General features: G+C 44.9%; 21 protein-coding genes. 14 read left to right on the plus strand and 7 right to left on the minus strand.

Going from position 1 to position 57,671, the window contains the following annotated elements:
• Nucleotides 1–877 precede the first annotated feature (877 nt).
• The 4 genes from ITG09_09515 to ITG09_09530 all read left to right on the plus strand — a co-directional run bounded on the left by ITG09_09515 (nucleotide 878) and on the right by ITG09_09530 (nucleotide 4,358).
• Complete coding sequence (locus ITG09_09515) at nucleotides 878–1,348, plus strand: hypothetical protein (protein UPR50954.1); 471 nt, start codon at nucleotides 878–880, stop codon at nucleotides 1,346–1,348.
• Nucleotides 1,349–1,373: 25 nt separating this feature from the next.
• Nucleotides 1,374–2,300 (plus strand): tripartite tricarboxylate transporter substrate binding protein, encoded by a 927-nt coding sequence (locus ITG09_09520; protein ID UPR50955.1) that lies wholly within the window; start codon nucleotides 1,374–1,376, stop codon nucleotides 2,298–2,300.
• 88 nt (nucleotides 2,301–2,388) lie between these two features.
• The gene (locus tag ITG09_09525) at nucleotides 2,389–2,850 is read left to right on the plus strand and encodes a tripartite tricarboxylate transporter TctB family protein (protein ID UPR50956.1); all 462 of its coding nucleotides are present in this window, start codon (nucleotides 2,389–2,391) and stop codon (nucleotides 2,848–2,850) included.
• 8 nt (nucleotides 2,851–2,858) lie between these two features.
• Nucleotides 2,859–4,358, plus strand: a complete 1,500-nt coding sequence (locus ITG09_09530; GenBank protein ID UPR50957.1) for a tripartite tricarboxylate transporter permease — start codon at nucleotides 2,859–2,861, stop codon at nucleotides 4,356–4,358.
• A gap of 283 nt (nucleotides 4,359–4,641) precedes the next feature.
• Here the strand turns inward: ITG09_09530 and ITG09_09535 are convergent, their stop codons facing one another.
• Entirely contained in the window at nucleotides 4,642–5,358 is a 717-nt protein-coding gene (locus ITG09_09535) for a FadR family transcriptional regulator (GenBank protein ID UPR50958.1), read from the minus strand.
• Between the two features lie 266 nt (nucleotides 5,359–5,624).
• Here ITG09_09535 and phnD point away from each other — a divergent pair, with 266 nt between their 5' ends.
• The 4 genes from phnD (at nucleotide 5,625) to phnE (ITG09_09555) (ending at nucleotide 9,181) form a co-directional block, all read left to right on the plus strand.
• Nucleotides 5,625–6,581 carry a phosphate/phosphite/phosphonate ABC transporter substrate-binding protein gene (gene phnD / locus ITG09_09540; protein UPR50959.1) on the plus strand — a complete coding sequence of 319 codons (957 nt, stop codon included), beginning with the start codon at nucleotides 5,625–5,627 and terminating at the stop codon, nucleotides 6,579–6,581.
• 143 nt (nucleotides 6,582–6,724) lie between these two features.
• Nucleotides 6,725–7,543, plus strand: a complete 819-nt coding sequence (gene phnC, locus ITG09_09545; GenBank protein ID UPR50960.1) for a phosphonate ABC transporter ATP-binding protein — start codon at nucleotides 6,725–6,727, stop codon at nucleotides 7,541–7,543.
• Nucleotides 7,540–8,340, plus strand: coding sequence for a phosphonate ABC transporter, permease protein PhnE (gene phnE / locus ITG09_09550; GenBank protein UPR50961.1), 801 nt, complete (start codon nucleotides 7,540–7,542; stop codon nucleotides 8,338–8,340). The genes phnC and phnE (ITG09_09550) overlap by 4 nt, the downstream gene beginning before the upstream one ends.
• 10 nt (nucleotides 8,341–8,350) lie before the next feature.
• Nucleotides 8,351–9,181: a phosphonate ABC transporter, permease protein PhnE gene (gene phnE, locus ITG09_09555; protein ID UPR50962.1), complete on the plus strand. Its 831-nt coding sequence runs from the start codon at nucleotides 8,351–8,353 to the stop codon at nucleotides 9,179–9,181.
• Nucleotides 9,182–9,285: 104 nt separating this feature from the next.
• Here the strand turns inward: phnE (ITG09_09555) and ITG09_09560 are convergent, their stop codons facing one another.
• The 3 genes from ITG09_09560 to ITG09_09570 form a co-directional block, all read right to left on the minus strand.
• Complete coding sequence (locus tag ITG09_09560; GenBank protein UPR50963.1) at nucleotides 9,286–10,122, minus strand: fumarylacetoacetate hydrolase family protein; 837 nt, start codon at nucleotides 10,120–10,122, stop codon at nucleotides 9,286–9,288.
• Nucleotides 10,123–10,424: 302 nt separating this feature from the next.
• Nucleotides 10,425–12,578 carry a heparinase II/III family protein gene (locus tag ITG09_09565; GenBank protein UPR50964.1) on the minus strand — a complete coding sequence of 718 codons (2,154 nt, stop codon included), beginning with the start codon at nucleotides 12,576–12,578 and terminating at the stop codon, nucleotides 10,425–10,427.
• A 2-nt stretch (nucleotides 12,579–12,580) separates the two neighbouring features.
• A complete protein-coding gene (locus ITG09_09570; GenBank protein ID UPR50965.1) occupies nucleotides 12,581–14,779 on the minus strand; it encodes a heparinase II/III family protein in 2,199 nt (732 codons plus the stop codon).
• A gap of 333 nt (nucleotides 14,780–15,112) precedes the next feature.
• Between ITG09_09570 and ITG09_09575 the strand changes: the two genes are divergently transcribed.
• The 5 genes from ITG09_09575 to ITG09_09595 all read left to right on the plus strand — a co-directional run bounded on the left by ITG09_09575 (nucleotide 15,113) and on the right by ITG09_09595 (nucleotide 20,902).
• Nucleotides 15,113–15,448: a cupin domain-containing protein gene (locus ITG09_09575; protein ID UPR50966.1), complete on the plus strand. Its 336-nt coding sequence runs from the start codon at nucleotides 15,113–15,115 to the stop codon at nucleotides 15,446–15,448.
• Nucleotides 15,449–15,482: 34 nt separating this feature from the next.
• Nucleotides 15,483–16,415, plus strand: coding sequence for a sugar kinase (locus ITG09_09580; GenBank protein UPR50967.1), 933 nt, complete (start codon nucleotides 15,483–15,485; stop codon nucleotides 16,413–16,415).
• 73 nt (nucleotides 16,416–16,488) lie between these two features.
• Nucleotides 16,489–17,115, plus strand: a complete 627-nt coding sequence (locus tag ITG09_09585; GenBank protein ID UPR50968.1) for a bifunctional 4-hydroxy-2-oxoglutarate aldolase/2-dehydro-3-deoxy-phosphogluconate aldolase — start codon at nucleotides 16,489–16,491, stop codon at nucleotides 17,113–17,115.
• Between the two features lie 1,008 nt (nucleotides 17,116–18,123).
• Entirely contained in the window at nucleotides 18,124–19,890 is a 1,767-nt protein-coding gene (locus ITG09_09590; GenBank protein UPR50969.1) for a Na+:solute symporter, read from the plus strand.
• A 247-nt stretch (nucleotides 19,891–20,137) separates the two neighbouring features.
• A complete protein-coding gene (locus ITG09_09595) occupies nucleotides 20,138–20,902 on the plus strand; it encodes a transporter substrate-binding domain-containing protein (protein ID UPR50970.1) in 765 nt (254 codons plus the stop codon).
• A 110-nt stretch (nucleotides 20,903–21,012) separates the two neighbouring features.
• On the opposite strand, the gene ITG09_09600 is transcribed toward ITG09_09595, so the two are convergent.
• From ITG09_09600 to speA, 3 genes are all read right to left on the minus strand, one after another.
• Complete coding sequence (locus tag ITG09_09600) at nucleotides 21,013–53,037, minus strand: retention module-containing protein (GenBank protein ID UPR50971.1); 32,025 nt, start codon at nucleotides 53,035–53,037, stop codon at nucleotides 21,013–21,015.
• 665 nt (nucleotides 53,038–53,702) lie between these two features.
• Nucleotides 53,703–54,632, minus strand: coding sequence for an agmatinase (speB, locus tag ITG09_09605; protein UPR50972.1), 930 nt, complete (start codon nucleotides 54,630–54,632; stop codon nucleotides 53,703–53,705).
• Nucleotides 54,632–56,521: an arginine decarboxylase gene (speA, locus tag ITG09_09610; protein UPR53622.1), complete on the minus strand. Its 1,890-nt coding sequence runs from the start codon at nucleotides 56,519–56,521 to the stop codon at nucleotides 54,632–54,634. The genes speB and speA overlap by 1 nt, the downstream gene beginning before the upstream one ends.
• Nucleotides 56,522–56,963: 442 nt before the next feature.
• Here speA and ITG09_09615 point away from each other — a divergent pair, with 442 nt between their 5' ends.
• The gene (locus ITG09_09615) at nucleotides 56,964–57,668 is read left to right on the plus strand and encodes a class I SAM-dependent methyltransferase (protein ID UPR50973.1); all 705 of its coding nucleotides are present in this window, start codon (nucleotides 56,964–56,966) and stop codon (nucleotides 57,666–57,668) included.
• Nucleotides 57,669–57,671: the final 3 nt, after the last annotated feature.

A 57,671-nucleotide genomic window follows, 5' to 3' on the forward strand; every position in this document is an offset into this window, starting at 1 on the left:
CACCCACCCCATAAAAATCAATCACTTACGAAAAAGTGAGACTTTGCACACTTATTAACAAATACAACCAAACACATATAAATATAAAATTCTCAAAAATAATAAAAGCCAAATTAGAACTGAATCACCCTCATTTATCACACAATAAACCAGTATTTCCTATCAATTGAGAGCGAATAATTTCATTAGAATTCTACGTAAATTAATCAATATAGAAGCGGCATATCTTGTTGAGATAATGATGAATTCAAAATACAAAAAATGAAAAATCATAAATGATGCATCATTATTTTTTAGGGAGCTCAAGTGTCTAAGACACGTATCTCGGGCGCAATATTCTTTTAATTGCGATGGTAAAGAACTACCGCTAGACGTATACAAGGAAGAATTGACTTAAGAAAGAGTTAATCGGGAATGAACCAAAACAGTGCTATACATGGTGCAACACGCTTCCCAAAAACAAAAAATCACGCACTTGGCATACCTGTTTAACTGGTTTTGATGAACCTATAAATAGTTCATCGGGACGTTTACTTAGTTCACATGAAAGTTCAAAACCGCGTTTAGCTTGCAGTTGCTAAACGGTCGTTAGCGTCTTGTAGGAGAGCCGCTGACATGTGCGTATTTATCCCGTATTTTTTAGGGCGTTCTATTATCAAGCTAAAATAAAACTGGATCCGGATCTGTATCCATTCATACCCAGTTCATAAAAAGACCAGAATCACACTATTTCCGACATAATATGGTTAAAACAAGATCGAAGTCTTGTTAGAAGACTTTCACTTGTGACCGCTCCCCACTTCCAAGCTTTCGTTAATTGAAGAATTATTGTCATACAATATTCTATATTTATCTACCAAACGTAAGGACATGCGGCATGCGCTCAATGAAAGATATCACTCAAGACGCGATCGACATCGTAAAACCCGCTATCGACAAGCTGTTTGAAAGAACAAATCGAAAAGAACTGCATATTGTCGTTATGAATCCACACCTTAAGCCTTGGGAATCCTCTTTTGAAGACGCCATTCTATATGAGGAATCGTTAGGAGATCCTGATAACTGGACAATCAAATTTGATCACCTTGCCCGTAAGAAAGCACAACAAGCGTGGCGAGAATCGACAAGCAATCTAACACTGCATTCCCAACACCCATCTTCACTACGTGACGAAGACTTACTGTTTTATGGTTCGTTTGTTTACGGAAATGTGGTTGTTGCCTGCAGTGGCGTACAACAATGGTATGACATGCTGATAAGTGGCTGGATAGCAGTAGCTATTGAACAGCTAGCAATGCACGAGTACCAAACAGAAAAAGCAGAAAACCCTACAAAAACATATCGCTAATAATTAGAAACAGAAGGAACTTACTATGAGTAAATTATTGAAATCCATCATGCTGGCAGCCGGTATACTTGTTTCTGCAACGTCGATTGCAGCTGACTACCCGAGCAAGAATATTCGCTTAGTTGTCCCATTTGGCGCGGGCGGCGGTACCGATGCTGTTGGCCGTACCCTTGCAAATAGTGCGAAAGACATTTTAGGACAAAACATTTCAATCATGAACCGTACGGGTGGTGCTGGCGCCGTTGGTATGAGCTTTGGTGCTCAGCAGCGTGCTGATGGTTACACGTTAACAGTGGTAACACGTGAAATTGCTTCACTTCCTCAAATGGGTTTAATGCGTCATACCGCTGATGACTTTAGACTCATTCGTCTAGTTAACTTAGATCCTGCGGTCGTATTGGTTGCAGCTGATAGCCCATACAACACGATTAACGACCTGATTAAGGAAGCCAAAGAAAAACCAGGCAGCGTAAAATTCGCTTCAACCGCTGCGCCAAACTTCTACCTAATGTCTCTTGAAAAAGATCAAGGCATCAAACTAAACGCTATCCCTTACAACGGTGCATCAGAAGCAATTCCTGCTGTATTAGGCCATCACACAGACGTCACTATGGTTACTCCTGGTGAAGCTATCGCTCAGCTTCGTTCAGGCCAACTAAAAGCATTAGGTGTCATGTCTGAAGAGCGTATTCAATACATTCCAGATGTCCCGACTTTGAAAGAGCAAGGCATTGATGTAGTAACAGGTACATGGCGCGGTATTGGCGCTCCAAAAGATACACCTGATGCAGTAATCGAGAAGCTGGGGGCTGCATTTGATGAAGCAATGGCAAGTGAAGAGTTCAAATCTTTCATGGAGAAAGGTGCTATGACGATTCACAACCTTGATGACAAAGCCTTCACTGAATTTGTCGCAGAAGATACAAAATCATTGACTCAATTAATTCAATAACCTTTGTTCAGAGGCACAGCTTTTATCCGTTGTGCCTCTGCTATTAGTTTGTACCTTTCCCTTGCTTTACTTTTTAGGGGTAAACTCCATGTCTAACGCTCACTCTAACTTAAACCGAAACGTCGTTTTCCCTTCTATCATCATTATCCTTAGCGCAATCGCTCTCGCGCTGATCACTCAATTTGATCGTCCGATGTACCAAGATGCAAGTGTCGATGCAAAATTCTTCCCGATGATGATTGTGATTGCCCAAATTGCTATCTGTATAGTTCTCATCATTCAACACAAATTAAAAGGTGCCTCAGAACAACAAGAAGCGATGATAAGCAAGATGTCGATTTTCGGCGTTGCTTTTCTTATTGGCTACGCATTACTCATCAGTGTGGTTGGCTACCTTTACGCGAGTTTGATTGCATTTATGTTTTACCTCGTTTACTTCAAAGTGAAGAAGCCAATCTATTACGTTGTCGCCGTTGTCTTTGTTTTCGCGGTTTACTATCTATTTGGCGAGGTGTTCTACATCGCGCTTCCTGAAGCAACGTGGTCATAGGAGGTAATATGTTTGAATATCTAATCGATGGTCTCGCAACTGCAGTTAGCTTTGCAGTGCTTCCTGTCCTTGTTTTTGGCGTACTGGGAGGCGTTATTTTAGGCGCACTACCCGGCCTTACAGCGACAATGGGCGTGGCGATTCTCCTTCCATTTACCTTTGGTATGGAACCGACTTCAGCTCTTGTGATGTTAATTGGTGTATACATTGGTGGGATTTACGGTGGCTCAATTGCCGCAATTTTGCTTAAAACCCCGGGAACACCAGCTTCTGCAGCAAGTGTACTCGACGGTCACACGATGGCAGTTAGAGGACAAGCAGCAAGAGCATTAAGTATTTCTGCTGTTGCATCATTTATTGGCGGGCTATTAAGTACTATCGTCCTCATCGCGATTGCGCCTAAATTAGCGACCTTTGCACTGCGTTTTAATGCGCCAGAATATTTTGCGCTCGCTCTGTTTGGTTTAACGATTATTGCGAGTGTTTCTTCAAACAACATTTTTAAAGGATTACTTGCGGGAACCATTGGATTATTGGTTTCAACTGTAGGACTCGACCCAATCAGCAGTGTGCCAAGATTTACTTTTGACATCATGGATCTTTACAGCGGAATCAATGTCATCCCTGTGTTGATTGGTTTATTCGCTCTGTCTGAGGCATTAAACCAACTAGAGAAGCTGTTCTCTGAGAAAAAAGTCGTTGCACCGAAATTTGACCACAAACTATTGAGTAAAAGTGACCTCAAAGAAATGCTACCAACGGCTGTAAAAAGTGGTTTGATGGGAACCACCATCGGTTCTGTACCGGGTGCTGGTGCTGATATTTCGGCATTCGTTTGTTACAACGAAGCAAAACGTTCATCGAAAAACCCAGAAGAATTTGGTAAAGGATCAGTTCGAGGTCTAGCAGCAGCGGAATCAGGAAACAACGGTGTAACGGGTGGTTCATTAGTTCCATTGTTAACACTAGGCGTTCCTGGGGATGCTGTAGCAGCGGTTCTTTTAGGCGCACTCATTGTTCAAGGTTTAACACCAGGGCCTCTGCTGTTTGCCCAAAACCCGGAAGTGGTTTATGGCGTATTCAGTTCGATGTTGGTTGCTAACCTTGTGATGCTAGTGATTGGTTTACTGGGAATTCGTTTCTTCTGCCGCATCATTGAAGTACCGAAGATCATCATGATTCCAATCATTGTCTTCCTTTCAATTGTTGGCGCTTACGCAATTAATAACTCGATGTTTGATGTGGGTATTGCAATCGGTTTCGGTCTACTTGGCTTTATCTTAACTAAACTGGATATTCCGTCTTCGCCAATTCTGCTTGCGATCATCTTAGGGCCAATGGCAGAAACAAACCTGAGGAAATCGCTGTTGATGTACGATGGCAGTTGGTCTTTCCTTTATGAGCGCCCTATTGCACTCGCGTTTATCTTGCTAGCTGTATTTTCTGTTTATTCAACGTTGAAAATGAAGAAAAAGCAGAAACAAAAGGAAACTGAGCAATATCCATAGTTGACTGTTTGTTCAATGGGTAACGGTTAACACATCGCATTTAGCTTGTGACTTATAACCAATAACCAATAACCAATAACCAATAACCAATAACCAATAACATGAAAACACCAAAGCCAGAGGCCTACGTCTCTGGCTTTTTAGTACACAATAAACAATCAATTTCTGTAAAAACAGACAATAAAAAGGGCATGCACTTGGCATACCCTTTTAAGTCGTTTATCCGAGCGTGATACTGTTCATCTCAATATGAAATTACTCATACACGCTCTATTCATTCCTATTACGCCGTCACCAGACGGTGGTTGGCGTCTTGCAAATGAGCAGCCGACATTGTACGTGCTTTTTCACTGTCACCTGCCATAATCGCTTCATAAATCCTTCGGTGTTCATTGATACATGTACTGCCCTCTTCAGAAGAGTGCACAATAAAGTTAACAAACATGGTAGTCAGAATATTGCCAAATGGCAGGTAGAAATCGTTACCTGTCGCATTAAAGATCAAGCTGTGGAAACGAGTATCGATGTCTGTCCAACGTTCTTGGTCAAACACTTCTGCATCGTCCACTTCAACCATCTTCTGGAAAATCTCTGAAAGCTCGATACGTTGCTCAGCAGTCGCAAATTTTGCGGCTAATGCACACGCTTCTGGCTCAATCGCACGACGAAGGCCTAAAAACTGAGAACAGAATTGATCTATGTCGGTTAGACCATCCATCCATTCAATCAGTTGAGGATCAAGAAAGTTCCAGTATGCGCGGTCTACCACACGAGTGCCGATTTTCGGGCGGGACTCTAACAGACCTTTAGAAGTCAGTAGTTTGACTGCTTCACGTAGTGCCGTTCGGCTGATACCAAACTGTTCACACAACGCCATTTCACCAGGAATAATAGAACCTTGTGGCAGTTCACCAGACAAGATTCCACGAGCGATTTCACGTGCGACTTGCACGTGTAGGCTACGCTTCGAGCCCGAAATTGAATTAAAAGTGCTAACCATAAGTTCACTTATTTTATATGTTATGTTTATGTATTATTTAATGATGACTATAACAGTATTTCAACCTACAGCCAATTGAGTAAAATAAAAGCGAAGAACAGCCTGTTAATTTAACAGATTAATCAAAGACTTAGAAAACATACACTCCCATCCAACCAGAAATATTATGTTACATCATTCATAAATCCGTCATCAAAAAGCAGCGGTTCTGTCATCGTCGATTCCTATACTCCCTTCCCAACAGATAACTCAATTGGACTGAAATAATGAAACCGACAAAAACAAATCTCACGCTTAAGAGCGCTATTACTACTGCGCTGATTTTTTCTGGTTCTGCATTAGCAATGGATACACGATACGAAGATCGCTCTGGTAACTTAGTCGCCGATGTTCCTCAAGATCAATCACAATGGGTTGACCCAAACACGCTAATTTTCGCTTATACGCCAGTTGAAGATCCTGCAGTATACGCTGATGTGTGGAGCGAGTTTTTGAGCCACCTTGAAAAAACCACAGAAAAGACGGTTCGTTTCTTTCCTGTTCAAAATAACGCTGCTCAAATTGAAGCAATGCGTTCAGGTCGTCTACATATTGCAGGTTTCAACACAGGTTCGACACCACTAGCGGTTAACTGTGCAGGCTTTGCCCCATTCACAATGATGGCTGCAGAAGATGGTTCTTTCGGTTACGAAATGGAAATCATCACTTACCCTGGTTCTGGTATTGAGAAAGTAGAAGACTTAAAAGATAAAAACCTAGCGTTCACATCACAAACGTCTAACTCTGGCTTCAAAGCACCTTCTGCAATTCTGGATGCTGAATACCAACTTCAACCTGACCGAGATTTTAAACCTGCATTCTCTGGCGCACACGATAACTCTATTTTAGGTGTGGCGCACAAAGATTACGACGCAGCAGCCGTCGCTAACTCAGTATTGAACCGTATGCTTTCACGCGAAGTTGTGAAAGAAGGTCAAATCAAGAGCATCTACAAATCTCAAACCTTCCCAACAACAGCTTACGGTACTGCACACAACCTGACGCCAGAGTTGCAAGAGAAGATTCAAAAAGCCTTCTTCACTTTCGACTGGGAAGGCACAAAGCTTCAAGAAGAGTTCGAGCGTAACGGCGAAGCGAAATTTGTTCCAATCACTTACCAAGAGCACTGGGAAGTAATTCGTACTATCGATACAGCAAACAAAGTGTCTTACACGTGTAGCTAAGTTCAAACGAACTAAAAAGCCAATCACACACTGATTAAACTAACTGCAGGAATACGTGCCTGCAGTTATTCACCACTCTTTCCGGTTTGCTCTCCTCGTCTGCCTCTGGCGAACTCTTAGTACACCGTCCTTATAGGAATTTTATGTCGACTCTTACCCTTAAAGGGCTTACCAAGCACTATTCAAGTTCTGACAAAGCCCTAACTAACGTCAGCTTATCAGTAAATGCTGGCGAAGTTGTTGGATTAATTGGCCCATCTGGTGCGGGTAAATCAACGCTTATTCGTTGTATTAACCGACTTACTGAGCCCACTAGCGGCGAAGTTATCTTTTCCAATACCAACCTCGAAACGCTTTCTAAGAGACAACTTAGGCAATCACGCCGTGAGATTGGGATGATCTTCCAAGAGTACGCACTGATTGAACGTTTGACGGTTATGGAAAACGTACTTTCAGGCCGTTTAGGGTACGTGAATTTCTGGCAAAGCTTTACTCGCCGCTTCCCAGAATCAGATATCCAAGCCGCTTATGGCCTACTAGACCGCGTTGGATTATTGGAACACGCCAATAAAAGAGCCGATGCTCTGTCGGGCGGTCAGCGCCAACGTGTAGGTATAGCTCGCGCACTCGCTCAAAAGCCGAAATTGCTGTTGATTGATGAGCCAACGGCCGCACTCGACCCACGTACTGCTCGCCAGATCATGCGATTGATCAGCGAGATTTGTTCAGAGCAACAGCTCCCAGCCATCATCAATATTCACGACGTTCAGTTAGCAAAACAGTTTGTTGACCGCGTTGTCGGCCTAAATGCAGGCTGTGTTGTATTTGATGACAAACCAACTCTGCTCACTGAAGATGTATTGACACAGATTTACGGTGAAGAAGATTGGAGTCAACAGGTAGAAGAAGAGGAAGATGACCTGAACATCACGAATCCTCGCTTGTCAGAGGCAACAGTATGATTCAGTCATATCCAAAACAATGGACCAAGCCGCCACTGATTTCCAACCCATGGCTGCGTTGGAGTTTGATCATCATTGTTGCGGTGTACTTATACCTTGCAACCCAGTCGGTGCATATAAACTGGACTCGAATTTACGAAGGCAGCGAACGCGGCTGGCAGTTCATTTTGGCTTTCATGAACCCTGATTTTGGTGGCCGTTGGAACAACATCTCACAAGGTTTGATTGAGAGCTTAACCATGACGCTCACATCAACCGTGGCAGGTGTCATTCTTTCAATCCCATTTGGGTTAGGCGCGGCCAAAAACCTAGCCCCAACTCCCGTTTACCTATTCTGTCGTGCGTTTATTTCTATCGCGCGTAGTTTACAAGAGATCATCGTAGCGATTCTGTGTGTGGCTCTGTTTGGCTTTGGTACGTTTGCTGGTTTTGTCACGCTCACCTTCGCGACCATCGGCTTTCTCGCAAAACTGTTTGCCGATGAGATTGAAGCTATTGACCCAGCACCACTCACCGCAATGCGTGCAACGGGCGCAAGCTGGTTACAACAGGTGAACTACGCAATTCAAGCACAGGTGATGCCACGCTTTATCGGGCTTTCGATGTACCGACTCGACATCAACTTTCGTGAGTCTGCTGTGATTGGCATTGTTGGCGCAGGTGGTATCGGCGCAACATTGAATACAGCTATGGACCGTTACGAATACAGCGCAGCAGCCGCTATTCTATTGATTATTATCGTGATCGTGATGATGTGTGAATACCTATCAACCATCATCCGCAAACATGTACAGTAAGGAACGACGAATGAGCACGCTAAATGACACCTCTACAAGCTCTATGAATCGTACCCAATGGCAGCGTTACGACAGTAAACAGAGCCTAATGCTCTGGCTTGGTTGGCTTTGCTTTGTTGCCCTAACGGTTTTTGCATGGCAAATCATGAACAAAGACACGATTTGGTACTTTGTGACTGATTCACCCAACCAACTTGCTGACATCTCGTCACGTATGTGGCCACCAAGATGGAGCTACTTGGAGTCACTTTGGAGCCCGTTGTGGGACACGATTAACATCGCGACACTTGGAACTTTGTTGGGGATAGTACTCGCTTTTCCGGTTGCGTTCTTAGCTGCACGAAACACAACGCCCAGCACAACGTTTATCAGACCTATTGCGCTGTTCATCATCGCGGCAAGTCGTTCAATCAACTCTTTAATCTGGGCGTTGTTGTTGGTAGCAATCATTGGCCCAGGTTTGTTGGCCGGTATCATTGCGATAGCGCTACGTTCGATTGGTTTCGTGGCAAAGTTAATGTATGAGGCTATTGAAGAAGTGAACGTAACACAGATGTCGGCGATTCAATCGACGGGGGCATCTCCGCTGCAAGTGTTGAACTACGGCATTCTTCCGCAAGTAATGCCAAGTTTCATCGGCACGAGCTTATTCCGTTGGGATATCAATATTCGTGAGTCTACAGTTTTAGGCTTAGTGGGTGCTGGCGGTATCGGCTTAAAACTGCAAGAGTCTATGGCAATGCTTGCATGGCCTCAAGTGACTGTGATTTTCTGTGCGATTCTCGTGACAGTTATTTTCTCGGAGTGGTTGGCAGCCAAAGCACGTAAAGCCTTAATCTAAATAATAAAAGCAACGTTAACTAGTTGGTTAGCTAGTCAATAAGATCAAAGCCTACTCACTGGGTAGGCTTTTCGTTTGTTAAGCCGTTACAGGCTAACTCACGCTTAGAACCGAATTTCATTAACGACCGTCCCTACCCCTTCAATCGTGACACTCACTTGATCTTTGTCTGACAACGCATGTGTTTTTCCTGGCGTCCCCATGAAAACAAGATCCCCGGGTTTAAGAGTAAAGTAATGACTTAAGTAACTGACTACTTTACGCGGGCTATGGATCATAAAAGAGGTGTTTTCTTTCTGAACGACATTCCCATTCACACGTGTTGTAAGTTGAACATTATTATAATCAATGCCTTTCACAATAGTATGCCCGATTGGTCCAAACCCATCCGAAGCCTTAGCTCTCAACCACTGTAAATCACTGTTCTGCCAACTTCTTTCCGTTATGTCATTTCCGACTGTCACGCCGAAAATCGCATCTTCTGCTTGTTCTTGACTTGCTTTACTAATTTCTTTGCCAATGACGACCACCAGTTCACCTTCAAAATGCACATTTTGGGCATCAAAAGGCGCATGAATTTTTTCGCCAGATAAAATCAAAGAAGACGGTAATTTTAGGAACATTGGTGGAGGTAAATCAGGATGAGAAGCAGCGTGGCTCATGTAATTCATACCAACGGCGAACACTTTTTCGGGTTCAGTCGGAAGCAACAGCTCAACCGATTCTAGTGGAATTGAGGTATTATCAACGGAGTACTCGCTAAAGATGTCACCATTGATTGGAAAAATTGCACTTTTCGTCAACTTTCCGTAGCTAATTTTGTCCTGATAAAGATAGCGCACGAATTGATCTGTATTCGCATAGTTTTGTGTGTCATTCGCTAGCGCATAAGTAGAACAAGAAGCTGTAAGTATTAACACCAATCCTTCCATTAACTTCATGATTTATCCTTAATTATTTCATTCCTAACATTTACTGTAGCTTACACATCGACATCATAATGACTGTTTTTGATTATTTAGTGCATTATCTTTCTTTTGTCACATTGTTCCCTTTTCTGCACATATAAAAAAACCGAGCAACTCGCAATGAGTTACTCGGTTTGACTTATTCCCGATGTATTCAGTCGTTGTTGGTATCAACGAACGATTTTGCAATCACGACTGAATTCAATGTGATGCTTCGTTCCCGCAAAGCACCACATCAACACAAGCCATCGTTAAACGGCATGTGTGTTAATCATTTACAGTTGAGCAAATGATCCTTCCCACGAGTATGTCTCACCTGCGAACTCAACAGTGTGAGTTGCTTGCTGCGTGTCTTCAGCTTGGTTTGAAATACCGTAGTGGTAAGTGTTGCCAGAAGTAGTCTGAATGCGAACAACAGTCCCGACACTGTTATGGCCCACAACAGATACTGATTTAACTAGACCACGAGCGCCTACAGAGGCTTCGATAGACTCGTTAAAGTAACCATGCGTTTCTAGTACAGAAGCAAACACGTGGTTTTGACCAGACTGACGTAAGATGAACGCAGGCTCACTCTTTAGGTTGAAGTCTGGATCGTTAGCACCAGTGCGAGCAAAAATCACTTCGCTGCCCGCATTAGCGCTGGTTACTAGGCTGTAGTAGCTGCTGTCATGTAGCCAGCTTACTAGAGAACCTTCTTCGTTCACTGTGCCTGAAGCCACGTTCCATAAGTGTTGGTAACCGTTGTCTTCACCTAATGGCTTAAGCGTTTTTTCCATGTTGTAATCGAAGTCAGTACGGATGATTTGACCAGAGTGGTGAACTGGTAGGTCGTACTGGTGCTCAGCGTCAGCTTCGATGCGGTATACATCAATCACTAGTGGCTTCTCGAACTCAGGAAGTTCAGCAAGAATCACACTGCGTTGCATGTCTACGCCTGTGTAGTACTCAGAAATTGTGCCGCTCATGCCTTGCAGAGACTGGTCGTCTGCTACGAAGAAGTGCTTCTGACCAAACTTAGACTCAGCCAATGCTGTGTTGAAGTTGTTCTGCGTTTTCTGATCAACCGTTACTGTGTTGTGAGCAACCGTCTGCTTACAGTAAGACTTGTTCTCTGGGATGTAACGACCGCCAAACTTAGGCTCAACGTTTACCCAGCGACCGAAGCCGTAATCGTGCAGTACTTCGTGGCCACGGTTGAATACGCTTAGGTGCAGTCCATCGTAGTGACCGTGGTCTAGAGCAGAGTGGTATTGGTGATCAGAACCGTGTTGACCAAACCAGATCAACGCCATGGTGTCGTCGTCTTTCTCGTCACGGTGACGAAGGATGCTTACGCCGCCTTTCTCGCCTTCAGGGCCGTCGGTTACAAACAGGCTACCCCAGTTGAATGGTTTGATGTCGTCTGCTGCATCAACCGCGTCAGACAATGTTTTACCTGAAGCGTGAACCCAAACATTTTGTTGGTGGTTAGCCATACCAAGCAGAGTTTCAGTCTGCTCGTAACGGTGGTAACACACAGACGTTGCCATGATAACGCCTTCATCGTTGATAGAGATTGTCTTCGATGAATCGTTCAGCGCTGGCAATGTACCGTCTGGGAATGCCGTTTTGAACACAGAGTAAGACGTTGTCTTGATCACTGAATCGTTGAATTCATAGATACCAACCTCAGGCTGACGACGTTCAATCGCTTCTGCGAACAGGTAGATTGGACGTAGAGAGAAACGGTGGTAGTAAGGACCTTCCATGTAGTAGCCGTCAGGCGAGAACAGTTGGTCAAGTTGCGCTAAGAAACCGCCGCTTACTTTATCTAGTTTCAGGCCGTAAAGCGCTTTGTCTACAGACTCTTGGTCGTTGATTGCGTAACCACAGATACCAACCGCTGCCACTGCCCATAAGCCGTGGTTGTGTACGATATCGAAGTCATGTGCGTAAGTAACAACGAACATTTCGATCATTTGTTTAAGAAGATCGTCTTCGATCAGACGCTTTTGCTCTTCAGAGATAGTGTGGTAGATGCAGCTGTACGCACAAGAAGCGTAAAGCATCCACATGTTCTCGTTCAACGTTTGGTGAAACAGCTTACCCGGAGGGTTAGAGTCACGGCTTACGTTGCTTTCAAGTGTTGGGTATACCGTCGCGTAAGCAGTTAGCATATCAACGATGTAATCACGGTACTTTGTTTCCTCAGTGATAAGGAACAAACGGCCCGCTAGGTCCATATGGATGTAGTTTTGCTTATGACGGTTGTGCTCGTAACCGCCGCCTTCACCGTGACCTGGTACTTCAATGCCAACTTCCGCCATGTAAGCGTCAGTTTGTTTAATGTCGCGAGTCAATGCGTTACCTAAAAGGCTATCCTTGCCAAGTTCTTTACGAAGCTCTGCTGCTTCATCAAAGTTAAGTAAAAGTGGTTGATAGCTCATTGTTATTTCCCCTGCTCTGCTGTGCTTTCTAATTCTGGGCTTAAAATTGTTTCTACTGAGTAGAAGCCTGTCCAGCTGTATACTTTGCCGTTCAGTTCTACTTTGTGTTCAGTGCTGTCAGTCGCGCCAAGTTGGTTGCTGATCATCACTGTCACGTTTGATTTCTCTGTCGTGATCTCTACAACTGAACCGATATTCGTGTGAGCCACTACTTTGATGTCTTTTACAACACCACGCGCATTTACAGATTGCTCGAATTCTTCGTTGAAGTAACCGTGCGTTTCAACAACAGAAGCAAACAGCGTTGTTTCGCCTTTGCTGCGTAAAATGAACGCAGGCTCTGAACGTAGGTTGAAGCTTGGGTCGTTAGCGCCAGTGCGAGTAAAGATAACTTCAGCGTTATCGTTAGACGTTGCCCCTAGCCACGTGTAGTAGGCATTGTTCTGTAGCCAGCTTACAAGTGCAGTGCCCTTCACTTCACCGCTTGCCACGTTCCATAGGTGTTGGTAACCGAAGTCATCACCCAGAGTATTCAGCTCTTTGTTTGCTTGGTATTCAAAGTTGGTGCGAATAATTTGACCTTGGTATTGGTGCGAGTAGTCGTATTGATGCTCACCTTTGCCGCCTTTCTCAGAATCTAAACGGTAAAGATCTAATAGTAGCGGAGATTCTAATTCTTCAAGGTTTAGCATGAACACACTGCGTTGCATGTCAAAACCTTCGTAATGATCGTTAGCAAATGCGCTCATGCCGTTGATTTGCTCGTCTTCTACTTTGAAGAAGTGCGGTAAGCCGTGTACTGAATCCGCGCGCTCTGCGTCAAAGTTGTTCTGACATTTTTCATCAATCGTTACTGCGTTATGTGCAATTGTTTGACGAGCGTAAGATTTGTTTTCGTCTAGGTAACGACCACCGAATTTAGGCTCAACGTTGACCCAACGGCAGAAGCCGTATTCACGCAACACTTCTTGACCGCGGTTGAAGAAAGAAATACCTAGCGTATCAAAGTTACCGTGACCCATGCCGTGTTGGCCGTAGTTCATAACAAGTTGAGAAACGTCTCCTTTCTTGTCCTGCATACGGATAAATCCTTGCGCGCCGTTATGACCTTGAGGACCTTCGCTCAATTCAACACTTGGCCAGAAAGGCATGCCGATTTCTTTCTCTGCAGAAGCGGCTTCGTAAGCTTTAGACAGCTCAAGACCACATGGATGCATCCATACTGCGTCTTGAATCTTAGCCATACCCAGAATATTTTGGTCTACGCCGTTTTCAGAAGAGTAGTGCTTGCTGTAAACACTTACCGCAACTTGAACACCCATGTCTGTGATACCCATAGTACGAGAAGCATCATTCAGAGCCGGGAACTCACCGTTCGGGTAAGCCGTCGCAAGCATGGCTTGTACTGTGTTACCAATCACGCCGCCTTTGTAGTTGTAGATATCAACTTCAGGCATGTGTCTGTGGATCACTTCAGCGAACACACAAGTCGGGCGAATTGCGTAACGGTGGTAGTAAGGACCTTCCATGTAGTAGCCGGAAGGTGCAAACAGCTGAGAAACTTGCGCTAGGAAGCCACCAGTGTCGTTACGGTCAATGCCGTACACTGACATTTCAAGGTACTCACGCTTGCCTAAAGCAAGACCACAAATACCGACAGCAGCTACTGCCCAAATGCCGTGGTTGTGAATTCGGTCGAAGTCGTGTGCGTATTTAACCGTAAACATTTCTAACATTGGTTCAAAAATGCGAGACTCAATATTGTCACGTTGTTCTTGTGTTAGGGTTGAAGCAACACAAGAGTAAGCTAAGCTTGAGAACATTAACCAACAGTGTTCGTTCAGGATTTGGTGGAACAAACGACCTGTAGGGTTTGTGTTTTTCTGTACGTGGTAATCAAACGTTAGATATTTGTCAGCGTACTCTTCTAGTAATTCTGTAACAAAGTCAGCGTATTTTTGCTCTTTAGTGATCAAGAACATGCGACCAGCTAGGTTCATATACGTGTAATTTTGCTTATGGCGGTTGTGTTCGTAACCCCCAGCTTCACCATGACCTGGGACATCAATAGGTAGACGCATGAATGCTTCTAGGTCTTTCGCGTTCGCTGCAATGGTTTTGCCCATTAAGCTAGAACGGCCTACTTCAAGATGAAGCTGCTCGATTTCTGCTTCAGTCAACAATACTGGTTTAGTCGTCATATTCTTTGTCACCCTCAATAAAGAGTTTATCTGCTTAAACTTTGATTAAATTTTCAAACTCCATATAAAGTAATACAATATGAGCTTTAATCATACCTATTCGTGGCCAAATGATGAGTAGAGTCACATAATTAGCCGTAAGTCATTGATGTGGTTGACTAATGGTAAATATCAGTCATTTGTTAAGTTGTTGATTTATTTACGCTATATAAAGTATCACTTGATCAATATCACACAAATTTAGATATATTGTATTACAATTAGGCTCATTCCTTTATGATGAATGTAAGTTAAGTAACACTTAAAAGATTTAAACAGATTAGGAGATACACAATGAACTCTTTCTTTATCTTAGATGAAAACCCTTGGGAAGAACTTGGTGGCGGTATTAAGCGTAAAATCGTTGCTTACACTGACGATCTAATGGCAGTACACCTATGTTTTGACAAGGGCGCGATTGGTCACCCTCATACTCACGAAATTCACGATCAAATCGGTTACGTGGTTCGTGGCAGCTTCGAAGCTGAGATTGAAGGTGAAAAGAAAGTACTTAAAGAAGGCGATGCTTACTTCGCTCGTAAACACATGATGCACGGTGCCGTTGCTCTAGAGCAAGACAGCATCCTTCTTGATATCTTCAATCCTGCGCGTGAAGATTTCCTAAAATAATTAATAGCGCAACCTCAGTTGCTAAGGTAAGCATATGAAATCATTAAACATCGCGGTCATTGGCGAGTGCATGGTTGAGCTACAAAAGAAACAAGACGGGCTTAAGCAGAGTTTTGGTGGCGATACACTGAATACAGCACTTTACCTGTCACGCTTAACAAAAGAGCAAGATATCCAAACAAGCTATGTAACAGCGTTAGGTACTGACCCATTCAGTACCGACATGTTGGAAAAGTGGCAAGCAGAAGGTATCGACACGAGCTTAATTGCTCAGCTTGATCACAAACAACCAGGGCTTTACTACATCGAGACCGATGAAACTGGTGAGCGTAGCTTCCATTACTGGCGTAGTGACGCTGCTGCGAAATTCATGTTTGATCAACAAGACACGCCTGCTCTACTTGATAAGCTATTCTCTTTTGACGCGGTTTACCTAAGTGGTATTACGCTTGCTATCTTGACAGAGAACGGACGCACGCAGCTATTCAACTTCTTAGACAAATTCAAAGCTCAAGGCGGCCAAGTATTCTTCGACAATAACTACCGTCCTAAACTTTGGGAAAGCCAACAAGAAGCGATTTCTTGGTACTTGAAAATGCTTAAGTACACCGACACAGCGTTACTGACGTTCGATGACGAGCAAGAGCTGTACGGCGACGAAAGCATTGAACAGTGTATTGCACGTACGTCTGAGTCTGGTGTGAAAGAGATCATCATTAAGCGCGGCGCGAAAGACTGCCTAGTGGTTGAAAGCCAAAGCGCTCAGTACGTTGCTCCAAACCCAGTAGACAACATTGTTGATACTACAGCGGCTGGCGACTCGTTCAGCGCAGGCTTCTTAGCTAAGCGTTTAAGCGGTGGCAATGCACGTGATGCAGCATTGGCAGGTCATATTGTGGCAGGAACTGTGATTCAGCATCCAGGTGCTATCATTCCTCTAGAAGCAACGCCAGATCTGTCTCTATAATTACGCACTTTAACTATTAATCAAGGGTTTGCTTAGTTGAAAGCAAGCCCACATTTAACGTGAGAAAGAATTCATGACTACATTAAATGAACAACTAGCAAACCTAAAAGTAATCCCTGTAATCGCGATCAACCGTGCTGAAGACGCTATCCCTTTAGGTAAAGCTCTTGTTGAAAACGGCATGCCATGTGCAGAAATCACGCTACGCACAGAATGTGCAATCGAAGCGATTCGCATCATGCGTAAAGAGTTCCCAGACATGCTAATCGGTTCAGGTACTGTGCTGACTAACGAGCAAGTTGACGCATCTATCGAAGCTGGCGTTGATTTCATCGTAAGCCCAGGTTTTAACCCTCGTACTGTTCAATACTGTATCGACAAAGGTGTTGCAATCGTACCGGGTGTAAACAACCCAAGCCTAGTTGAGCAAGCAATGGAAATGGGCCTTCGCACGCTGAAGTTCTTCCCTGCTGAGCCTTCTGGCGGCACTGGTATGCTTAAAGCACTGACAGCGGTTTACCCTGTTAAATTTATGCCTACTGGCGGCGTAAGCTTGAAGAATGTAGATGAATACCTATCGATCCCTTCTGTTCTTGCGTGTGGCGGTACTTGGATGGTTCCAACTAACCTTATCGACGAAGGTAAGTGGGACGAACTAGGTAAGCTTGTTCGTGACGCTGTTGATCACGTTAACGCTTAATTTGTTTTAGATTTAGTGATGAAGCCTCACTTCGGTGGGGCTTTTTGTTATCTGCCGTTTATCGCACCGACTAGCAGTAATACCCATCGTGGTAAATAGCTGGTCACCCTAGCTTGCTAAAACGCCCGATAACTGCGTTAGAACTTTTGATTGTAGAATAACTACTTATCGAAAATTTCTGCCTTGTTCTCAAGCCTTTTCCCTACGCTATTTTTGATCACTTACTTACTGTGATTGGTATAAGACACTCTCAATCGACTTTCTGTTTACCCACACATTCTATCACCTTTATCTCTATGGCTTCGTACAGGTCCGTGACTAAGACAAGCAAGAGCGTAGTGATGTGAGTTTTCAATCAACGTCAGCACGCATCTGGCTGAGCGTTACTGGCGTATCTACGCCTATCACCCCTTATCCAAAAATGTTCCTTTTCAATACATCACCAAACATCTCGCATAGCATGTACAGAAGGTAACAATAGACAAAGTGAGCCGCAAAATGTGTCCCGTTGTACAGTTTAACGCCCACTCACTGACAAAAATTCCAAATATGTGCCTCTCTAGTTCGAAAAAGTAGTAAATAGCATAGAAAGGCTACATAGCCGCAGACAAACAAAAAATAGCGAAGTGAAAACAATAGGCTACTCTTGAACTCCCAATTAGGAATCTTCAAGTATAGCGTTGTAAATTAATGTGAACCTAGTCGCACAACACACTAATTTGTAGCATATTTGTTACGGTTATAATTAAAATCTTATAGATAAGAGAAAGTAAGCGATTTTTCTTATATTGTAATACATATGAACATTTAACCTTCAATTTATTTCACAACAAAAATAAATTACACGCACAATTAATATCCATTAAAACAATAACTTAAAATATCTTTCAGCACTCAGTAAAAAATCAATGCGACCTAGATCATACTAAAGACATATTGTAGTACAAATAAACCTTGGGACGAGTTAATCTAAGCCCAGTTAATTATGATATTTAAAAGGCTGAAAAGATGACTATTGATACTTTTGTTGTTCTCGCCTACTTCTTCTTTTTAATCGCTATTGGTTGGATGTTCCGTAAGTTCACCACGTCAACTAGTGATTATTTCAGAGGGGGCGGCAAAATGTTGTGGTGGATGGTTGGTGCAACTGCCTTCATGACACAGTTTTCAGCATGGACGTTTACAGGTGCCGCAGGACGCGCGTTCAATGACGGTTTCGTTATTGTAATCCTATTCTTAGCCAATGCTTTTGGCTACTTCATGAACTATATGTACTTCGCTCCAAAGTTCCGCCAACTTCGTGTGGTAACAGCGATCGAAGCTATTCGTCAGCGCTTTGGTAAAACGTCTGAACAGTTCTTCACATGGGCAGGTATGCCGGACAGCCTTATCTCTGCAGGTATCTGGCTAAATGGTCTAGCTATCTTTGTAGCAGCGGTATTCAACATCCCAATGGAAGCAACCATTGTGGTAACGGGTATGGTTCTAGTATTGATGGCAGTAACGGGCGGCTCTTGGGCGGTTGTTGCTTCTGACTTTATGCAAATGCTTGTAATCATGGCCGTGACAATCACTTGTGCGGTAGCAGCTTACTTCCACGGTGGCGGCTTAACTAACATCGTTGCTAACTTCGACGGCGACTTCATGTTAGGTAACAACCTAAACTACGTGAGCATCTTCATCCTTTGGGTTGTATTCATCTTCGTGAAGCAGTTCGGTGTAATGAACAACAGCATCAACGCTTACCGCTACCTATGTGCAAAAGACAGTGAAAACGCACGTAAAGCGGCAGGCCTAGCATGTATCCTTATGGTTGTTGGTCCACTAATTTGGTTCCTACCACCTTGGTACGTAAGTGCATTCATGCCTGAGTTTGCTGAGCAATACACATCAATGGGCGACAAAGCCGGTGATGCTGCTTACCTAGCATTCGTACAGAACGTAATGCCAGCAGGTATGGTTGGTCTTCTTATGTCGGCAATGTTCGCTGCAACGATGTCTTCGATGGATTCAGGTTTGAACCGTAACGCTGGTATCTTTGTAATGAACTTCTACAGCCCGATTCTTCGTCAAAACGCGACTCAGAAAGAGCTGGTTATTGTAAGTAAGCTAACGACTATCATGATGGGTGTTATCATCATCGCGATTGGTCTATTCATTAACTCTCTACGTCACTTAAGCTTGTTCGATATCGTGATGAACGTAGGTGCGTTGATTGGCTTCCCAATGCTTATCCCTGTGCTACTAGGTATGTGGATTCGTAAGACACCTGACTGGGCTGGTTGGTCTACTCTAGTGGTTGGTGGTTTTGTTTCTTACATCTTCGGTATCTCTCTGCAAGCAGAAGACATCGAGAACCTATTTGGTCTAGAAACAGCGCTTACAGGCCGTGAATGGAGCGACTTGAAAGTCGGTCTTAGCTTAGCTGCTCACGTAGTGTTCACAGGTGGTTACTTCATCATGACTTCTCGCTTCTACAAAGGCCTATCGCCAGAGCGTGAGAAAGAAGTTGACCAACTATTCACTAACTGGAACACGCCGCTTGTAGCGGAAGGTGAAGAGCAACAAAACCTTGATACTAAACAGCGTTCAATGCTTGGTAAGCTTATCAGCACAGCAGGTTTCGGTATCCTAGCAATGGCTCTGATTCCAAACGAACCAACAGGACGCTTGTTGTTCCTACTATGTGGTTCAATGGTACTAACCGTTGGTATCCTACTGGTTAACGCGTCTAAAGCTCCGGCTAAGATGAACAACGAGTCAGTTGCTAAATAGCTAAATAAGCAACTAACAAGTTAAACCAAAATGAAGCCCATGTTATTCGATAACATGGGCTTTTTGTTTGTCTCCGTTTATCAAAATGGAATATGAAACGCATCTCTACCAATACTCACAAATCGATAGAAGTACCTATCTCCTACCCTCGCTTTGTCTTCTTTTACGACCTTTCCAATGGTTTGATCTCTTTCTCTGATTGTTTCTGTTACTTTGAATAACAACACAAACACAACAGACAACTACAATGAAAAAAACACCACTATTACTTGCTTCCATTACTCTTGCACTTTCCGGGGTAGCACAAGCTGACCAGCTAGAGGACATTCAAAAGTCAGGCACTCTGCGTGTGGGTACCACAGGCGACTACAAACCTTTTTCTTACTTCGACGGCAAAACCTACTCTGGTTATGACATTGACGTAGCTAAACATGTTGCAGAGCAGCTGGGCGTCGAATTACAGATAGTTCGTACCACATGGAAAGATCTACTGACCGACCTCGACAGCGATAAGTACGATATTGCGATGGGCGGTATCACGCGTAAAATGCAGCGTCAGTTAAACGCAGAACAAACCCAAGGCTACATGACCTTTGGTAAGTGTTTCTTAGTCGCTAAAGGCAAAGCAGAACAGTACGATAGCATTGAGAAAGTGAATCTTTCTTCTGTGCGTGTTGGCGTCAATATCGGCGGAACTAATGAGATTTTTGCGGATGCTAATTTGCAAGACGCGAGCTTTACACGTTATGAGAACAACCTAGACGTTCCGCAAGCCGTTGCGGAAGGTAAAGTTGATGTGATGGTAACAGAAACCCCTGAAGGTCTGTTCTATCAAGTGACTGACGAACGTCTTGAAGCTGCTCGTTGTGAGACACCGTTTACCAACAGCCAATTCGGTTACCTGATCCCAAAAGGTGAGCAACGTTTGTTGAACACGGTGAACTTCATTATGGATGAGATGAAATTGAAAGGTGTTGAAGAAGAGTTCCTGATCCACAACTCTCTTAAGTAATTCTTATTGATTTACATAGTGACAAAAAATAGGCCAGCATTGCTGGCCTATTTCGTTGTGGTTTAATGGTTCGCTTTTTGCTTAATCGTTAGATTCTAATAACTAGCGCGTTAGCCGTGAGTGATGACATTTTGTTGCACTAACGCATCCAAAATATCCGAAGGCATGGTGCCACTTAAGGTTAGTTGCGGAGCAAGGTCTTCAACCACAATCACCTGTTCCGTAGTACCTAAACCATCAGACTTGATCGTAAGCTCAATGTCATTCCCTTCCACTTTCGCGTCTATCTGTTGTAGCAACGCGGTCATGTCTGGAGATGTGTTTTTAAGCTCTGGCAACACTTCTCTCAAGTCAATACTGTCCCCTTCCGACAAGTCAAAGTCGGTAATCGTATCTTCAACACCATCTTCGATATTAAGCCATACGAACGAATCCATACCATCACCACCGGTTAGAATATCTGAACCGCCGCCGCCAATCAGAGTATCATTACCGTCACCACCAACAAGCGTATCATCACCCGTGCCACCTTCTAGACGGTCATTTCCAGAGCCTGCAGTTAGGTCAGTCGCATTCACGCCAGCCAATAGCTGAATATCGTCAGTTTCCGAAGCCAGATTAATATCGACCGCGTCAGACACAATATTCAGGTTGAGGTCAATCGAAGCCGATGCCGCTGTATCGTTGTTGTCAGTCTCTTCAGAAACCGCCTCAACTTTCAGTGTGTAGTTACCTGGAGTTTGAGAAAGCCCAACCGCTTGCAAGCTTTCAATTGCATCCGCCGTTGCTACCCAAACACCACCGCCAAGATCCGTAACTGAGCCGGCTGTACTGGTGATTTGAGCGCCAGCAGGTACATCACTGATATGCAGCGTTAGCTCTTCTGTAATGTCCGTTAAGGCCGCGATAATCCCAACTAAAGGAATACCACTCGCACTCACAGACTGACTCGCAGTAATGTTTCTCACGTAGTTAGATGCAGGATCAATCGATAACGTTGGCGCGTTAGCCACTTGTGTCACTTGTATCGTAAACTCTTCTGGTGGTGTTTCGATGATAATGCCAGATGGATTGCCACTATCTTGAGCTACCACTTGTAACTGAATACTGTTCGATGGGATATATTGCGTATTCACAAACACGCCAATAGGGTTGGTTGGTGTATTAATGATTGCATTGATATCCGCTGGTGTACCTTCCAGTATGATTGAGCTTGTGTCCTGCCCGCTGACAGTAACAGTGGTAATTCCAGGAAGCGTTACCGATAAGGTACCAAAGTCGACACTTAAGGTGACGGTCATGAAATCGTCAGCATGAACGCCAACATAGTCAGGGTCTGCGACGGTAATACCACTAATCAACTGGTCGACATCTTCATCGATAGTAGAAGTGACATTGTCACCATTAATGATTGGCGAATCATTAACCCCTGTCACTGTTAAGCTCAAATCGCCGGTGTCTGTTAGGAAGTCATCAACTCCATTGGTTTGCCCATCGTCTTGAACGGTGTATGTAAAGCTGATATCTCCACTGGTCGCATCGTATTCATCGTTGGCATCAAAAACCCAATATGGGCCAGTAATCAACGGGTCATCTACACCACCACTGTTTTCAAAGTAGTCCAACTGCCCTTGACCCGAAGTGAGGCTGACATCGGTTATTGTCAGGTTATCGCCTTCAGGATCGCTTGATGCGGCAATCAAATCTTCAGCTTTAATTACGATTTGATCATCTTCAGTAATCGTGCCTAAATCGATGTCCGTTGCAACTGGATCATCATTGACTTCAGTAACTTTAATCTCAAAGGTGGTTTGATTGTTCAATGGCCCTGATGAACCGTTGTTTCCACCATCATCAACGGTAGCAGTTACCGTCGCCACACCTCCTTGATTCAAGTAATTTTCATCCGCGCCCAACTCAAACCTGACACTCCCGGCATCCAAAGCTGTATTTATATTGGCCAAAGTTCCAGAGAGAACAATGGCGCTGCCACTGGTTGGCGTAGAGGTAACACCCGTTGAAGATGTGTAGGTCAACGTACCTTGGTCGACCGATAATGTTAGTGTGTAAATCGCGTTCGGATCATCATAAACGGCGTCTGGGTCCTCTATCTTAAAGCCCGATATATCACTCAATGCAATAGAGGTGTCTTCCGGCGTCTCTAAGTTTTCAATATTGACAAATGTTGGTTGGTCATTGATCGGATCAACCACCAAGTCGACACTGAAAATGGTTTCCGCCCCTAAATACTCAGTGTTATCCGCATCTGTATCTACTGAGCGAACAGAAATAGACAACGGTGTATCAATACCAAGCGCATTACCTGTGTCTGAATTGTGCTCACCGGAGTTAAACACGATCTTATCGAGTGCTGTTGCATCTACGTCTAACGTCCATGTATCAGATGCTGAATCGTAAATACCTAGTGTTGTTCCATCTGGATGCAAAATTGACGCGTCTTGTGGAACATTGCTGACCACAACACGGATGGTTTCTGGCGAGTTTTCAGTATAAGTCCCACTCCCCGATGCTGAAAATGCGTTATCCAGAATAGTAGTGTTGATTTCAATATCAATATTTTCGCCTTCTAAGCCGACTACCGAATCAGTCGGATCCGTATCAATATCGTCCCCTACCGGAAGTACATGCACTTGGAAACTTGGCAGAGTACCTGCGTTAGTTGGTACACCGAGCAAAGATTCTTGCGTAAACACCTCAACACCAAACTCAAAAGTACCGCTGAAATCTTTCGGAGGCAGTACCGCTATTTCGCTCAAATCGAATGAATTCGAGACACTTGAAGGCAATTGAACACTCCATACGCCTCCACCATTATTCTTAACCGTGAAGTCTGAAGAGTTATCTACCCTGAATTGGAAGCCATCAGGGACATCAGTGAACTTGATAGAGACAAACTCTTCCGACCCATCTAAATCTGTCAAAGCTATCGACACTGGACTTGAGCCAGCGAGTGAAATCTCTTGATCTTCACTACCTGTAATTTCAATGACATCAGCGTTCGTTCCCGGGCCAGTGATCGCAATATCATCTACTACAGGGACTACGTCAAAGCTAACCGACGTTGAGAAAAACTCAGGAGTTGCATCTTCCGTCGTTGTTGAGCCATCTTCGTTGAACGTCGCAGTATCTAAGATATTCCCACTCACAGTAACGCTAACGGTACTGACATCAACACCATTTACATCATCGTAAGTCGGGAAGTTTTCTTTCGGTCTAAACAGCACACCAGACAAGGCTCCATTCTCAATTTCCGTTTCAGTGAAAGATATTGATGTGCCCAAAGCCGTTCCAGTATCACTATAAAATTCACCATTGCTTGTGTCAGTTAAGGTTAGAGTAATATCGGAGAAGCGCTCATCACCGCCTTCAACACCATTAACTTGGTCTGCAACCGAACCCGAGAAATCAAGCACAATATAGGTGTCTTCATAACCCACAGCTTCAGCACCCGGTTGGCCATCGATATCAACTGGATCAAACGAGTCATCTAAAGAACCCGCGATATCGACAGAAATACTTGGCGCTACGTCAGTTACTGCAGAGACTTTAATAATGGCGCTGGTATCAAGTACATTTTCATCACCAGAGATGAGGTCTTTGGTAATCACCGTAAATGGCAATTTAAAGTCCCCGGAATAATCTGCGGGTAAATTCAGCACCAAATCAGAGAAGTCTGGCGTTGCACCTTGTATCAAAGTGGACTGATATACATATTCGCCGTTAACAAAATCAATCTCACCACTACCACCTATGCTGATGGTAAGCGTTTGGGTAGGGTCTGCTGGGTCAAGAAACACGGTATCATCAATAACGATGGTAATTTGGTCGTTAAATGCATCACCACCACTGAAACTAATGATACTTTCAAGAGCATCGCCGAGCATAAGCTGAATATCTTCGATAGCGTCTATTACTTGATCTGGTGTCGCTGTTATATCCGCCGCGATTTCCCCACCACCTGTTATCTCTTCAGGGAAGGTTAAAATCACGTCGCCTTGGCGAATAACAACGTCCGATTCTTGGTCGATGGCCTCATCCCCTAAGTCTTCAACTTCCGTATAGGCAGTCATTTTGATACTGCTGGTATTACTCGATATACCATCAGTATATGGGGAAGTTAGATCTAAGCCTTCTGGTGCGCTAATCGTAAACGCATCTTCGTCTGTGACCACCCAACGGCCATCCCCCTCATACACAGCACCAGTCACGAGCAGTTGACTCAACACCTCTTCTGGTAACGCGCCATCAGACGTAGTAGTCAATTGAACCACGACCTCGTTAACGACTTCATTAATAGCAAATTCAGGAGAGACATCTTCTTCTTTGTAACGAATAACGTATTCACCATCCAAGATTTCAACACCGCCACCATCTACGGCTTGGTTATCGCTATTGGTCGTAAATTTGATAACACCTGCGGCATCAGAGGTAATTGTTGCCAATTCGCCACTGCCATCTTCATTGGAGAAAACAATCAGATTATCGTCATCTTCAGGTTCCACGACAGGGACAACTTCCACCACAATGGTGCCCGTAATCGCAGGGTTGGCCACAACTCGACCACCCTCACCAACAATCGCATCATCGGTGTACTCAAAATCTCTCTCCTCCATCTCCACGACAGTTGTCAGCGTAAAGTCTTCACTAGAGTTTTCTGGCGGTGTCATTTGGATAAAGTTGTTCGCCAAAGCAATCTGAGTAAATTGCTCCGGTGTCTGTGAGGCGTCTTTCGGTGTAATGATTAGGGTGCCGGCCGTGCTGGAATCGACCGTAACATCACCATTGACCACTGCGACTACATCCGTTGGAATACCATTAATGGTAATTGAAGTGAAATGTTCGTCATCATCAATGTAATCATCACCTTGTGGATGCCAATCAATATTGATGGCCGTATCTTCATTCCCTGTGGTTGTATTAGCATAGGTCGCGGAGGTGTCAATTCTAGGTTCAACTAATACTCGAACTTCTTGATCAAACGTTAAGGTATGGCCATCATTCTCGGTCACTATCACTTGACCTTGAATGTGGATATTCTCTGTCGATGAGTCAACAGGTCTGATGCGAATACCTGACGTTTTACCCGCCTCTGTAATGTTCGCTTCGTAGATAGGTTTAGATAAATCAGGGCTACCGCCCGGTCCCGTTTCATAACCAACAAAGTTAAGGTCGATCACCGTACCATCACCGTCTTCGAGAATCACGCCATCTGGAATACCCGAGAGGATAACGGTTATGGATTCTGAACCGTCGTCAGGTAATGGTGTTTGGTCTACTGCTGCCGGATCAGGTCTTCGCTCTCCAGACAACACTGTGAAATCTAGAACAGCGTAGCTGTCTCCGCTCTGACTCTCTTGGATTGTGGTTTGTACCCCACTCACACCGCCATCTGTAAACTCTTCCCAATCGGTACCATTAGTCCCACCAAATGGCACATCAGCAACACCAATGACTTCAACGTTGACTGTTTTAGGACCAAATGTGATTTCATCAACTACTTCACCCGTTGAAAGATCTGCCTTGTCTTTGACAACACCTAATACATCAAAGCTAAAGTCTTCATTACTGTGGTCTTTGGGTATCACTTCTACATTGGCAAGTTCAGAGTAAAGAATCTCTTGATAGTCGACACCCTCAATGGTCACGGTTGATACAAGGGTATCGGTCCCGAGTAAATAAAGCCCTGCCCCCTGAGTAATATTGTTGATGCGTACGTATAAGGTTTCCGACGTATCCATATCTTCAGAAGGCGTCATCGTAATCACTTCATCAAGAGTAAACGCGACTCTATTGTTAGGATCCCCAACAGTATCTGGATCGAGAATATTGTCTTCATTGATGGTTTTACGACTCACACTTAAGGAGCCTAAGTCGGCGTCTGGAAGTACATCAATAACTAATGTTCGTTCTTCAGAAGTGGCAACCTGTTTACTGTTAGCACCGCTATTATCGCCATCTAGGAATGGATTACGGGTTTCTTCCGTCAAAGCCACTACTTTAAAGCTGATGGTGCCTGAGAAGTTATCAATCGGGTCGACGACTGTACTATTGATATCTGCCGCATCAATAACATATGGGCCTCCAACAGGCCCTATCGGATTACCTGAACTATCCAATAGAGTAAACTTCCCAACACCCTCATCAACAGTAAGTTGATATGTGAGTGTTTCAGGGCGAGAAGTATCTTGAGAATCAGCCTCGAGTTTAAGAGTGATGGTATTTCCATCTTCCGTTACCGGACTCTCTGCACCCATGCTGTCTGTATCTGGAAGATAAGTGTAAGTGCTATTCGCATCATCCCAAGTCGCAATGTCGGCAACCGCTTCAATTTCAATTCTAAAGTTTGAGTTTACGGTGTGGTCTAGCGAACCATTATTATCAATCTCGAGTTCGTAGTTGATTCGCACACCATTGTCATTCGAACCGTAGTTTCGGTCTGGTACAAAATAAAGATTGTCGATGGTGGCTATAACATCTTTTGGGTCAGTTAAATCATCGGGGTCAGGCATGAAACTCTGAACGATATTTGCGCCATCTAGTACATAGTTACCATCTACATCTGTCGACAATTTCACATATTCAGCACCATCAAAGTAATAGAAAGTACCTCTATGATTAGTATTATCGAAGATCTTCAGCTGGCCGATCGCCTCTGTGTTATCTTGGTCGTACAAGTTTACTTGCAATGCAACCTTGGCAGGTGCATCAGGTAGACCGTCTTGATTATCAAAAGTGTTTTCTAGGTCTGTTGGTTCACTACCCGCTGCATAATCAATTGATGCATCACGACCAATATCCTCTGTTGTCGTCACTTTCAGCGACACAGCCGTTGAGTCCTGGTCAACGACAGTAATATTCAGTGGCGTTTCAGAGGTATCTAAGTCTGCATCGGTTGCAATTACGTTGATCGAGAAGTTGATCTCATTGCCGTCATGATCTAGATAACCATTGGCTCTAAATTCTATTTCGCCATTTGAGTTGATACGTAAAGTACCCAGCTGTCTTTCCTGAGTACCACCATTGCCATCATCGGTCTGCTCATAAACACGGATAGTTCGACGTCCACTTTGAACATTCAAGCCATCGCTAAAGCCAGTATTGTTCCCTCTTTGAAAAACAATATCAGCCCCGTTACTAGAGATACCTTCAATTCGACTCAGTACCGCGCCATCTGCCCCCTCATCCGTCGCGTTAGCAAACATATCGACTTTAGAACCATTGTAATTCTGACCTTCAAGACGAGTAATCGACTGAGTTGTCACTAACGGAACATCATCCGTCACTGTGATTGTCAGATCAATCGTGTTTGATTGGTCTTGGTCAAAGTCTTCAGCCACAACTGAGAAACCAAGTTCAATGGTGTTTTCACCGTCAGCAAGAGGGTGTGTGAGCGGTTTAAACAGTTCAAACTGATAGCTGTTGTCCGCAGTATCAAACACAACTTCAAACACAGCTTCGTTACTTGTTTCAGTTTGTGCTGTGTAGGTAAATGTTGTACCACTCTCAACAACAGGAAGCCACTCTAGCGCTTCACCATTAGACATAAGCCCAGTTAGCACTGCATCAGGGTTAACCAGCTCATACAACACAACACCATCCGCACCTTCATCGATGGTAAACAAACCATTAATGACCGTATCTTCAGATTGATCCGAACCTATTCCCGCTAAATCGTCTTCATCAACAACCGTTTCACCGGTCGGATCGGTCATGGTTGGGCCGTCATCTAGGACTTCTATCGGCAATACATATTGATTCGAATCATCACCATCACCGTCAACGGCAACAACATCAAATGGTATTGTTAATGTATCGAGGTTACTCGGTGTCGTCGCGTGATTGAGAGGACCAAGCAAGGTAAAGGTGTAAGCACCATCATCAGTCAACACTAATGTGAAAATTGGTGTTCCACTTGGGTCGGTTGCACCTTGGTAGGTGGTAGTATTAGCAGCGCCGGTAATTTCTGTGATCTTAATACCTTCACTACCCGACGATAGCGTTGCTTCCAGCGTTGAGATATTACGCAGCTCGTAAACCTCAACTTGGTCTGCACCTTCGGTCGTCACAAAAGTTCCCGAGGCTTGCGTTGGTGTACCAATCTCCTCTTCATCCACAATAAAAATACTGCCAGCCTCTAACTCAGTAATTTCAGGCACGTCATCGGTAATGGTGACACTGAGTGGTGTCATTGCTGAGTCGGTTTCATCAGTGTCTACCGCATAAACAGGCAAGGTAAATATTTGGTCATTATTACCTTGAACGTCCGCATGGTCGATTTCTTGAAGGAGCGTAAAGGTGTACTCCCCTAATACCGACGAAGAGAAATCAATGTTAAAGATCTCAACCTCCGGATCGAGACCGTCTTTGGTGAAACCAACATAACTACCAGAGTCGGCTGGATCTTCTTTCAATTGAATTACTAATCCGTTGGACTTTAGAACTCCACCGACATTAAATTCATTGGTCGCAATACGGAAGTAGCTAACGTCGTCACTACCTTCAGTAAAGGTTATCTGCTCTGTTTGGCTCACAGGTAAACTTGGTGAAGAACCATCGACTAAGTTAACTTCACTCAAACTGACTAGCGGAATAACATTAATAATCGGTGGCGCACCATCAACAATGGTCAAGGTGACTGTCGAGTCCTCTATATCTGTGTCTTGGTCTTCAGATGTAACGATAATGGTTTTAACAATATCGCCATTTTCATGGTCTAGATTTCTGTTTGGCTCAAAGCGGATATCACCATTCAACTTAATCAACAGTGTCCCTTCTGGGTAAACAAATGCTTGCTCATTAGTATCGTTTTGATCGAGAAGAACCTCGGCACCACCATCATAGGTAAATTTAGTAACTATTGAACCATCGGCACTTGGACCCGTTATTGTTTCAAACACATTGCTGCTCACCGTGCCCGAGGTTGGCTCAGTGACCAGTAAGTCTCCCGATTGCATCACTTGAACATCATCACCAATAACCACTTCAAGTTGCTTAGAAGCGGACACATCACCATCGGTGTCTTCGGCATAAACCGATAAATCGAAGGTAATGTCATTGTTGCCATCGCCAGGCGCATGGTCTAAGCGCTCTAGCAACACAAAGGTATAAATACTTGGATTTGAACTATCAAACGTTAAGGTGAAAATAGGCACCTCAACGCCCGGTGAAACCGTCGTGAACGCCAAGTAGTCACCAGAGTTTGCTGGATCTTCCCTTAGATCAACGACTAGGCCATTCGACTTGATTAATCCGCCAGTGTTGAACAGAGACGTGTCGACAACAATTTTTGCAATATCGTCACTGCTAGCGAATGATGTGATTGTATTGGTTTCGCTAATCAGCATCGAGTCAGGAGAAGAGCCGTCTAATAAGTTACTTTCTGATAAAGTGACGCCGGGCACTACATTCAGCTCAGGCCCTTCACCATCAATAATGGTCAGTCGAACACTCGACATGAAGATATCGTTATCGAAATCCGATGAAGTGAAGACGATATTTTTAACGATATTCCCGTTAGAGTGGTCGAGATTTCTATTTGGCTCGAACCTAACATCACCATCTAAAGTGACGAACAAAGAGCCTTCAGTGAAGGTAAACTCTTGCTCACCCGTTACAGTCTGATCGAGCGAAATGGCTAATCCACCATCGTAAATAAACTCGGTGATGGTCGCTCCGTCCGCACTTGGCAATGGCATGACATCAACCGTTGCTGTTGTCGGCGTGCCAGAGCTTGGTTCTGTGATGGTCAGAATCCCATCCTGCATTTGCTGAATGTCATCTTCAATGGTCACAACTACATCTCGTCTTGTCGATTCAGAATCGTCCGTATCGACAGCGTAAACTGGCAAGCGGAAATTCAGATCGTTGTAATTGAGGCCATTAAGGTGATCGAGTGCTTCCAACAAGGTAATGGTAAACTGTCCCTTGTTAACGCTATCAAAACTAACCGTGAAGACATCGGTTTCTGCACCGGAACCGCTTGTGGTGAATCCGACATAGCTACCCGAGTCCGCAGGCTCCTCCTTCAATTCAACGACTAAACCGTTTGATTTCAGTAATCCGCCAAAATTAAATTCATCCGTAGCGATTCGGAAATGGCTAAGGTCATCACTCCCTTGTGTGTAGGTGATAGTATGAGTTGAGCTAACTGGCCCTGCCGTCGGCATTGAACCATCGGATAAGTTCACTTCAGATAAGTAAACATCAGGGACAATATTGATAACAGGATCAACACCATCCGTGATAGTAAGCGTCACCGTTGCGGTTTCAACATCGTTGTCGAAATCGCTTGTTGTCACGGTAATGGTTCGAACAATACCGCCATTCGAGTGGTCAAGGTCTCTATCTGGTTCGAAACGGACCGAACCATCCAACTTAACGAACAACAGTCCATCTGCAACTGAGAACTCTTGCTCTGTTAAATCAGTTTGATCAAGCGTAAACGGCCCATCCACCCCGTACATAAACTGTGTAACAGTCGCACCATCAGCACTCTCTGCAGGCATAACATCGACAATACCTGTAGTTGGCGGGCCACCTGCTCCTGAAGTCGTAACGGGTTCAACAATACTTAAAATGCGATCTTGTGTTTGCTGTAAGTCGTCGGTAATGGTGACGTTCAAGGAAGACGAAGCTGAATCGGTGTTGTCGGCATCAACCGCAATCACAGGGATATCAAAATCTAAGAGATTAGACAGGTTACCATCAGCGTGATCTAAAGCTTCTAAAAGCGTAAATGTATACTGACCAACATTGTTGTCTGAAAACTCAAGTGTGAACACGTTCGTTTCAACATTTGAAGCTCCGTTAACAAAACCAACATAGTTCCCTGAATCAGTCGGTTGCTCTTTAATTTCAACTGTGAGCCCATTCGATTTCAATGTTCCTAACGAGTTGAAGTTCGTGGTATCGACTCTAAAGTGCGTCACATCATCACTGCCTTCTGTAAAGGTAATGACTTTTGTTTCACTGACAGCTGCACCTGTAAAGGCAGAACCATCAGCTAAGTTTGCTTCATTCAGAGCAACATCAGGAATGAGGTCAATCACTGGTTCGTCGCCATCTTCTATCTTCAGCGACACAGAGGTGTTGACAATATCCCCATCTCCATCGATTGAATTAACCGAGATAGTTCTGAGGATATCGCCACCAGAATGGTCGAGGTCTGACACCGGTTCAAATCGCATGTTGCCGTCGATGGTGAGGTATAACGTACCCTCGTCATAAATAAACGACTGTTCGCCTGCGATGTTTTGATTAAGTGTTTGTAAAGCCCCGCCATCATAACTGAAGCTCGTCAGTGTTCCTCCATCCGCACTACTATCGGGCATGAGATCAATAATATTGGAGGTTTCAACACCTGTTGATGGTTCCTTAACAGTCATAGAGCCCGTGACTAATGATTGAACATCATCGGTAATGGTGACAGACAGCGGTGACATGAGAGAGTCATCACCGTCGGTATCAACGGCGTATACTGGCAAGTTGAATGTTAGATTATTATTGCCTTGAATTGGTGTATGGTCGATTGCTTCTAGCAGCGTAAAGGTATATTCACCCAAAGTCGTGCTGCTGAAATCTACGGTGAACACTGTCGTTTCTACATTCGAAATATCAGTCGTGAAACCAGTATAATTACCAGAGCCTGTTGGCTCTTCTCGTATTTCAATGATTAAGCCGTCCGACTTAAGTGAGTTGTCGGTATTGAACTGGGTTGGCTCTAATCGGAATTTCTCAACATCATCACTTTGATTAGTGAAAGTGATGGTTTCAGTTTGACTGACGGCACTACCACTTGGCGATGAGCCGTCAATTAAGTCCGCTTCTTCAAGCAAGACGCTTGGCACGGCATCGATGGTTGGGATATCACCATCAGTAATAGTTAGCGTAACGGTTGAAGTCACCGGATCATTATCGAAGTCACTTGAAGTCACCACAATCGACTTCACGATGTCTTCACTCACTGAGTGGTCTAGATCGCGGTTCGGCTCAAAGCGCACTTCCCCTTCAAGGGTGATAAACAACTCACCTTCAGTAAAACTGAATTGCTGTTCGCCTGAAATACTTTGATCCAGTGTGTTTACAGCACCGTCATAAGTGAACTGAGTGATCGTCGCACCATCGGCACTTTGGTTTGGCATCACATCAATGGTGCTGGTTGTCACCGTACCGTCGGCCAGATTGGGCTCAGTGATATCTAACGTACCATCCTGCATGATTTGGACATCATCACCAATGGTCACATTCAGTTGAGACACCAATGAATCGTCACCGTCTGTGTCAACTGCATAAACAGGCAGATCGAAACTCAGATCGTTATTATCTAAACCATCCACATGGTCTAACGCTTCAAGCAGAGTAAAGGTGTATTCGCCTAGTGTGGTTGCCGAGAAACTAATGGTGAACACTGGAACTTCAGTGCTCGAACCGTTGGTAATAAAGCCTATGTAAGTACCCGGATTAGCAGAATCTTCTTCTATCTCGACCGCAAAGCCATTCGATTTCAGTGCTCCACCGACATTGAACTCTGTTGGCTCAATTCGGAAACTCACTACGTCATCACTTTGGTTGGTGAACGAGATGGTCTCGGTCTGACTAACGGCACTGCCACTCGGCGTTGAACCATCGGCAAGTTGCGTTTCTGAGAGCGACACGCTCGGCACGGATTCGATCGTTGGAATATCGCTATCAGTGATGGTCAGAACAACCGTTGCCGTCTCAACATCGAGATCACCGTCGCTGGATGTCACCACAATCGACTTCACGATTGGGCCAGATTCATGGTCAAGGTTACGGTTTGGCTCAAAGCGTACGTCACCTTCAAGAGTGATGAACAACTCACCTTCCGTGAAGCTAAATTGCTGCTCACCATTGTCGGTTTGATCTAGAGTGCGAACTTGACCGTCATAAGTAAACTGAGTGATGGTCGCACCATCAGCACTTTGTTCCGGCATTACATCAATGGTGGTTGTGGCCACCACCCCTGCCGCAAGATCGGCAACCGTCGGCTCTTCGATGGTCAAGGTTCCGTTACTCATGCCTTGAACATCATCTTCGATAATCACCGTTAATGGCGACATTACTGAATCATCACCGTCGCTGTCTACTGCATAAACCGGCAGGTCAAAGCTCAAACTGTTCTTCACCAGACCATCGTCATGATCGAGAGCTTCCAGTAACGTGAAGGTATATTGGCCTAAATTAGAGTCAGAGAAACTCACCGTAAAGATATTGGTTTCAACATCCGAAGCGTCTTTAACAAAGCCGATGTAATCGCCAGCACTGTTAGGGTCTTCTTTCAACTGAACGACCAAGTTATTGGATGTTAACGTTCCAAGTGTATTGAACTGCGTTGGCTCGATACGGAAAAACTCAACATCGTCACTCTCATGAGTAAATTGAATAACTTTGGTGTCGCTGACTGTAGAGTTCGATGGATCAGAGCCATCTGCTAGATTCGATTCCGCCAGTGAGATGGGTGGAATCACATCAATGGTCGGAACATCACCATCGGTAATGGTCAAAGTGACTGTGGAGGTAAGAACGTCGTCATCACCATCACTAGATGTCACTACGATTGATTTAACGATGTCTTCGTTCAGCGTGTGGTCAAGATTACGATTGGGCTCAAAGCGCACTTCACCTTCAAGCGTAATGAATAGCTCACCTTCTGTGAAACTAAATTGCTGCTCACCATTGTCAGTTTGATCCAAAGTTCGAAGCTGACCGTCATAAGTGAATTGCGTCACGCTCGCGCCATCAGCGCTTAGCGAGGTCAAGACATCGAAGACCGATGTCGCCGGAGTTCCTGCAGCCAAGTCAGCCACAGTAAGCTCTTCAATCGTCAGATCACCGCTTGCCATAACTTGAACATCATCGGTAATGGTGACTGACAGCGGTGACATGAGAGAGTCATCACCGTCAGTATCGACTGCATAGACTGGTAGATTGAAGGTAAGACCATTATTGCCACGACCATTTTCATGGTCGATTGCTTCTAGCAGCGTAAATGTATATTCACCCAAAGTCGTGCTGCTGAAATCTACGGTGAACACTGTCGTTTCTACATTCGAAATATCAGTCGTGAAACCAGTATAATTACCAGAACCTGTTGGCTCTTCTCGTATTTCAATGATTAAGCCGTCCGACTTAAGTGAGTTGTCGGTATTGAACTGGGTTGGCTCTAATCGGAACTTTTCAACATCATCACTTTGATGAGTGAAAGTGATGGTTTCAGTTTGACTGACGGCACTACCACTTGGCGATGAGCCGTCAATTAAGTCCGCTTCTTCAAGCAAGACGCTTGGCACGGCATCGATGGTTGGGATATCACCATCAGTAATAGTTAGCGTAACGGTTGAAGTCACCGGATCATTATCGAAGTCACTTGAAGTTACTACTATCGACTTCACGATGTCTTCACTAACTAAATGGTCCAGATCGCGGTTCGGCTCAAAGCGCACTTCACCTTCAAGAGTGATAAACAGTTCGCCTTCTGTGAAGCTAAACTGCTGCTCGCCTGAAATACTTTGATCCAATGTGTTTACGACACCGTCATAAGTGAACTGAGTGATCGTCGCACCATCGGCACTCTGATTTGGCATCACATCAATGGTATTGGTCGTGATCGTGCCGTCTGCAAGATTGGGTTCAATGATATCTAACGTACCGTCTTGCATGATCTGTACATCATCACCAATGGTCACATTCAGTTGAGACACCAATGAATCGTCACCGTCTGTGTCAACTGCATAAACAGGCAGATCGAAACTCAGATCGTTATTATCTAAACCATCCACATGGTCTAACGCTTCAAGCAGAGTAAAGGTGTATTCGCCTAGTGTGGTTGCCGAGAAACTAATGGTGAACACTGGAACTTCAGTGCTCGAACCGTTGGTAATAAAGCCTATGTAAGTACCCGGATTAGCAGAATCGTCTTCTATCTCGACCGCAAAGCCATTCGATTTCAGTGCTCCACCGACATTGAACTCTGTTGGCTCAATTCGGAAACTCACTACGTCATCACTTTGGTTGGTAAAGGTGATGGTCTCAGTTTGACTGACTGCACTGCCACTCGGCGTTGAACCATCGGCAAGTTGCGTTTCTGATAGCGACACGCTCGGCACGGATTCGATCGTTGGAATATCGCCATCAGTGATGGTCAGAACAACCGTTGCCGTCTCAACATCGAGATCACCGTCACTGGATGTCACCACAATCGACTTCACGATTGGGCCGGATTCATGGTCAAGGTTACGTTTTGGCTCAAAGCGTACGTCACCTTCAAGAGTGATGAACAACTCACCTTCCGTGAAGCTAAATTGCTGCTCACCATTGTCGGTTTGATCTAGAGTGCGAACTTGACCGTCATAAGTAAACTGAGTGATGGTCGCACCATCAGCACTTTGTTCCGGCATTACATCAATGGTGGTTGTGGCCACCACCCCTGCCGCAAGATCGGCAACCGTCGGCTCTTCGATGGTCAAGGTTCCGTTACTCATGCCTTGAACATCATCTTCGATAATCACCGTTAATGGCGACATTACTGAATCATCACCGTCGCTGTCTACTGCATAAACCGGCAGGTCAAAGCTCAAACTGTTCTTCACCAGACCATCGTCATGATCGAGAGCTTCCAGTAACGTGAAGGTATATTGGCCTAAATTAGAGTCAGAGAAACTCACCGTAAAGATATTGGTTTCAACATCCGAAGCGTCTTTAACAAAGCCGATGTAATCGCCAGCACTGTTAGGGTCTTCTTTCAACTGAACGACCAAGTTATTGGATGTTAACGTTCCAAGTGTATTGAACTGCGTTGGCTCGATACGGAAAAACTCAACATCGTCACTCTCATGAGTAAATTGAATAACTTTGGTGTCGCTGACTGTAGAGTTCGATGGATCAGAGCCATCTGCTAGATTCGATTCCGCCAGTGAGATGGGTGGAATCACATCAATGGTCGGAACATCACCATCGGTAATGGTCAAAGTGACTGTGGAGGTAAGAACGTCGTCATCACCATCACTAGATGTCACTACGATTGATTTAACGATGTCTTCGTTCAGCGTGTGGTCAAGATTACGATTGGGCTCAAAGCGCACTTCACCTTCAAGCGTAATGAATAGCTCACCTTCTGTGAAACTAAATTGCTGCTCACCATTGTCAGTTTGATCCAAAGTTCGAAGCTGACCGTCATAAGTGAATTGCGTCACGCTCGCGCCATCAGCGCTTGGCGAGGTCAAGACATCGAAGACCGATGTCGCCGGAGTTCCTGCTGCCAAATCAGCAATAGTAGGCTCTTCAATCGTCAGATCACCGCTTACCATAACTTGAACATCGTCGGTAATGGTGACAGACAGCGGTGACATGAGAGAGTCATCACCGTCGGTATCAACGGCGTATACTGGCAAGTTGAATGTTAGATTATTATTGCCTTGAATTGGTGTATGGTCGATTGCTTCTAGCAGCGTAAAGGTATATTCACCCAAAGTCGTGCTGCTGAAATCTACGGTGAATACTGTCGTTTCTACATTCGAAATATCAGTCGTGAAACCAGTATAATTACCAGAGCCTGTTGGCTCTTCTCGTATTTCAATGATCAAGCCATCCGACTTAAGTGAGTCGTCTGTATTGAACTGAGTTGGCTCTAATCGGAACTTTTCAACATCATCACTTTGATGAGTGAAAGGGATGGTTTCAGTTTGACTGACGGCACTACCACTTGGCGATGAGCCGTCAATTAAGTCCGCTTCTTCAAGCAAGACGCTCGGTACCGAATCGATAGTCGGATTGTCACCATCAGTAATGGTCAGCGTAATGGTTGAAGTCACCGGATCGTTATCGAAGTCGCTTGAAGTCACTACTATCGACTTCACGATATCTTCACTCACTGAGTGGTCTAGATCGCGGTTCGGCTCAAAGCGCACTTCACCTTCAAGAGTGATAAACAACTCACCTTCAGTAAAACTGAATTGCTGTTCGCCAGTGTCATTTTGATCAAGTGTTCGTAGCTGTCCATCATAAGTAAACTGAGTGATCGTCGCACCATCAGCACTTTGATTTGGCATTACATCAATGGTGCTGGTTGTAATTGTGCCGTCTGCAAGATTTGGCTCGATGATATCTAACGTACCGTTTTGCATGATCTGTACATCATCACCGATGGTCACGTTAAGTTGAGACACCAATGAATCGTCGCCGTCTGTATCAACCGCATAAACGGGTAGATCAAAGCTCAGATCGTTATTCGTTAGGCCATCTGCATGATCTAACGCTTCAAGCAGAGTAAAGGTGTATTCGCCTAGTGTGGTTGCCGAGAAACTAATGGTGAACACTGGAACTTCAGTGCCCGGGCCATTGGTAATAAAGCCTATGTAAGTACCCGGGTTAGCAGAATCTTCTTCTATCTCGACCGCAAAGCCATTCGATTTCAGTGCTCCACCGACATTGAACTCTGTTGGCTCAATTCGGAAACTCACTACGTCATCACTTTGGTTGGTAAAGGTGATGGTCTCAGTTTGACTGACTGCACTGCCACTCGGCGTTGAACCATCGGCAAGTTGCGTTTCTGATAGCGACACGCTCGGCACGGATTCGATCGTTGGAATATCGCCATCAGTGATGGTCAGAACAACCGTTGCCGTCTCAACATCGAGATCACCGTCACTGGATGTCACCACAATCGACTTCACGATTGGGCCGGATTCATGGTCAAGGTTACGGTTTGGCTCAAAGCGTACGTCACCTTCAAGAGTGATGAACAACTCACCTTCCGTGAAGCTAAATTGCTGCTCACCATTGTCGGTTTGATCCAGTGTTCGAACTTGCCCGTCATAAGTAAACTGAGTGATGGTCGCACCGTCGGCACTTTGTTCCGGCATTACATCAATGGTGGTTGTGGCCACCACCCCTGCAGCCAGATCGGCAACCGTCGGCTCTTCGATGGTCAAGATTCCGTTGCTCATGCCTTGAACATCATCTTCGATGCTCACCGTTAATGGCGACATCACTGAGTCATCACCGTCGCTGTCTACGGCATAAACCGGCAGGTCAAAGCTCAAACTGTTCTTCACCAGACCATCGTCATGATCGAGTGCTTCCAGTAGCGTGAAGGTATATTGGCCTAAATTAGAGTCAGAGAAACTCACCGTAAAGATATTAGTTTCAACATCCGAAGCGTCTTTAACAAAGCCGATGTAATCGCCAGCACTGTTAGGGTCTTCTTTCAACTGAACGACCAAGTTATTGGATGTTAACGCGCCAAGTGTATTGAACTGCGTTGGCTCAATACGGAAAAACTCAACATCGTCACTCTCATGAGTAAACTGAATGACTTTGGTGTCGCTGACTGCAGAGTTCGATGGATCAGATCCATCTGCGAGATTCGATTCCGCCAGTGAAATGGGTGGAATCACGTCAATGGTCGGAACATCACCATCGGTAATGGTCAAAGTGACTGTGGAGGTAAGAACGTCGTCATCACCATCACTAGATGTCACGACGATACTCTTCACAATATCACCAGCAGAGTGGTCTAAATCTCGGTTCGGCTCAAAGCGCACATCCCCTTGTGTCGTGATAAACAGCGAACCTTCCGTGAAGGTAAACTCTTGCTCTGTCGCATCATTCGGATTTAGAGAATAAACTGTGCCGTCATAGGTGAACTGAGTCACGCTCGCGCCATCAGCGCTTGGCGAGGTCAAGACATCGAAGACCGATGTCGCCGGAGTTCCTGCAGCCAAGTCAGCCACAGTAGGCTCTTCAATCGTCAGATCACCGCTTACCATAACTTGAACATCATCGGTAATGGTGACTGACAGCGGTGACATGAGAGAGTCATCACCGTCAGTATCAACGGCGTATACTGGCAAGTTGAACGTCAGATTATTATTGCCTTGAATCGGTGTATGGTCGATTGCTTCTAGCAGCGTAAAGGTATATTCACCCAAAGTCGTGCTGCTGAAATCTACAGTGAACACTGTCGTTTCTACATTCGAAATATCAGTCGTGAAACCAGTATAATTACCAGAGCCTGTTGGCTCTTCTCGTATTTCAATGATTAAGCCGTCCGACTTAAGTAAGTTGTCGGTATTGAACTGGGTTGGCTCTAATCGGAACTTTTCAACATCATCACTTTGATTCGTGAAAGTGATGATTTCAGTTTGGCTAACCGCACTACCACTTGGCGATGAGCCGTCAATTAAGTCCGCTTCTTCAAGCAAGACGCTCGGTACCGAATCGATAGTCGGATTGTCACCATCAGTAATGGTCAGCTTAATGGTTGAAGTCACCGGATCGTTATCGAAGTCGCTTGAAGTCACTACTATCGACTTCACGATATCTTCGCTAACGGAATGGTCTAGATCGCGATTAGGTTCAAAGCGCACTTCACCTTCAAGGGTGATAAACAATTCACCTTCCGTGAAACTAAACTGCTGTTCGCCATTGTCATTTTGATCAAGTGTTCGTAGCTGGCCATCATAAGTAAACTGAGTGATCGTCGCACCATCGGCACTTTGGTTTGGCATCACATCAATGGTGCTGGTTGTCACCGTACCGTCGGCCAGATTTGGCTCGATGATATCTAACGTACCGTTTTGCATGATCTGTACATCATCACCGATGGTCACGTTAAGTTGAGACACCGATGAATCGTCGCCGTCTGTATCAACCGCATAAACGGGTAGATCAAAGCTCAGATCGTTATTCGTTAGGCCATCTGCATGATCTAACGCTTCAAGCAAAGTAAAGGTGTATTCACCCAACGTACTCGTAGAGAAGGCAATAGTGAACACTGGAACTTCAGTGTTCGAACCGTTGGTAATAAAGCCTATGTAAGTTCCCGGATTAGCAGAATCTTCTTCTATCTCGACTGTAAAGCCATTCGATTTCAGTGCTCCACCGACATTGAACTCTGTTGGCTCAATTCGGAAACTCACTACGTCATCACTTTGGTTGGTGAACGAGATGGTCTCGGTCTGACTGACTGCACTGCCACTCGGCGTTGAACCATCGGCAAGTTGCGTTTCTGATAGCGACACGCTCGGCACGGATTCGATCGTTGGGATATCACCATCCGTAATGGTCAGCGTCACTGTAGAAGTCAGTACGTCGTTGTCTGAATCGCTTGAGGTCACCATTATCGATTTGACGATGTCTTCGCTAAGCGTGTGATCTAGATTGCGGTTTGGTTCGAAGCGAATTTCACCTTCAAGAGTGATGAACAACTCACCTTCCGTGAAGCTAAATTGTTGCTCACCATTGTCGGTTTGATCTAGAGTGCGAACTCGCCCGTCATACGTAAACTGAGTGATGGTCGCACCGTCGGCACTTTGTTCCGGCATTACATCAATGGTATTGGTTGTGATTGTGCCATCTGCAAGATTTGGCTCAGTGATATCTAACGTACCACCTTGCATGATTTGGACATCATCACCGATGCTCACCGTTAATGGCGACATTACTGAGTCATCACCGTCGCTGTCTACGGCATAAACCGGCAGGTCAAAGCTCAAACTGTTATTCACCAGACCATCGTCATGATCGAGTGCTTCCAGTAGCGTGAAGGTATATTGGCCTAAATTAGAGTCAGAGAAACTCACCGTAAAGATATTAGTTTCAACATCCGAAGCGTCTTTAACAAAGCCGATGTAATCGCCAGCACTGTTAGGGTCTTCTTTCAACTGAACGACCAAGTTATTGGATGTTAACGCGCCAAGTGTATTGAACTGCGTTGGCTCAATACGGAAAAACTCAACATCGTCACTCTCATGAGTAAACTGAATGACTTTGGTGTCGCTGACTGCAGAGTTCGATGGATCAGATCCATCTGCGAGATTCGATTCCGCCAGTGAAATGGGTGGAATCACGTCAATGGTCGGAACATCACCATCGGTAATGGTCAAAGTGACTGTGGAGGTAAGAACGTCGTCATCACCATCACTAGATGTCACGACGATACTCTTCACAATATCACCAGCAGAGTGGTCTAAATCTCGGTTCGGCTCAAAGCGCACATCCCCTTGTGTCCTGATAAACAGCGAACCTTCCGTGAAGGTAAACTCTTGCTCTGTCGCATCATTCGGATTTAGAGAATAAACTGTGCCGTCATAGGTGAACTGAGTCACGCTCGCGCCGTCAGCGCTTGGCGAGGTCAAGACATCGAAGACCGATGTCGCCGGAGTACCTGCTGCCAAATCAGCAACAGTAGGCTCTTCAATCGTCAGATCACCGCTTACCATAACTTGAACATCGTCGGTAATGGTGACTGACAGCGGTGACACGAGAGAGTCATCACCGTCAGTATCGACTGCATAGACTGGTAGATTGAAGGTAAGACCATTATTGCCACGACCATCTTCATGATCGATATTCTCCAACAACGTAAACGTATATTGACCCAAAGTCGCAGCGCTAAAGTTGAGCGTGAAAATCTGCGTTTCTACATTCAAGACGCTGGTCGTGAAACCTATGTAGTTACCGGATCCTGCAGGGTCTTCTTTTAAGTCAATCGGCAACCCATCGGATTTCAATGATTCGTCGATATTGAACTGAGTTGGCTCTAATCGGAACTTTTCAACATCATCACTTTGATGAATGAAAGTGATGGTTTCAGTTTGACTGACGGCACTACCACTTGGCGATGAGCCGTCAATTAAGTCCGCTTCTTCAAGCAAGACGCTTGGCACGGCATCGATGGTTGGGATATCACCATCAGTAATGGTTAGCGTAACGGTTGAAGTCACCGGATCATTATCGAAGTCACTTGAAGTCACCACAATCGACTTCACGATGTCTTCACTCACTGAGTGGTCTAGACCGCGGTTCGGCTCAAAGCGCACTTCCCCTTCAAGGGTGATAAACAACTCACCTTCAGTAAAACTGAATTGCTGTTCGCCAGTGTCATTTTGATCAAGTGTTCGTAGCTTACCATCATAAGTAAACTGAATGATCGTCGCACCATCAGCACTCTGATTTGGCATCACATCAATGGTGTTGGTTGTAATTGTGCCGTCTGCAAGATTTGGCTCAGTAATATCTAACTTATCGTCTTGCATGATTTGGACATCATCACCAATGGTCACGTTAAGTTGAGACACCAATGAATCGTCGCCGTCTGTATCAACCGCATAAACGGGTAGATCAAAGCTCAGATCGTTATTGTCGAGACCACCTGCATGGTCTAATGCTTCAAGCAGTGTGAAGGTGTATTCGCCTAACGTAGTACCTGAGAAGCTTAAGCTGAAGACAGGAACGTCCGTTCCAGCGTCATCAATAAAGCCAACATAAATGCCTGAGTCTGCTGGATCTTCTTTGAGCTCGACAACAATGTTATTCGACGTTAACGCACCACCTACATTGAACTCGGTCGGTTCGATTCGGAACTTCTCAACATCATCACTTTGGTAGGTGAACGAGATGGTCTCGGTCTGACTGACTGCACTGCCACTCGGCGTTGAACCATCGGCAAGTTGCGTTTCTGATAGCGACACGCTCGGCACGGATTCGATCGTTGGGATATCACCATCCGTAATGGTCAGCGTCACTGTAGAAGTCAGTACGTCGTTGTCTGAATCGCTTGAGGTCACCACTATCGATTTGACGATGTCTTCGCTAAGCGTGTGATCTAGATTGCGGTTTGGTTCGAAGCGTACTTCACCTTCAAGAGTGATGAACAACTCACCTTCCGTGAAGCTAAATTGCTGCTCACCATTGTCGGTTTGATCTAGAGTGCGAACTTGACCGTCATAAGTAAACTGAGTGATGGTCGCACCATCGGCACTTTGTTCCGGCATTACATCAATGGTATTGGTCGTGATTGTACCGTCTGCAAGGTTTGGCTCAGTGATATCTAACGTACCATCTTGCACGATTTGAACATCGTCACCGATGGTTACATTTAATTGAGACACTAATGAATCATCGCCATCGCTATCAACGGCGTAAACAGGCAGAGCAAAGCTCAGATCATTATTTGCCAAGCCATCTACATGGTCTAACGCTTCAAGCAAGGTGAAGGTGTATTGACCTAAGTTAGTATCCGAGAAACTAATCGTGAACACGTTGGTTTCAACGTTCGAACCATTAGTAACATAACCGATGTAGCCGCCCGGAGTGGTTGGATCGGCTTTCAGTTCGACTGCTAATCCGTTGGAAGTCAGAGCACCGCCAACATTGAACTCGGTTGGTTCAATTCGGAAACTGGTCACATCATCACTTTGAGTGGTGTAAGTAATGGTTTGAGTTGAGCTAACCGCGCTGCCGCTTGGTGCAGAGCCATCAATCAAATTCGTTTCCGACAAGTTCACAGTTGGAACATTATCAATGATTGGGATATCACCATCGGTAATGGTCAGCGTAACAGTTGAGGTCAATACATCGTTATCGGAGTCACTAGACGTCACCACGATTGACTTCACGATGTCTTCGTTCAGTGTGTGGTCTAGATTACGATTAGGCTCAAAGCGCACTTCACCTTCAAGCGTGATAAACAACTCGCCTTCTGTGAAGCTAAACTGTTGCTCGCCATTGTCATTCTGATCAAGTGTTCGAAGTTGACCGTCATAAGTGAATTGCGTCACCGTCGCACCATCGGCACTTTGATTTGGCATCACATCAACAGTACCAGTTGTCACTGTACCATCTGCAAGATTTGGCTCGATGATATCTAACGTACTATCTTGCATGATTTGAACATCATCGCCGATAGTGACGTTTAACGGAGACATCAGTGAATCATCGCCGTCGCTATCTACCGCGTAAACGGGTAAATCAAAACTGAGGCTGTTGTTGCCACGGGCATCTTGGTGATCCAAGGCTTCGAGAAGTGTGAATGTGTACTCACCCAATGTGGTGCTCGAAAAGCTCAGCGTAAATACCGTGGTTTCTACGTTCGTCGCGCTGGTTGTAAAACCAATGTAATTACCCGAACCTTGTGGGTCTTCGCGCAACTCAACGGCTAAACCGTTCGATTTAAGATCATCGTTAGTATTGAACTCCGTTGGCTCAATACGGAATTTCTCAATGTCATCACTTTGGTTGGTGAACGTAATGGTTTGAGTGGAGCTTACCGCGCTGCCACTTGGCGCAGAGCCATCACTCAGATTCGTTTCAGAAAGCGTCACGCTCGGAATAACGTCAATCGTCGGGTTATCACCATCGGTTATCGTCAGCGTTACGGTTGAAGTCAGAGAGTCATTATCAAAATCACTTGAAGTCACCACAATCGACTTCACGATGTCTTCATTCACCGAGTGGTCTAGGTCGCGGTTCGGCTCAAAGCGTACTTCACCTTCAAGGGTGATAAACAGCTCGCCTTCGGTGAAGCTAAACTGCTGTTCTCCAGTGTCATTCTGATCAAGTGTTCGTAGTTGACCGTCATAAGTAAACTGGGTGATCGTCGCCCCATCCGCACTTTGGTTTGGCATCACATCAATGGTGTTGGTTGTCACCGTACCGTCGGCCAGATTTGGCTCGATGATATCTAACGTGCCGTCTTGCATGATTTGGACATCATCACCGATGGTTACATTCAGTTGAGACACCAACGAATCATCACCGTCTGTGTCAACCGCATAAACAGGCAGGTCAAAGCTCAGATCATTGTTATCTAAACCATCCACATGGTCTAATGCTTCAAGCAAAGTAAAAGTGTATTCACCCAGTGTGCTCGTAGAGAAGGCAATGGTGAATACGGGAACTTCAGTATTCGAACCGTTGGTAATAAAGCCGATGTAAGTACCTGGGTTAGCAAAATCTTCTTTTATCTCGACCGCAAATCCATTCGATTTCAGAGCTCCACCTACATTGAACTCGGTTGGCTCAATACGGAAACTCGCCACATCATCACTTTGGTTCGTGAAGGTAATCGTTTCGGTCTGACTGACTGCGCTGCCGCTTGTTGCAGAACCGTCACTCAGGTTGGTTTCAGACAAAATAACGCTTGGCACGGCATCAATGGTTGGGATGTCACCATCAGTAATGGTCAGAGTGACCGTTGACGTCACCACATCGTTATCTAAATCGCTTGAAGTCACAACAATCGACTTCACGATATCTTCGCTAAGCGTGTGGTCTAGATTACGGTTTGGCTCGAAGCGAATTTCACCTTCAAGAGTGATGAACAGCTCACCCTCGGTGAAGCTAAATTGCTGCTCGCCAGAGTCATTCTGATCAAGTGTTCGTAGTTGACCGTCATAAGTGAACTGAGTGATCGTCGCACCATCGGCACTCTGATTTTGCATCACATCGATGGTATTGGTTGTGATTGTGCCATCTGCAAGATTTGGCTCAGTGATATCTAACGTACCACCTTGCATGATTTGGACATCATCACCGATGGTCACATTAAGCTGAGACACCAGTGAATCATCGCCATCACTATCAACGGCGTAAACCGGTAAGTCGAAACTCAAATTATTATTTGCGAGGCCATCTACATGGTCTAACGCTTCAAGTAAGGTGAAGGTGTATTGGCCTAAATTGGTATCCGAGAAACTAATCGTGAATACGTTGGTTTCAACGTTCGAACCATCCGTAACAAAACCGATGTAACCGCCCGGTGTGGTTGGATCGACTTTCAGTTCGACGGCCAAACCGTTGGATGTCAGAGCGCCGCCAACATTGAACTCGGTTGGTTCAATTCGGAAGCTGGTAACTTCATCACTTTGAGTGGTGTAAGTAATGGTTTGGGTTGAGCTAACTGCACTCCCACTTGGCGCAGAGCCATCACTCAGATTGGTTTCCGACAAGTTCACTGTTGGTACATTATCAATGATTGGGATATCACCATCGGTAATGGTCAGCGTAACAGTTGAGGTCAATACATCGTTATCGGAGTCACTAGACGTCACCACAATCGACTTCACGATGTCTTCGTTTAGCGTGTGGTCTAGATTACGATTAGGCTCAAAGCGCACATCCCCTTGCGTCGTGATAAACAGCGAACCTTCCGTGAAGGTAAACTCTTGCTCTGTCGCATCATTCGGATTTAGAGAATAAACTGTGCCGTCATAGGTGAACTGAATCACGCTCGCGCCATCAGCGCTTGGCGAGGTCAAGACATCGAAGACCGATGTCGCCGGAGTTCCTGCAGCCAAGTCAGCCACAGTAGGCTCTTCAATCGTCAGATCACCGCTTACCATAACTTGAACATCATCGGTAATGGTGACTGACAGCGGTGACATGAGAGAGTCATCACCGTCAGTATCAACGGCGTATACTGGCAAGTTGAACGTCAGATTATTATTGCCTTGAATCGGTGTATGGTCGATTGCTTCTAGCAGCGTAAAGGTATATTCACCCAAAGTCGTGCTGCTGAAATCTACAGTGAACACTGTCGTTTCTACATTCGAAATATCAGTCGTGAAACCAATGTAATTGCCTGTACCTGTTGGCTCTTCTCGAATCTCAATGATCAAACCATCGAACTTGAGCGCATTGTTAGTATTAAATTCACTTGGCTCTAAACGGAATTTCTCAACGTCATCACTTTGATGAGTGAAAGTGATGGTTTCCGTTTGGCTAACCGCACTACCACTTGGCAATGAGCCATCAGCAAGATTAGCTTCTTCAAGTGATACGCTCGGCACCGCATCAATAGTCGGATTATCACCATCAGTGATTGTAAGCGTTACGGTAGAAGTCAGAGAATCGTTATCGAAGTCACTTGAAGTTACAACAATCGATTTCACGATATCTTCACTCACCGAGTGGTCTAAATTTCGGTTCGGCTCAAAGCGCATTTCACCTTCAAGAGTGATAAACAGTTCGCCTTCTGTGAAGCTAAACTGCTGCTCGCCTGAAATACTTTGATCCAGTGTGTTTACGACACCGTCATAGGTGAACTGAGTGATCGTCGCGCCATCAGCACTTTGGTTTGGCATCACATCAATGGTGTTGGTTGTCACCGTACCGTCGGCCAGATTTGGCTCGGTGATATCTAACGTGCCGTCTTGCATGATCTGAACATCATCACCAATGGTCACATTAAGCTGAGACACCAGTGAATCATCGCCGTCCGTATCAACCGCATAAACAGGCAGATCGAAGCTCAAATCGTTCTTATCTAAACCATCTACATGGTCTAACGCTTCAAGCAAGGTAAAGGTGTATTCGCCCAACGTACTTGTAGAGAAGGCAATAGTGAACACTGGAACTTCAGTGTTCGAACCGTTGGTAATAAAGCCTATGTAAGTTCCCGGATTAGCCGAATCTTCTTCTATCTCGACTGTAAAGCCATTCGATTTCAGTGCTCCACCGACATTGAACTCTGTTGGCTCAATTCGGAAATTCACTACGTCATCACTTTGGTTGGTGAACGAGATGGTCTCGGTCTGACTAACGGCACTGCCACTCGGCGTTGAACCATCGGCAAGTTGCGTTTCTGAGAGCGACACGCTCGGCACGGATTCGATCGTTGGGATATCACCATCTGTAATCGTCAGAGTCACTGTGGAAGTCAGTACGTCATTGTCTGAATCGCTTGAGGCCACCACTATCGATTTGACGATGTCTTCGCTAGACGTGTGGTCTAGATTACGGTTTGGTTCGAAGCGTACTTCACCTTCAAGAGTGATGAACAACTCACCTTCTGTGAAGCTAAATTGCTGCTCACCAGTGTCCGTTTGATCCAGTGTTCGAACTTGCCCGTCATAAGTAAACTGGGTAATGGTCGCACCGTCGGCACTTTGTTCCGGCATTACATCAATGGTATTGGTCGTGATTGTACCGTCTGCAAGGTTTGGCTCAGTGATATCTAACGTACCATCTTGCACGATTTGAACATCGTCACCGATGGTTACATTTAATTGAGACACTAATGAATCATCGCCATCGCTATCAACGGCGTAAACAGGCAGAGCAAAGCTCAGATCATTATTTGCCAAGCCATCTACATGGTCTAACGCTTCAAGCAAGGTGAAGGTGTATTGACCTAAGTTAGTATCCGAGAAACTAATCGTGAACACGTTGGTTTCAACGTTCGAACCATTAGTAACATAACCGATGTAGCCGCCCGGAGTGGTTGGATCGGCTTTCAGTTCGACTGCTAATCCGTTGGAAGTCAGAGCACCGCCAACATTGAACTCGGTTGGTTCAATTCGGAAACTGGTCACATCATCACTTTGAGTGGTGTAAGTAATGGTTTGAGTTGAGCTAACCGCGCTGCCGCTTGGTGCAGAGCCATCAATCAGATTGGTTTCCGACAAGTTCACTGTTGGTACATTATCAATGGTAGGGATATCACCATCGGTAATGGTCAGCGTTACGGTTGAGGTCAATACATCGTTATCGGAGTCACTAGACGTCACCACAATCGACTTCACGATGTCTTCGTTCAGCGTGTGGTCTAGATTACGATTAGGCTCAAAGCGCACTTCACCTTGAAGCGTGATGAACAGTTCGCCTTCCGTGAAGCTAAACTGTTGTTCGCCATTGTCATTTTGGTTAAGCGTTCGAAGTTGACCGTCATAAGTGAACTGAGTGATCGTCGCGCCATCGGCACTTTGATTTGGCATCACATCGACAGTACCAGTTGTCACTGTGCCATCAGCAAGATTCGGCTCAATGATATCTAACGTGCCATCTTGCATGATTTGAACATCATCGCCGATGGTGACACTTAACGGTGACATGATTGAATCATCGCCGTCACTGTCTACCGCATAAACAGGCAGATCAAAGCCGAGGTCGTTGTTACCTCGGGCGTCTTGATGATCCAAAGCCTCAAGAAGAGTAAAGGTATATTCACCTAATGTAGTGCTAGAGAAGCTAAGCGTAAATACCGTGGTTTCTACGTTCGTCGCACTGGTCGTAAAACCAATGTAGTCACCCGACCCTGCCGGATCTTCGCGCAACTCAACGGCTAAACCGTTCGATTTAAGATCGTCGTTAATATTGAATTCTGTTGGTTCAATACGGAAACGAACCACATCATCACTTTGATTGGTAAACGTGATGGTTTGAGTCGAGTTTACCGCGCTGCCACTTGGCGCAGAGCCATCACTGAGATTCATTTCAGAAAGAGTAACGCTCGGAATAACGTCAATCGTAGGGTTATCACCATCAGTGATTGTCAACGTTACGGTTGATGTCAGAGAATCATTATCAAAATCACTTGAAGTCACCACAATCGACTTCACGATGTCTTCGTTAACTGAATGGTCTAGGTCGCGGTTCGGCTCAAAGCGTACTTCACCTTCAAGGGTGATAAACAGTTCACCTTCCGTGAAGCTAAACTGCTGCTCGCCAGTGTCATTCTGATCCAGTGTTCGTAGTTGACCGTCATAGGCAAATTGAGTGATCGTCGCGCCATCGGCACTCTGATTTGGCATCACGTCAATGGTATTGGTCGTGATCGTGCCGTCTGCAAGGTTCGGTTCAACAATATCTAACGTACCATCTTGCATGACTTGGACATCATCACCGATGGTCACGTTAAGTTGAGACACCAATGAATCGTCACCGTCTGTGTCAACTGCATAAACAGGCAGTTCGAAGCTCAGATCGTTGTTATCTAAACCATCCACATGGTCTAACGCTTCAAGCAGAGTAAAGGTGTATTCGCCGAGCGTGGTTGCCGAGAAACTAATGGTGAACACTGGAACTTCAGCATTCGAGCCATCAGTGATAAAACCGATATAAGTGCCCGGATTAGCCGAGTCTTCTTTTATCTCAACCACAAAGCCATTCGATTTCAGTGCACCATCGATATTGAACTCGGTTGGCTCAATACGGAAACTCGCCACATCATCACTGCCTGCAGTAAAGGTAATTGTTTCAGTTGCGCTCACTGCACTTCCGCTTGGTGTAGAACCATCGGCAAGATCTGTTTCAGATAAAGTAACAGGTGGAATCAGATCTATAGTTGGGTTCTGACCATCGGTAATACTCAGCTCAAGTGTTGAGGTATCAGTATCTCCATCACCATCTTCAGCTAGAAATGAGAACTGTTTTACTATCGTTTCACTGCTTGAGTGGTCGATATCACGAGCGACTTCAAAACTGAAATCACCGTTTAATGAGATAGTGACGACACCCTCAGTAAAACTGAAAGTCTGGGGAGCATCGGGGAGCAGGCTTTGATCTAGTGAGTAATCAACACCATCATAGTTAAACGATTGAATTGTAGAGCCATCTGCGCCTTCGAAATTGAACAGGTTATACGAAACAATAGTATCGCCCGCTAAAGTTGGCTCAGTAACTGACTCAACCTTATCAACGAGCTCAACAACATCATCTGTGACATTGACGAGAATCTCAGCAGCTTCTGGTGTGTTCGAACCTCCGGACAGTGCAGAGCTATCTCCATCCGCATCAACGGCATAAATAGGCAGAGCAAAAGTCAACAACGCGTCTTCAGCACCTTGGTGAGAAAGCTCTTCGTACAGAGTGAATTCATAGTTCCCCAATGACGGACTATCAACTTTAACGTCAAAGACAGTAATTCGAGAACCATTGACTTCAACGTAGCCTTCGTAAGTTCTTACACCGTTAGTTTCATCAATAAGCTCAAGCAATACGGCTTCGCCATTAGACGTTAAAGAGCCACTAGTATTAAACTCCGTAGGTTCAAGCTCGTAATGATCGATGATGTCGCTTTCAAAAATATCGGCAGTAATACTTCCGCTACCCGCTACGGGCGCGGTTCCCTCTTGAGAACCACCAACAATACCAGCTTCATCAACATCAATACTGTCAACATTGGTCACAACCGGGCTATCGCCATCAGTAATTTCAATGTTAATGGTATTGGTTACAACATCTTGGTCGAAATCGGTAATCGTGATCGGTAAATCGAACGTCAGTGAATCGGAGCCCACTTGTTCTATTGGATTAAACTGCTCGAATTTATAAGTACCATCGGTATCTAGTGAGATAGTAAGAACAACCTCACCTCGACCTTGGATGGACAGAGTAATCGTTGTTCCATCATCAGATAGCCTTGCAAGCGTGTTTTGATTATCACTGAGCAACCCATCAAACTGGTCCAGTGCACTTGCATCAAATACGGCTGATTGAAGGTTATCACTACCAATATTAGAGAACGTGCCTTCGATTGCTGCGCTGCTAGTTTCAACGTTAGTGATATTGACACTTTCAGCAGACGGATCGACCCCATCAACCACGGCAACTTGCACATTGATTGGTGTTGCTAATGGGTTTCCTGCAGTGTCTTCACCTTGAATATCAAAAGTGATGTTAATTTGATCGCCTGTATAGGAAACCTGTCCACCACCGACAGACGTTACATGATCAATTGGTTGAGAAATCGTTGTGGTCAGTGAAAGCTCAACGTTGTTGCCAACACTAACAACATCGATGTCGATGCGTAGTACTTCACCGGTGCCTTGAACACCAATGATTGAGTTCGTCGCCGCATCATAAGTAAACGTAACGGGTTGACCACTCGAGGTAATATCACTGTTTAGTTCATTGAGTAGTGAAGCGAGGGACAGTGTTTCTGGAGCGAAAGAGCCAGGGGCGAGCGCTAAGCTACCAGCAATAATCGTTTCGGTAGTTGTAATAGATTGGGGATAGGTATTACCAGATATGGATCCTTCAGTGAGCATTTCATTGATTGACTGACCGCCCGATGGGCGAGTAATTGATCTAAATTCTTCTCTATCTTCGTCAACGGTTTGATCATCTAAACCTGCGGTTTCAAAGAATGTCGATGGCTGAGTCTGTGTGTAGTTGTAATCAATAGTGACAAAGCCGGCGTTTGCAGAACCTTCTCCGCCACCAGCCGCCGTTGCCTCTAATATTTGGGTTGGGTCGGCACCACCCAAAATTGCATCTTGGATAGCAGCAAGGTCATCGTCGGTAAAGGTTCCGGCGTCCGCTTGCTCTAGGTCAAAACTGACTTCACCTGCAATTGGGGCTTCTGACCACGCAATATTATTATCAACACAACCGACACAATTCTCGCCAACTGGAATAGCAGCGTTTTGGACACCCAATAGAACTTCAGATCCGTTCGAAGTAATAACGATCTCATTTGCACGGATAGTATCGCCAACTGAAATCTTTCTTACACTGCCGTCAGGCTTAACTACGACAACATCCCCACTCACAGCTTCAACTACAGCAGCCTGGCGCGAAACTTCAATATCCATACATCCCCCGTTGTCACAAAACACTACTCTTAAGCGCTGTGAAAATTATTGGTAATAGCAATTTCAGGTTTCAATTGAATACATACTTTAACTCTCATCAATGGCAATCCATTGTTACGCTCAACCGGCTTGAAAAGAGAAAAGTATTTCACCTGTTTTTTTATATTTTACTTACTCTTAAGACTAGTCTTCCCCATAAAAAATGCCATGTCTGTGCTAAGGGGCGTCTTTTCACAAATCGAGGTATTCTTATTGGAGTTTGAAAAACTTAGTTAAAAGTTAGTATGGCGCTGATTTATATGCAAATAAATTCACAACGTAATTGCACCTTTTCATTTTATAAATATATACAGTAATAAAGTTGATAAATCATTAACGAATACAGGGCATTAATCGAGGGTAACTATAAGTCCACACCAAAGCAGAAGCCATTCCTATTTATGAGACGCTAGCTAGAGGATAGATAGTGGAATTTGAATAAAAACAATAAAATAAGTTGCATAAACCCCATCTACTCAAATTTCAACCAGCCGATAAGTTACTACTACCCACTTCAATTTGGTCACAAGTTCTTTTCTGGAAGTAAAAAACCAAAAAGCCCACTAAGTTAAACCTTAGTGGGCTTTTGAATCAGTATGCAGCGCTATGATGTTAGTTGTATAAGATTATGATTTAGCGAGGCGATTTGCAGTCCAAACGTAAAGTAGCTCAAGAGCAATCGTCGCACCAGCCAATGCGGTAATCTCGCTTTGGTCATACGCTGGAGAAACTTCTACAACGTCCATACCAACCATGTTAATACCCTGTAGGCCACGGATGATTTTCAACACTTTATCTGAGTTCAAACCACCACACACTGGCGTACCAGTACCCGGCGCAAAAGCAGGATCCAGACAATCGATATCAAACGTTAGGTAAACTGGCTTATCACCAACAATACCTTTCACTTGAGCAATGATCTCGTCCACACTCATGTCATTCGCTTGCATCGCATTAATGACATTGAAGCCGTGACCTTCTTGCTTATACTCAGTACGAATGCCGATCTGCACCGAGTGTTCTGGCGAGATAAGGCCTTCGTTTGGTGCATGGTAGAACATGGTGCCGTGGTCGTAACGGCTGCCTTGGTTGTACGTGTCAGTATGTGCGTCGAAGTGAATCAATGCCATCTCACCGTACTTCTTACCATACGCTCTTAGCAAAGGCAGTGTAATGAAGTGATCGCCCCCTAAACCTAGCAATGTTTTACCACTGCTTAAGATCGCATCAGCCGCCGCTTCTAAACGCTGAGTTAGGTCTTCTGCATCACCACAGTCAAACACAAGATCGCCAGCATCAATCACTGAGGTATGTGCAAATACATTGAAGTCCCAAGGGAATTTTTTGCCTTCCCACGCCAAGTTCACAGAAGCACGGCGAATCGCATCAGGCCCCATACGAGCCCCCGGTCGACCTGACGTAGCCATATCTAACGGCGCGCCCAGCACAACCACATCAGCATCATTGTCGATTGGATTCTGCACCAATGGACGACGCATAAACGTCATTGCATTGGAGTACAGCGAGTAATCTGGTTTAGTAAATAGATCGTTCATTAAAAATCCTCAAGATAGGTGTAACCCATCAAGCCTTGCTCTAACTCTTCAAGTACGCTTTGTTGCTCTTGATCTGGTACTTTCGCCGTGACCAAATCTTTGTAGTTCTGACGAATCAGATCCGTATCGATGTGAACATAACGCATCATGTCTTCAACCGTATCGCCTTCATTGATGTAGTCGATATTCGCTTGACCACTTTCATCAACATTCACAACGACACTGTGGGTATCACCAAATAGGTTATGCATATCACCCAAGATCTCTTGGTATGCCCCTACTAAGAAAAAGCCCATCAGGTATGGTTCATCTGGGTTCCATGCAGGAACTGGCAGAGTCGTTTCAATACCTTGACCGTCAACGTACTGATCAATCGTACCGTCAGAGTCACAGGTGATGTCCAATACCACAGCGCGTCGCTCGTCCGCATTATCCAAACCACTTAGAGGCAACACAGGGAACACCTGATCGATACCCCAAGCATCTGGCAACGATTGGAACAACGAGAAGTTAACGAAGAACTTATCAGCCAAACGCTCGCTCAACTCATCCAGGATAGGACGGTGGTAGCGGTTCTTAGTGCTCATTCGAGAGCTAAGTTCGTAGTTAATACGCAAAGACATCTGTTCTGCCCAAGCACGGTGCTGAAGGTTTAGCATGCCTGTCGCAAATTGGTTGTGTGCTTCTGCGATATCACTTTGCGTGTCGTTGTAGATCTCAATCAACGCTCGGTCATCATTACCTGCATCTAGCTCTAAGAAATTCTTCCACATGTTGTTTAGCAACATTGGTGCATCTGCTTCTGGCGCCGCCATGTCTTCTGGCGAGTAGCTTTCAGTACCGATCACGTTAGTCACTAGTACTGCATGGTGCGCAGTCAGTGAACGACCAGATTCCGAAATAATCACAGGTTGTGGCTGATTGTAGAGCTTACAAATATCTCCTACTGTCATCACGATGTTACGAGCGTACTCAAGCAAGCCGTAGTTCATTGAGTTTGAAGATTGGCTGCGTGTGCCGTCGTAATCGACTGCTAAACCGCCGCCAACATCTAAGAACTTCAGTTGAGCGCCAATATCGCGCAGTTCACAGTAAAAACGAGCTGCTTCACTCACACCATTTCGCACATCACGAATGTTCGCCATTTGCGAACCAAGGTGGAAATGTACTAGCTCTAGAACATCCAACTGGTCTTCAGCTTTCAAACGTTCGATAACAGTAAGCACTTGTGATGCAGACAGACCGAACTTCGACTTCTCACCACCACTTGCTTGCCATTTACCCGCGCCTTGAGAAGCAAGACGGATACGTAAACCCAAACGAGGTTTCACGCCAAGCGCTTTCGCTTCAGAAAGAACAAGATCAAGCTCTGACAGCTTCTCTAGAACGATAAATACTTTATGACCCAACTTTTCGCCAATCAGCGCAAGACGGATGTATTCTCTGTCTTTGTAACCGTTACATACGATCACAGAGCTCGCTTTTTGAGCCAACGCCAATACTGCCAATAGTTCAGGTTTGCTGCCCGCCTCTAGTCCTAGCTGCTTTTGCTCTAATTGGGCTTGGCTCGCTAAGATCTCATCAACCACTTCTTTTTGCTGGTTAACTTTAATCGGATAAACAAGCAGGTAACGGTTGTCGTACTGATATTCGTCGATCGCTTGGTTAAATGCGTTACAGATATTGTGCACACGTTGATGCACTATTTGAGGAAAACGCACAAGAGCAGGCAAACCAATATTTCGCTGCTCTAACTGTTTTACGATCTGACTAAGCGGAACTTGATGATCGGTTTCGCTCGGTGAAACATACACCTCGCCGTTATCATCAATTCCATAAAAACCTTGGCTCCAGTGCTTTACATTATACTCAGCACGGATGCGTTCCAAATTAACCGAATTTTCCAATTCTAGAGACCTCACACTATAGGGCCATCGACAGAAGATACCTCATTGGAATAGCGAGGTATAACCCAACAAAAAACGTTCAAAAACGATTTGTTGGCTGCATTAACCGATATTATTAAGAGTGAGTCCAACCATTGATATTTGTGGTTACGATTACGTTTTTTTATCGACAGATCGACTTAAAGTGACAACTAAGGAATTACAAGGTTTTAGGGCAAAAAACAGACTGAAGTGCATTAAAAATAAAGCACTTTCTAACAAAAAATCAGGTGAATAGAATAGCAATGACGCCTAGAATTCTTAGCTAATTTGGTGATGTTAAGTCAAGGTTGTGACAAATATCTGCACTTCCCTATCACAACTCTCGCTATCACCAAGATAGTCAGTATCCTGTTTTTCCATACCTATTGATGAGTGTTAAATCATGTCCGAAATGTACACCACCTACGCAAAGCAATACGACTCTGCTGCTCGCGATAATATTTATAATGCCCTGTTAGAACGCCCATCAACCATAGCCTTACTAGACGATGTGAAAGGGCTCGATATTGTCGACCTTGGTTGCGGCTCAGGTATCTACGCACAGTGGTTTATCGACCAAGGTGCCAACAAAGTCACGTGTACCGACCTGTCTCAAGATATGGTTGACCTAGTGAACGGAAAACAAATCCCCAATGTGACCGCATACGCGCAAGATGCTGCTCTTGGTTTACCCAAGGAAGCTGATAACAGCGCTGATGTCATCGTGTGCCCGTTGGTGCTGCACTACATTGAAGATCTAAATCCTGTCTTTGATGACGTTTATCGCGTTTTGAAACCGGGCGGCTACATCGTGTTTTCCACTCATCACCCTTTTGCGGATTTTGAGTGCACCCTTTCAGGTAACTACTTTGAGCGCGAATTCATTCAAGAAGAGTGGAACACGGTCGGCACACCCGTTCAGGTAAGCTTCTATCGCCGTTCATTAACCGAGCTTTGCCAAGCTGTCAGCCAATCTGGCTTGCTGATTTCACAAATCACTGAAGGCACAATCGACGAGAAAGCCAAAGCCATCTCTGAAGAAACGTACGAGCGCTTATCGAAAAATGTTAACTTCATCTTTATGCGTTGCGAGAAAATCTCAGCCTAACCC

The organism is Vibrio cyclitrophicus (assembly GCA_023206055.1).
Classification (GTDB): Bacteria; Pseudomonadota; Gammaproteobacteria; order Enterobacterales; family Vibrionaceae; genus Vibrio; species Vibrio cyclitrophicus_A.

What these genes read in the sequence shown, in the direction of transcription:
- ITG09_09565 (UPR50964.1), bottom strand. Translation starts at nt 12,578, where the DNA reads ATGAGCTATCAACCACTTTTACTTAACTTTGATGAAGCAGCAGAGCTT.
- ITG09_09515 (UPR50954.1), top strand. Translation starts at nt 878, where the DNA reads ATGCGCTCAATGAAAGATATCACTCAAGACGCGATCGACATCGTAAAA.
- phnE (UPR50962.1), top strand. Translation starts at nt 8,351, where the DNA reads ATGAGCACGCTAAATGACACCTCTACAAGCTCTATGAATCGTACCCAA.
- ITG09_09595 (UPR50970.1), top strand. Translation starts at nt 20,138, where the DNA reads ATGAAAAAAACACCACTATTACTTGCTTCCATTACTCTTGCACTTTCC.
- ITG09_09570 (UPR50965.1), bottom strand. Translation starts at nt 14,779, where the DNA reads ATGACGACTAAACCAGTATTGTTGACTGAAGCAGAAATCGAGCAGCTT.
- ITG09_09590 (UPR50969.1), top strand. Translation starts at nt 18,124, where the DNA reads ATGACTATTGATACTTTTGTTGTTCTCGCCTACTTCTTCTTTTTAATC.
- ITG09_09585 (UPR50968.1), top strand. Translation starts at nt 16,489, where the DNA reads ATGACTACATTAAATGAACAACTAGCAAACCTAAAAGTAATCCCTGTA.
- ITG09_09535 (UPR50958.1), bottom strand. Translation starts at nt 5,358, where the DNA reads ATGGTTAGCACTTTTAATTCAATTTCGGGCTCGAAGCGTAGCCTACAC.
- ITG09_09580 (UPR50967.1), top strand. Translation starts at nt 15,483, where the DNA reads ATGAAATCATTAAACATCGCGGTCATTGGCGAGTGCATGGTTGAGCTA.
- phnC (UPR50960.1), top strand. Translation starts at nt 6,725, where the DNA reads ATGTCGACTCTTACCCTTAAAGGGCTTACCAAGCACTATTCAAGTTCT.
- ITG09_09600 (UPR50971.1), bottom strand. Translation starts at nt 53,037, where the DNA reads ATGGATATTGAAGTTTCGCGCCAGGCTGCTGTAGTTGAAGCTGTGAGT.
- ITG09_09560 (UPR50963.1), bottom strand. Translation starts at nt 10,122, where the DNA reads ATGAAGTTAATGGAAGGATTGGTGTTAATACTTACAGCTTCTTGTTCT.
- ITG09_09575 (UPR50966.1), top strand. Translation starts at nt 15,113, where the DNA reads ATGAACTCTTTCTTTATCTTAGATGAAAACCCTTGGGAAGAACTTGGT.
- ITG09_09525 (UPR50956.1), top strand. Translation starts at nt 2,389, where the DNA reads ATGTCTAACGCTCACTCTAACTTAAACCGAAACGTCGTTTTCCCTTCT.
- ITG09_09615 (UPR50973.1), top strand. Translation starts at nt 56,964, where the DNA reads ATGTCCGAAATGTACACCACCTACGCAAAGCAATACGACTCTGCTGCT.
- ITG09_09520 (UPR50955.1), top strand. Translation starts at nt 1,374, where the DNA reads ATGAGTAAATTATTGAAATCCATCATGCTGGCAGCCGGTATACTTGTT.
- phnD (UPR50959.1), top strand. Translation starts at nt 5,625, where the DNA reads ATGAAACCGACAAAAACAAATCTCACGCTTAAGAGCGCTATTACTACT.
- speB (UPR50972.1), bottom strand. Translation starts at nt 54,632, where the DNA reads ATGAACGATCTATTTACTAAACCAGATTACTCGCTGTACTCCAATGCA.
- phnE (UPR50961.1), top strand. Translation starts at nt 7,540, where the DNA reads ATGATTCAGTCATATCCAAAACAATGGACCAAGCCGCCACTGATTTCC.
- ITG09_09530 (UPR50957.1), top strand. Translation starts at nt 2,859, where the DNA reads ATGTTTGAATATCTAATCGATGGTCTCGCAACTGCAGTTAGCTTTGCA.